The organism is Xanthomonas sp. JL1 (assembly GCF_038405005.1).
Genome location: NZ_JBBYGR010000048.1, coordinates 1 through 43858, shown reverse-complemented (window position 1 = coordinate 43858; position 43858 = coordinate 1). Strand labels below are relative to the sequence as shown.

Annotated in this window: 23 protein-coding genes, 1 other RNA gene and 5 pseudogenes; 9 read left to right on the top strand and 20 right to left on the bottom strand. The window is 64.6% G+C overall.

Annotated features, from left to right (window positions below):
- Positions 1 to 382: transposase (locus WJW29_RS11370; RefSeq protein WP_181689904.1), on the top strand; the 382-nt coding region annotated here is incomplete at its 5' end.
- 33 nt (positions 383 to 415) lie between these two features.
- Here the strand turns inward: WJW29_RS11370 and WJW29_RS11365 are convergent.
- The 6 genes and pseudogenes from WJW29_RS11365 to WJW29_RS11340 form a co-directional block, all read right to left on the bottom strand.
- Positions 416 to 1339: pseudogene (locus WJW29_RS11365) on the bottom strand (TonB-dependent receptor plug domain-containing protein); the annotation flags it as partial.
- A 496-nt stretch (positions 1340 to 1835) separates the two neighbouring features.
- Positions 1836 to 4181: a S9 family peptidase gene (locus WJW29_RS11360; RefSeq protein ID WP_011259647.1), complete on the bottom strand. Its 2346-nt coding sequence runs from the start codon at positions 4179 to 4181 to the stop codon at positions 1836 to 1838.
- A 321-nt stretch (positions 4182 to 4502) separates the two neighbouring features.
- Complete coding sequence (locus WJW29_RS11355; protein ID WP_033013184.1) at positions 4503 to 6089, bottom strand: family 43 glycosylhydrolase; 1587 nt, start codon at positions 6087 to 6089, stop codon at positions 4503 to 4505.
- Positions 6086 to 10450 carry an Ig-like domain-containing protein gene (locus tag WJW29_RS11350; protein WP_011409002.1) on the bottom strand — a complete coding sequence of 1455 codons (4365 nt, stop codon included), beginning with the start codon at positions 10448 to 10450 and terminating at the stop codon, positions 6086 to 6088. The genes WJW29_RS11355 and WJW29_RS11350 overlap by 4 nt, the downstream gene beginning before the upstream one ends.
- A gap of 238 nt (positions 10451 to 10688) precedes the next feature.
- Positions 10689 to 13505 carry a TonB-dependent receptor gene (locus WJW29_RS11345; protein ID WP_041182199.1) on the bottom strand — a complete coding sequence of 939 codons (2817 nt, stop codon included), beginning with the start codon at positions 13503 to 13505 and terminating at the stop codon, positions 10689 to 10691.
- Positions 13506 to 14026: 521 nt separating this feature from the next.
- A complete protein-coding gene (locus tag WJW29_RS11340; protein ID WP_041182200.1) occupies positions 14027 to 16384 on the bottom strand; it encodes a hypothetical protein in 2358 nt (785 codons plus the stop codon).
- Between the two features lie 463 nt (positions 16385 to 16847).
- Here WJW29_RS11340 and WJW29_RS11335 point away from each other — a divergent pair, with 463 nt between their 5' ends.
- On the top strand, positions 16848 to 18419 hold the full coding sequence (locus tag WJW29_RS11335; RefSeq protein WP_011259652.1) for a S53 family peptidase: 1572 nt from the start codon (positions 16848 to 16850) through the stop codon (positions 18417 to 18419).
- A gap of 206 nt (positions 18420 to 18625) precedes the next feature.
- Here WJW29_RS11335 and WJW29_RS11330 read toward each other — a convergent pair whose 3' ends face one another.
- The 13 genes and pseudogenes from WJW29_RS11330 to WJW29_RS11270 all read right to left on the bottom strand — a co-directional run bounded on the left by WJW29_RS11330 (position 18626) and on the right by WJW29_RS11270 (position 36102).
- Entirely contained in the window at positions 18626 to 18922 is a 297-nt protein-coding gene (locus tag WJW29_RS11330; protein ID WP_011409006.1) for a hypothetical protein, read from the bottom strand.
- Positions 18919 to 20636, bottom strand: a pseudogene (locus tag WJW29_RS11325) (DUF5597 domain-containing protein). Before WJW29_RS11325 ends, WJW29_RS11330 begins: the two are co-directional and overlap by 4 nt.
- On the bottom strand, positions 20636 to 22975 hold the full coding sequence (locus tag WJW29_RS11320; RefSeq protein ID WP_011259658.1) for a S9 family peptidase: 2340 nt from the start codon (positions 22973 to 22975) through the stop codon (positions 20636 to 20638). The pseudogene WJW29_RS11325 and the gene WJW29_RS11320 overlap by 1 nt, the downstream one beginning before the upstream one ends.
- On the bottom strand, positions 22965 to 24551 hold the full coding sequence (locus WJW29_RS11315) for an APC family permease (protein ID WP_011259659.1): 1587 nt from the start codon (positions 24549 to 24551) through the stop codon (positions 22965 to 22967). The genes WJW29_RS11320 and WJW29_RS11315 overlap by 11 nt, the downstream gene beginning before the upstream one ends.
- A 62-nt stretch (positions 24552 to 24613) precedes the next feature.
- On the bottom strand, positions 24614 to 26479 hold the full coding sequence (locus WJW29_RS11310) for a DUF885 family protein (RefSeq protein ID WP_011409010.1): 1866 nt from the start codon (positions 26477 to 26479) through the stop codon (positions 24614 to 24616).
- Positions 26476 to 28308, bottom strand: coding sequence for a DUF885 family protein (locus WJW29_RS11305; protein ID WP_011259661.1), 1833 nt, complete (start codon positions 28306 to 28308; stop codon positions 26476 to 26478). The genes WJW29_RS11310 and WJW29_RS11305 overlap by 4 nt, the downstream gene beginning before the upstream one ends.
- A 117-nt stretch (positions 28309 to 28425) precedes the next feature.
- A complete protein-coding gene (locus WJW29_RS11300; protein WP_113084338.1) occupies positions 28426 to 29625 on the bottom strand; it encodes a Xaa-Pro peptidase family protein in 1200 nt (399 codons plus the stop codon).
- On the bottom strand, positions 29622 to 31238 hold the full coding sequence (locus WJW29_RS11295; protein ID WP_011259663.1) for an aldehyde dehydrogenase family protein: 1617 nt from the start codon (positions 31236 to 31238) through the stop codon (positions 29622 to 29624). Before WJW29_RS11295 ends, WJW29_RS11300 begins: the two co-directional genes overlap by 4 nt.
- 210 nt (positions 31239 to 31448) lie before the next feature.
- Positions 31449 to 32357, bottom strand: a complete 909-nt coding sequence (locus WJW29_RS11290; protein WP_011259664.1) for a dihydrodipicolinate synthase family protein — start codon at positions 32355 to 32357, stop codon at positions 31449 to 31451.
- On the bottom strand, positions 32354 to 33667 hold the full coding sequence (locus WJW29_RS11285; protein WP_012445437.1) for an FAD/NAD(P)-binding oxidoreductase: 1314 nt from the start codon (positions 33665 to 33667) through the stop codon (positions 32354 to 32356). Before WJW29_RS11285 ends, WJW29_RS11290 begins: the two co-directional genes overlap by 4 nt.
- Positions 33660 to 33905, bottom strand: a complete 246-nt coding sequence (locus tag WJW29_RS11280) for a 2Fe-2S iron-sulfur cluster-binding protein (RefSeq protein WP_011259666.1) — start codon at positions 33903 to 33905, stop codon at positions 33660 to 33662. The genes WJW29_RS11285 and WJW29_RS11280 overlap by 8 nt, the downstream gene beginning before the upstream one ends.
- Positions 33902 to 35164, bottom strand: a complete 1263-nt coding sequence (locus WJW29_RS11275) for an FAD-dependent oxidoreductase (protein WP_011259667.1) — start codon at positions 35162 to 35164, stop codon at positions 33902 to 33904. Before WJW29_RS11275 ends, WJW29_RS11280 begins: the two co-directional genes overlap by 4 nt.
- On the bottom strand, positions 35164 to 36102 hold the full coding sequence (locus tag WJW29_RS11270; protein ID WP_011409014.1) for a proline racemase family protein: 939 nt from the start codon (positions 36100 to 36102) through the stop codon (positions 35164 to 35166). Before WJW29_RS11270 ends, WJW29_RS11275 begins: the two co-directional genes overlap by 1 nt.
- 157 nt (positions 36103 to 36259) lie before the next feature.
- Between WJW29_RS11270 and WJW29_RS11265 the strand changes: the two genes are divergently transcribed.
- The 5 genes from WJW29_RS11265 (at position 36260) to WJW29_RS11245 (ending at position 40651) form a co-directional block, all read left to right on the top strand.
- On the top strand, positions 36260 to 36976 hold the full coding sequence (locus tag WJW29_RS11265) for an AraC family transcriptional regulator (protein WP_011409015.1): 717 nt from the start codon (positions 36260 to 36262) through the stop codon (positions 36974 to 36976).
- A 204-nt stretch (positions 36977 to 37180) separates the two neighbouring features.
- Positions 37181 to 38797, top strand: a complete 1617-nt coding sequence (gene ftsY / locus WJW29_RS11260) for a signal recognition particle-docking protein FtsY (RefSeq protein ID WP_027703321.1) — start codon at positions 37181 to 37183, stop codon at positions 38795 to 38797.
- Positions 38798 to 39175: 378 nt separating this feature from the next.
- Positions 39176 to 39252: non-coding RNA, sX9 sRNA (locus WJW29_RS11255), on the top strand.
- A 23-nt stretch (positions 39253 to 39275) separates the two neighbouring features.
- Complete coding sequence (gene mutY, locus WJW29_RS11250) at positions 39276 to 40349, top strand: A/G-specific adenine glycosylase (RefSeq protein ID WP_011259671.1); 1074 nt, start codon at positions 39276 to 39278, stop codon at positions 40347 to 40349.
- A 23-nt stretch (positions 40350 to 40372) separates the two neighbouring features.
- Positions 40373 to 40651 (top strand): oxidative damage protection protein, encoded by a 279-nt coding sequence (locus WJW29_RS11245; RefSeq protein WP_011409017.1) that lies wholly within the window; start codon positions 40373 to 40375, stop codon positions 40649 to 40651.
- Positions 40652 to 41015: 364 nt separating this feature from the next.
- Here WJW29_RS11245 and WJW29_RS11240 read toward each other — a convergent pair.
- Positions 41016 to 42637: pseudogene (locus tag WJW29_RS11240) on the bottom strand (hybrid sensor histidine kinase/response regulator).
- Between the two features lie 697 nt (positions 42638 to 43334).
- Between WJW29_RS11240 and WJW29_RS11235 the strand changes: the two are divergent.
- Together WJW29_RS11235 and WJW29_RS11230 are read left to right on the top strand one after the other, a co-directional pair.
- Positions 43335 to 43487, top strand: a pseudogene (locus tag WJW29_RS11235) (SAM-dependent methyltransferase); the annotation flags it as partial.
- Positions 43488 to 43598: 111 nt separating this feature from the next.
- Positions 43599 to 43858 (top strand): annotated as a pseudogene (locus tag WJW29_RS11230) (IS5/IS1182 family transposase); the annotation flags it as partial.

Genomic DNA, 43858 nt, shown 5'->3' with positions numbered 1-43858 from the left:
CAAGCGCATCTATCAGTCGGCCACGGCGGAAGAAGCGGCGGCGGAACTGGAGGCGCTGGACACGCAGTGGGGCGACAAATACCGTGCGGTGGTCCGCTTGTGGCGGGGCAACTGGGACAACATCATCCCGTTCTTGCAGTTCGTGCCGCAGATCCGCAAGGTGATCTACACCACCAATGCCATCGAATCGTTGAACATGGTCATGCGCAAGCTCACCCGCAACCGGCGTATTTTCCCCAACGACGATTCGGCGCTCAAATCGTTGTTTTTGGCCGTGCGCGAGGCATCGAAGAACTGGCGGTCCATCCATCACTGGAAACCGGCTCTGCAAAGCTTCCAGGTGATGTTCGGCGAAGAACGCGTGCCGATGAATGCGCTATGAAAAACCTGCTTACACAGTTGGCTTGACAGACCCGTAGTTGTAGGAGTCCGCGCTGGCGCTGTAACAGTGGAAATCGTTCGGGCCGGCGCGCCCGCTGACCCCGCTGCTGAGGGTGGCGCGCCCGCAGCCATTGGATGGCGCGAGCAGCTGAGATTGATCCGACCCGTCGTTGAAATTGACCGTGCCGGTGGGCGTGGCGGAGGAGCCCTGCTTCACCGGTTGGCCATTGGTCAGCGCGAGCGCATCCTTGGAGTCATGGCGCGCCGCTGCCGACACCGCATCGATGTTGTGATACGACAGGCTGCCGATCAGGCTGCCGCGCTCCCAGGTCTTGCCGGTGGTCAGCGTGAGGTTGCGTCGGTTGCCGTCGCCCTCACTGCTGGTGCCGACGTCGCTGCTGAACTGCACGCCATCGAAGCGCGAGCGCAGGATGAAGTTGACCACGCCGCCGATCGCATAGGAGCCGTAGACCGCAGAGGCGCCATCGCTGAGCACCTCGATGCGTTCGATCATGCTCGAAGGAATGGCATTGACGTCGTTGTAAGCCAGGCGAATGCCGTCAACCAGCACCAGCGTGCGTTTGTCGCCCAGGCCACGCAGCGAGATGGCCGAAGCCCAGGTACCGCCGCCGTTGTTGGTATACGGGTTGGTGGCGTTGCCGGCGATGGATGGCAATTCCTGCAACAAATCGCCCACGGTCGCCTTGCCGGTGGCGGCGATCTGTTGCTGGCTGACGATGACCACAGGGTTGGCAGTTTCGGTATCCACGCGGCGCAAGCGCGAGCCGGTGACCACCACGCTGCCCAGCGTCTGCGTTGCATCGCCACCGGTGGCCTGTTGCGCAGACACCGGCGCTGCCGCACCTGCCGACAGCGCCAGCAACAACGCGGTGGCGAGCCTGCTCGGTAACGGCTGCGTGGTCGTGCCGGTGGTGCGGGAGAACGGCAACATCGGCATGCAGTGCTCCTGCGTGGTATGACAGACAAAACGATGGGCAACACACGCCCGTGCCGGCATACAGCGGCGCAGGTCGACCTAGATGGCGAGGCATGCTGCAGCCAACCACGGGCCGCGGCCGTGGTGCAGACACGCAGACAACCTGCGACACAGGCGACCGAACGGCCGCGCAGCAATGCCTGTTGTCGGAAAGGAAGTGGGTTTCGCACTGGATGCGCCCGTGCGCTCCAGTTTCAGCAGTTGGTCACAATGTGCCTGTGCGTAGACGCTGCGTCTTGTCGCATTTGGCGACAGCGCATGCGGAAAACAGCATGTTTTGCAACTGAACGATCATGCGTTGTGGTGTGACCGCGCTTGCGCCCGCACGCATGCGCACTGCTGTGCGGCGACTGGGGTGCAGATGAAGATGACGAGAACCGGCACGCAGGCCGGGCATCGTGCTCGATGCGTTGCGCATGCGATCAAATCAAAGCACGCGAGCCGCGACGCGCGCGCATCACGGCGACGCTGCGACCGGTGCTGCTGCGGTGCGATTCCACTCCGGCGTTGGCGCTTGCTGCATCCAGCGCAGGAAGAAATCCAGCACACGGCGTTTGCCGTAGACGCCGCCGGCACCGTGATCACCGCCGGGCACGACCAGCAGATCGAAATCCTTGCCGGCCTTGATCAAGCGGTCGGCCACCTGGAAGGTGCTGGCAGGGTCGACATTCATATCCATGTCGCCGGTAACCAGCAACAGATGCCCCTGCAGACGTGCGGCGTGCTCCACGTTCGACGATTCGGCGTACCACGGGCCTACCGGCCAGCCCATCCACTGCTCGTTCCACCAGATCTTGTCCATGCGGTTGTCGTGACAACCGGAATTGGCCACGCCCGCCACATAGAACTCCGGATGAAACAGCAGCGCCCCCAGTGCGTTCTGACCGCCTGCCGAGGTGCCGTACACACCGACACCGCCGTGGATGTCATACCACGGGTAGTGCGCGGCAGCAGCTTTGTGCCAGACGATCCGGTCCGGCAACCCTGCGTCCTTGAGATTGCGCCAGGCCACATCGTGGAAGGCGCGCGATCGGTTGTTGGTGCCCATGCCATCGATGGATGCCACCGCAAAACCCAGCCCGGTGAGCGATGGTGTGGCGGTGCTGAAACTCTTGGGGACGAATGAGCCCTGCGGACCGGCATAGATGTCTTCAATGACGCGGTAGTGCTGCTGCGGATCGAGCTGCAGCGGGCGATAGATGACGCCCCAGATGTCGGTCTTGCCATCGCGCCCGGTGGTATGGAACGGCAGCGGCGCCTGCCACCCTGCCGCCAGCAGGCGGCTCAGGTCGGTGCGCTCCACGGTGCGTGCCAGGCTGCCATCTGCGCTGCGCCGCAGCTCCAGTACCGGGCCCAGATCCACCCGCGAGTACAGGTCCAGCATCCACTTTCCATCCGGCGAATAGCGCACCTCATGATCGGCAGCAACCGGCGTCAGTGCGGTGAGCCCGCTGCCGTCCAGGCCGATGCGATAGGCGTGGCGGTCATAGGGGTCTTCGCCGGGCTGCATGCCGGAGGCAGTGAAGTACACCTGCCCTGCGGCTTCGTCGATGCGATCGAGCTTGCGCACTACCCAGTCGCCACGGGTGATCTGGCGGATCACCTCGCCGCTGCGGCCGTCGTACAGATACAGATGCTCCCAGCCATCGCGCTCGGATGCCCACACGATCTGCGCGCCATCGTCCAGATCCTGGCGTGCGTGCTTACCGCCGTTTTCATGCACGCCACTGAGCTCGGAGTATTCGATAAACGTAGGCGAAGTTTCTTCGATCAGCGTGCGCGCGGCGGCGGTGCGTGCATCGACTTCAATCACCCGGTACAGCTGGTGGCCGCGTGCGTTGTATTCGAAGGTGAGCCCGCGACTGTCCTTCCACCAGACCATCTCGCTCAAGGTGAAGGCATTGGGCAGCAGGGTCATCGCTACCGAATACGCTGCGTGCGTGGCGACGTCGAACAACACCGGCTGCATCACCGGCAACGCATCGCCCGGCTTGGGGTAGACCTGCTGATGCAATTTCGGCTGCACCTGATCGGCCGGCGCCGATTCGATGTAATACACCATGCGCGGCGGTGGCGCCTTGACCCGATACGCCGCCAGATGCTGCGAATCCGGCGACCACACCACGCTGTCGAGCGCGTAGTAATCCTCTGCACTGCCATCATGGCTGAGCACGCTGCGCTCGTTACTTCCGACAGGCGCGATGATCAGATTGGCCCGTTCCACCCAGGCGCGCCAGCGACCATCCGGCGACACGATGGCCTGGCGTTCGCCCTGCTTGAGCGGCAGGCGCATGTCCATCGATTCGGCCGGCACATCGCGTTCGGGCAACTGTGCGCAGCGATCGCGCAGCAGATCGCATTGCCAGCCCAGCTTCGCCAACTGGAAGCTCAGGCGCTGCTGTTTCAGGACGGGCTTCTCCAGCTGCAGGCGCCCTGCATCGACCGCCTTGGCACCGGCTTGCGTCAAGGCTGCGGCCAGCCGCGCGTGATCGAAGGCCAATGTGTTGCGGCCGCTGGCGGCTTCCACCAAGCGGTATTCGATCGCCGGCAGCTGGTTGCTGCGTGCCACTTCACGCCGATACAGAAAATGCCCGGCATCCACCCACACCGGTGCCGTGGGCTGCCGGTCCACCAGCGAGGCGTAATGATCGGACAAACCCATTGCCTGCGCGTACTGCGCTGGCGTGGGCGCTGCCAGCGGCGCTGCAGTCGCTGACAGGAGCGGCATGAGTGCGAGAGACAAGCACCACGCTGCGATGGTGGGTAAGCGCATGGCGGGGATATGTGGCACCTGCGACCTCATGGAAAGTGTGGAACACAGCTTGGCGTTGAGGGACGATGGCCGAGCCCCTGGCTGCAATGGCTGCGGCAGACACACTCGATGCATGTTGCGGCGGGTCGCCAGGCAGCGCTGGTGCGCTGACTATCTGCATCCGGAGCCTCTGCTGGCTATGTGGCGTGAAGCGCATAAGCACGCCTGAACACCCGGTGCGCGTTCGCGAAGCACGTGCGTGCGCGCGTGCGGCATCTGAGCCCCAAAACGTCATATACCGCCAGTGCACTCCGATGCCTACGCGCCCTCAGCAACCGTTCGACTGCCGCAGCTGACGCTTTGGCAGCTGCTTCACGGCGCATCGCAACGCTTGCTGTCGGCGGCAGTGGCATGTGGCACGCGTTGTGGCTGCGGTGCCAACACTTCCCACTCCTGCACCGCCAGCGCAGCGTAGCTGGACGCGTTGCCAGAGGCATCCATCACAACACGCACGCAGCGCGTCGTCACCGGCGCGAACGACACCGCTTCATCGTGATCGATGCGCGTGCCATAGCCATCGCTCGGCTGCACCGGCTGCCATCGCCCAGCGTGCCGGTACTCCAGATGCCAGCGCGCTGGCGGCGCCACGCCGACGTCGGCACCTGCAGGGTGGTCGGCCCAGAACACGATGCGCGTGCGATCCAGGGTGATCGGTTGCGCCCAGCTGTATTGCAGCCATTGCTGCGGTGGATTGTTCTCCGTCCAGCTGCCCCACATCTCCGGCGGCAATGGATTGGCTTTGACGATGCCGTCGTTGAGCGCGGCGATCCAGTACTGCACCGGGATATCGGGCCCATTGGACGCGGTTGCGTAGGCCGACGGCGCTTGATTGCGTTTGGGCGGCACCGGCGGCATGGGGCGCCGCGTCGGCACGACGGTGCGGATGCTGGCCGGTTGAGTGCTGTCGTCCCATTCCAGCCGGTCGATCGCCACGCTGCGGCGGAAATGCCCGCCGCCCTGCGCGTCGGCGGTGTGATACACCAGATACCACTGCCGTTGAAATTCGACGATGCCCGGATGCGAGGTAGTCGAGGACACCGGCGGTAATACGATGCCGCGATACGTCCACGGGCCAAGCGGTGTTGGCGCGCTCGCATAGGCGATGCACGCGTGATACAGCGTGGGCGTGCATGGTGAAAGACGACCGGCGTTGTTAGCCGCGTACGCCAGGTAGTAGGTGCCGTTGCGCTTGAACAGCCAGGGCGCTTCAAAATAGCCATCCAGCGTGTCAACGAGAACAGGCCTTCCCTTGAAGGACACCATGTCGTGCTGCAGCTCCACGCCATACAGCGCGCCGAAGGTGCCCCAATACAGATACACCCTTCCGTCGTCGTCGACCATCACGGTCGGGTCGATGTTCTGAATGTCGTTGCGGCCCGGCACCGACTGTGAGACCACCGGACCTTGCGGGTGTGCATCGGCCCACGGGCCAAGTGGGCTATCGGCCACGGCCACGCCGATCGCGAAAGGATCGGCGTTGGGCGAATCGCGCTGCTGCACTGGCGCATACAGGTAGTAACGCCCATCTGGGCCTTGCACGATCTGGGACGCGTAGGCATGACCCTTGTCTGCCCAGGCAAAGACTTGCTGGGGCCGCAGCACATCGCGGTAGTGGGTCCATTCACCGCTAGCCGGATCGCTGCTGACGAACAGTTGCCAGCCAGGCATGACGAACGCGTTGAGATTGGGAGCAGCGGTATCGCGGCCGGCAATGATGTACAGCTTGCCATCGGCCACCAGTGGCGCGGGGTCGGCGGAATATTCGCTGCCGTCGGCAAGGATGGGATTGCCGGGTGCGTGCAGCTGCGTTCCCTGCGGCGGCTGCACGGCACAGGCCGGAGCGCTGGCCAGCGACAACCCGCAGGCCAGTACGACCACGCGGGAGAACAGACGCATCATGGTGCAGCCGCCTGGATCTGCAATACCAGCGGCACCGAGACTTTCCCGGCGGGTGCACGCCCTTGCGCAGTGCCGGTGAGCTGGATCTCGCCAGGCTGTGCGTAGCGCGCGGCTTCCAGCGTGGGCCATTGCACCGGCAAGCGTTCACGCGAACCGTCGTTGTATTGCACCGTGACAAAACCCGGTAGCGTCGGTGCATGCCCGACCACCGCAGTCACCGTCGGCAATGGCTGCACGGTATTGATCTGCCCGGGCGGCGTTGCGCGTACCCAGATGGTGGCCTTGACGGGAATCGCGCCTTCCACCAAGCCTTGCAGTTCCACCGCCCCTTCGTGGCCCAGGCGGCTGGCGGCCAGATCGGACCACTGCACCGCCACCGGCAGCACGCTGCCATCGGCAAAGAATGCGGTGATCTCCTGTGGCAGCGACGGCGTCTGCCCGGGAGCAGTGCGCAGATCGATCGCCTCCATCTGCTTGGGCAGCTCAGACAGTGCCTGCCATTCGTCTACGCCAATGGCGGCGTGCCCGTCGGACGTGGTCTGAGTCGTTAACACCACGCGCAGTCCGTTGGTCACCACCGGCGCAAAGCTGGCGGTGCTTGCGGCGCCGGTTGCCGCCGCGGCAATCGGGTACCCGCTCTTGCTGACGATGTCCTGCCAACGTCCGTCCTGCAGCATCTGCAACTTCCAGCTGGCAGGCGCGGCCACCCCACCGTTGGGCTGGTCGTTCCACAGATAGAGCGCACTGGACGACAGCCGCACAGGTCGTGGCCACTGATACTGCAACCACACTGTTGCCGGCTGGTCGAGCCCGTAACTGCCCCAGCGCAGGCTGCCACTGGGAAAACTGCCTGCCTTTGGGATAAACCCATCGTTCAAGGCCTGCACGCGGTACTGCATGCCTGTGAGTTGCGCACTGACACTGGCCATGGCCTGCAACGGGATGCTCTGTAGCGGGCGAGAGGCCGGGGCGTTGACCTGCACGTCGGCATGCCCCATCAGCGCCCCGTCGTTGGCAACCAGACGCAAGGTGTACTGCCCGGCACGGGTGAAACGCACCGACGTCTGCAGCGCAGCGGCATCGGCAAACACCGCATCGCCGCCTTCCGGTGCCTGCTGCACACGCCAGTGCACCTGCAGCGAGCCATTGGGCAAGCCGTCATCGCCGACGCGTGCCTGCACCACCACCGCACCATCGGCACCGAGAGTGTCCAACTGCCACGCCTGCACCTGCGGCGGCGTGTTGCCCGCGAACGCCGGCGCCGGCAAGCCGCTGTCGAACACCTGGATTTCCTTGATGCCCGTGCGCGCCGTGCCGGCATGGGTCACCACCACGCGTAGCGCTGCGGTCTGGATTGCGGGAAAGCGCACCCGATTGCGATTGCCTTCAGCCATCGTGGCATCGCGCACCTGCCCGGGAATGGTCTTCCACGCCCCGCTGCCGTCCTGATATTGCACGGCGTAGACCCACGGTGCTGCGTAGCCAGGCTGCGTTCCGGACGGAAAGCCGTTCTGATCGCCGCCCGGCGAGGAGCTGCGATAGAAGTACAGCACCACCTGATCCAGCGTCCGCATGCCGCCCAGGTCCAGTGCGATCCAGTCGCTGGCGGACGGCGAGCCTGCGGTGCCCCAGAACGGCGTACTGGCGGTACTGCCGTCCACCGCAGCCGTTGCTGGCAAACCAGCAGCAGCAAAACTGGCGCTGACACGCGCGCCCTGCGCCAGGTTGCGGCTACGCGCTGGTGGCAGGGTCACATCCACACCGGCCTTGGCCAGGATCTGCGCGATCCGCGTGCCGGCGGCGAACGACACCTGCGTCATCGAGGCCACTGCAGCAGGATGGGCTTGGAGCACTTGCGCGGCACCATTGCGATTGACCGCATCCGGCGCTGGGCTCACCTGCCCGCTGGCCGGGTCGTAGATCACGTGTGCCAGCCGATCCACGCGAAACGCCAAGCGGCCATCCAGATAGACGCTATAGCCCTTGGGGATCCGTCCGCCGTAGTGGCTGCCATCGCGATCCCAGGCGATGCTCAGATTGCGGTCGCGATAGCGCAGATTGTCAGCGGCGAAATGATCCCAGCCGATATCGATAGGATACAGCTCGATCTTGCCGTCGCTGCGCGGGCGAAAGCCCATCGCATCCTCGATCATGGTGAAGTTGGTCGCGCCCAGCTGGGTATGGTGGATCCACGAGCGGTAGCCGATCTTGCCGCCGTTCCTGGCACTGCCCTTGGCCCAGAATTCGTTCTGGTCCGGATAGCGGTTGTCGCCATTGATAAAGGGCGCCCACGCGTTCCAGTACAGCAATTTGCGATAGCTCTGCGCGTTCAAATATGGGCTGGGATAATCGCGCAAGGCCGAGCCCAACAGGCGAAACGCCACGGTTGCATTGATGGTGGAAAAATTATTGCTGCCCACATCGGTGCCGCTGCCGCGCGCCTGCATGTCCACCTGGTTGGCGGTGTAGAACGGAAACAACGGGTATTGCGCTGCGTCGGCGAACAGCCGCAATGCGCGCACATACTTGGGGTCGTAGTCGCTATCGCCGTGCTTGGGCATCAAGCCCACGCTGAAGGGATAGTAGTTGTTGGTTTCCTTCCAATCGACCGCTAGCCGCGGACCGTCGGCCTGGCGATGCTTGAGCAGATCGCCATAGAGCCCGACCGAATCGGGCGTGTCGCTGTGATCCTGCCATAACACCTCAAGCGTGGCCTTGCGGATGCGGCGCGCGGTGGCCTGCATGCGCTGCGCAGTGGCGGTATCGCCTGCGAGCACCGCGGCCTGCGCTGCCGCCTGCGCATTGGCATAGACATAGGCGCTCTCGGTGCGGTCCATGCGGATCTGGCCGTGTTGAGCGGCCCAATCGAACGACACCGCATCGGCGTCGTTACCGGTCATCGCTGCCCAGTCGTATTCGATCAAGCCGTTGTGATTGAGATCGTAGGCGGCCAACACACCATCCACGTCACCGCTGCCATAGCGTGCCAACTTGCCCACCAGCGCCGCCGGCCCCCCGTGGATCTGCATCGACCGCCATGCGGCGGCCGTGATGTATTGCGCGTAGGAATTGGACCAGTTCTCCGGCGAGCCCGGGTTGTCGGTGTACTTGCCGCCGCCCGCGGTTTCGCCCGCGCTGAGCCAGGTGCCATAGGCGTACAGCGGATTGCGCAGGTACTTCAGATCGTCCAGGAACATCCCGGCCGTCAGCACGATGGCATTGTCGTAGCCGAGCACGCCCTCGATGGCGACCGGAAACTGATAGTCGTTGCCGGGGACGTTGGCATCGAGAAAGTTGAAGCGCAGTACCCACCAACGGTAGAACAGGCTCTTGCTGATGTTCTCGTCAGGCGTGTCCAGGTACGGCAGGTTGTCCACCCACCAGTGGTTGTAGCTGGCCACATGCTGCTGGTAGGCCTGCTGCGGCGTTTGCGAGGCAATGCGCGTGTACTCGGCGCGCGCTTCGGGTAACTCGCGGGTCAGCATGCCAAGCTGCAACTTGATTGCCGCGGTTTCGCCGCTGGCGGGAATGTCCACCTCGCGAACCAGGCGTTGCCCCTCGACATGGAATCCATCGCCGGATAAACGCGGAAATACCGTCGTGATGTGGTTGTAGGCGTCGAATGCGCCGGTCAGCTCCTTGCCATCGGCATGCTGGGCAATCGGGGAGACTGCTTGTAGGGATACCGTGTGCGCCCCGCCATCCAGACTGGACAGCACGACACTGGCCACCGCCACGTTCTGTTCGGTGATGTACTTGACCAGCCGCATGCGCACGCCTGCGCCGGCATCTTCGAACACCGTCGTGAAATAACTCGGTGTCTGCCGCCGCTGCAGCGAACGCTCCTTCCATTGAACATGACGCTTGCCCAGCGTGGTGTAGATGTGGAACAACGCGTCGTAATCGGTGGAATGCCAATACGCCACCTGCCCGACGAATCCCGGCGCATCAGGCGCGTGATACGTCAGATACGCAGCGCGACCACGGGTAAACAGCCAGTCGTTGCGATCGTCGAAGCCACCGCCGGTTCCCTCGCGCGCCAGCATGCGGTCGATCCAGAAATCATTGCCCGGCGCCTGACCTGCGCCATGCGCAACATCGGCAGCGTAGATCCGTGCCAGTTGCCCGCCCGGCGCAAACGGCACCGCGCTGTCGGGTATCGGGTGGTCCAGGCCACGGAACAGCGGCTCGCCGATCATCGCGTTGGGCTGGGCGACCGGCGCTTCCTGTGCGACCGCAAGTGACCAGCCAAGCATGATGCATGTCCACAACAGCGCAGCAGCGCCGGTGCGCCGGGTCAAGCGCAACCAGCGCCGGTGCCGGTGCCGAGCCCAAAACGACGTCCAGCGTAACTCCCTCATGCATCCATCCCATTAGCGTGCAAGACAGCGCGATCGATGCGGCGGCTGGCGCGCATCGACGATAGACAACGGCGGTACTGCCCGCTGCATGGCACCCCATGTAACGCAGCGCTACTCACCATAGTTGTTTACGCTGTGAGCACATAGCTCAACACGAAGTAAAGCGACGCAAAGCGAACATCTCCGCGTGCCGTCGACATCCGCACGCCGACTGCTCGCTCTGTTTTGTCAGCCGCGTCTAAAACTCCACTCGCAGGCGGCTCCAGAAATACCGCCCCAGGGTGTCGTAAGTGCTCGCTTCGGTATTGGCCGCATTGGAGTACCTGTAGAACCGTGGTGGCTTACGGTCGCCCAGATTGTCGACACCTACGGCAAGCGTGCTATGCAGCGATGCAATCTTCCGGCTCAGCGAAGCGTCGTGATACACCACCGAGCCGATCCGGAAATAGGCGCAACTGCCATCGGCATTGGTGTCGGCGCAAAAATTCTCATACTGGCTGCCGTTGACGGTACGGCCCAAGTAACGTGTGTTCCAGCTCGCATGCCACGGGCCTTTGTCCCATGCCAGATTGGCGACTGCGCGCCAGCGTGGCATGTTGCCCCAGCTGGAATTTTCGCCAACGTAGTTATGCGCATCGCCCGCAAAGCGATAGCTGGAAAAGAACGTGGCATCCACCTCCGCCGCAAACGCGCCCCAAGCGGTATTGGCCAGCGTGTAATGGATGCCTGCATCGTAGCCGCGAGTATCGACCTTCCCACTGTTGTACGCGAACGGCACCGACACGCGCGTCAGTTGGCCTGCGGTATCGCGTTGAATCAGTGGGCAAAACGCAGATTCACTGCCGTCGAAGCAATCATTGACCACTTGTTGCACGCCGACACCGCTCAGCATGTCGTCCAGCACGACTCGCCAGCTATCCACATTGAGCGATAACCCACGCACCCGATCCGGGTCATAGACCAACCCGACATTGTAGGAGCGGCCACGCTCCGGCTTGAGCTTGAATCCCACATTGTTGGCGCCGGAGGTAACCACATTGAACTGTGCGGTATTGGTGAAGCTGCCATCGTTGGGCACGTTCGCGCAGGCCGGGTTTGGCGCACCGGTGAAGCCCGTACACGGGTCCTGAAAATCGGCGGTAGTGTCGAACACAGTGTTGTAGGGCGAGCCATACAAATCGCCCAACGCCGGCGCACGGAAGACCTGCGAGCCGGTGGCGCGTACCAATAGATTCGCAATCGGCCGCCATTCGATCGCGACTTTGCTGTTGGTGGTGTTGCCCCAAGCGTCGTACGTGGAATACCGCGAGCCGAGATTCAGATTCAAGACCTCAGCAAACGGCACGTCCTTCAGCAGCGGCACCAGCAGTTCTGCATAGGCCTCTCTTACCGCCTCGTCGCGCCCCTGTTTGAGGATGCAGCCGTCGTTGTAGTCGCAATTGCCGTCGGCATCGGCGGCGGCCACATCACTCGTCGTGCCCTGTACGAACTTGTTGGTGCGATACACCAGGCCGACCGCGGCCTGCACCGCGCCGGCTGGCAGTTTAAACAGGTCGCCGTTGGCGCTGATCTCGACAAAACGCATCTGGCTCTTGTCGATCAGATCCACCGCCAGCTGGGTGCCTCGCAATGCGGCGATGGTGGCCGGATCATTGGGATTGAAGACGTTGATCGGCGTGCAGCCGGCAATCACCGCCCCGGGCGCGCCGCACTTGACCACTCCATCGTTGTCCAGGAACGACGCGCCAACCGCATTGTTCAATTTGGATGTCACCGAGAACCCGTTACGTACCAAGGTGTCCTTGTAGTTCGCATAGCCGGCGGCCGCATCCCACTGCCAGCTGCTATCGGCAAGGCGCCCACGCAGGCCGGCAACGATATTGGTCTGGAACATGGTGGAGGTGTAGACGCGGGTATTGGCCTGCGGGGAACGCACATAGTAGGCGTCCAGTTGATCGCCGAACGGGTTGTAGTAGTTGTTCACCGCGTCCTGCATTTCCAGGTCGTAAGCATCCAGCCGCGAGACCGTCTTGCTGCGCGTCCAGAAGACATCCACATAAGCCTGCACCGCCTGGGTCACGTCGAAACTGCCGTGCAGCGAAGCGTTGGTCCGCTGGATTGGGGTAATCAGATACTGCGTGTCGTAGACGTTGTAGCTGTCGGTGGCGCGATTGTAGGGGCGGAAGGCATCTTCGCCGACCGGTCCCGGCGCGACGCCACCCACCGGTGTCAGCACGCGCCCGTCGGTCAGGAAGGCTCGGGTGTTGGCGCCGCGGATCTCGCCGACCTGTCCGTCGAGATATTTCACCGCCTTGGCCGCATAACTGCGGTCGCGATTGAACACCGGGTTCATCGAGTTGCGACTAAGCCCCAGGATCAGACCGCCGCGGTCCCAGGTCTTGCCCCATTCCAGCCCGAGCGTGCGCCGATTGGCATCGCCATGCGAGCTTTGCGCGTAGTCCACGGTGGCAGCAAAACCGTCGTACCTGTCCTTGAGAATGACATTGACCACGCCGCCGATTGCATCGGAGCCGTACACCGACGAGGCGCCGTCGGTGAGCACTTCCACCCGCTCCACCATCGCTGCGGGGATGGCGTTGACGTCCACGCCAGGTGCTGATGCCACGCTGCTGGCAGGCCCCGCCATGCGATGGCCGTTGACAAGCACCAGCGTGCGCTCTGGTCCGAGATTGCGTAGCGACACCAGCGCGCGGCCATGACTGAAGTTGGAATTGAGCGCAGGCCCGGTCTGGAAGCCGGCCATCATCGGCAAGCGCTGCAGCAGTTGCCCCAGCGTGCTCTGCCCGCTGTCTTCGATACGCTGGCGGTCGATCACCACCACCGGACTGGCGGTTTCGGCATCGACGCGGCGCAAATGGGTGCCGGTGACGTTGACCTGATCCAACGTTTGAGTGGCATCGTCTGCGTCATCGCTGCGCTGCTGCGCGGCAGCTGGCATCGCGGTGACTGCCAGCGCGAACATCAGCGCTGTAGCGAGCGTAGTGCTCTGTAAGGCAAGTCGTTGGGCAAGAACAACAGTGCGGCTGGGCGACATCGGAAATCCTTGTGCTGACACAGGGAACGGCCCACCTTCATGCGCAACCGCGCACGGCCAAGCCGCGCCGGAACAGCGGACAGATGGGAGATCGATCACGACAGCGACTGCATCGACCTGTCGGTTCAACGACAGGTGTCGACGAATGCAAGGACGGCAACTGCAACGGCACCGCTCTCCCCTGAGAGCGCATGCCGCAAGATTTTTTTAACGTAACCTAGCATAAATGCGTTACGTTAAAAAAATCTTGCGGCAACACCGCCGCGCCGTCTTGACGAATTTAGTCGAAACGCATGCGGAAAATCGCGTACTTTTGCCTGCTTCCGGGTATGCCTGCATTGCCTGAGCAGTGACACGCCGGTGCGGTCATCCGATGTGTCCTGGTCTCTTGTGAACGAACGCAGCATTGCGGCCGAGCGACGTTGTGGCACTGTGGTGCGCGATGTCTGCAGCACCACAGCGACCGCATCTTGTGCGATGCAGCCGTGCATCAGCGACGCTTGATCATCGTGCAGCGACGCTCACACGTACCACGCCTGCACTTGCACCAACGCAGCAGCGCTTGGCAGGGCGACGCGATCAGCATGCGGGCCCTGCGGTCGCACCGGCTTGCCATCGACCAGCACGCGCTTCAGGCGTGTGCCTGCCGGAGCACGCAGCGTCAGCCAGGTGCGCCTGGGTGCGCGCTCGGGCAACTGCACATCGGCACGGATGCACCGCGCCGCAACGTCGGTGCGCAGCGTCACGGTGACCTTGCCCCAGCGCGTGGGCGCAGCGGTGATGCCCACCGGCGCACCGCTGCCCAGCCATGCGCGCGGTACCGCGCGGGCAAGGAACAACTGCTCGCCCGCGCTGTCGTCGCTGACCAGCATCCAGCGCAGCAGCAGCGGGATGCTCATCTGCGCAGGCATGCAAAACAACGGCATGCCACCGGTGATGCCACTGACTTCGCCGGCGGTCCAGCTGCCGCGCGTGTGCACCTGATAGCGGTGCGCGTAGACGAACAGCAGATATTCTTCGATGCGATCCAGACGCAGCAGTTGTTGCGCATAGCCGTAGGAAATAAAACCGAGCAGGTCGCGGCTACCCGGCTCCGGCGGCGCGATATTGGCGACCACGCCAATGCTGGTGCCGCCATGGCCGCGCACGCAATCGATCACCAGGTGGGCCAGGTCGTCCGGCAACACATCGGCCTGCAGCAGCTCGGCATACGCACGGTGCGGCCATTGCTGTTCGCTGGTCTTTTCCTGCAGCAGCGATTGGCGGAAGGTCAGTTTGGTGCCGGGCAACGGCCCCACATACGGCGGCGAGAGATCGCGACGCACATTGGCACGCAGGCTGGCTTCCAGCCGCGCACGCAGTTGCTTCGCGCGGCGCTGCCACTGGGTGGCCTGGCCAGCATCGCCACCGAGCGTGCTCCATCCCTGTGCAATGTCTTCCCAGCCGCGGATGGTCAACGCGCTGTTGGCGTAATACGGCTTCCACCACAGCGATGGATCGGGAAACAGGCAGGCATCGGATTCGTTCCAGCCGTGCAGCAGGCCATAGCCGTGTGCGGTGCGCGGCAATGCCAGCGCCTGGTCGTGCAAGGCGCACAACACCTGCGCGGTAGCGGTAATCTTGGGCAGCAAGCGACGCAGCCGTGGCGCATCGCCGGTGTAACGCAGATACCGCGCCAGCAACGACAAGGTCAGCCCGAATTGCCCCACTTCCGGCCCACGCATGTTCGGCAGGCCATCGTCCTGCACGAACTCATCGAAGTAATTGTCGAGTACCGCCGCAGCCTGTGCGAAGCGGCCCCACTCCAGATTGGCGTAGAAAGAACTGGTGAAAGTGTCCTGGAAACCGTCGTATTCGTTGCCGTAATAGTCGCGTTCCACCGCGCCGTACTTGGGGTAATCGCCGCCGGGACGTACCACCAGCTCACGCGCGAACGCGAACTGCGCCATGTCGTTCCAGCTGGCATCGGGGAGCTGCGCCTGCACGGTGCCGTCCAGCGCCTGCTGCCAGTACGCCGCGAAATCGATCAACGCCGCGTAGAACTGTTCGGCCGTGGCGGCGCTGCGCGATGGCGCAAATTCGGGGTAGCTGTGCGTGTAGTGCACCGCGACGATGGCGCCGGCCTTGACCTTCATCGTGCGGTGCCAGGTCTGCACCACGAAGCGATCGCGTGCCCGCACATCGGCAAACACCAACACGTCGTACCAGCTGTCCGGCTCGCCCTCGCAGCGCATCACCTTGCGCACCGCCGGCATCCAGCCGCCGAGCACGCCTTCTTCGCGGCGTTTGATCAGCGCCGTTTCGCCAAGTTCGGCAAACGCGTGTTCCGGCCGCGAAGTGCGGCTGCGGCCATTGGGCAGGATCGGCATGGTGTCCAGGCTTTCGCGCGTGCCGACGAAAGTGGTCCAAGGCCAACGGCCGCCGTTGTCCTTGGGGTCGAGCAAGGAAGCCGGCGGCGGCGCCACATCGCGCACCTGCGCCTCATCCGGGTCGCCGTCGCGCAGCAGGCGGTCGGCCAGCAGGTCGGCGTCGGCCATCGCCACCTCGGCCAGCGGCAACCCGAAGTATGGCTTGCCCTCGGCCGGATACGCCGGCTCGGTACGCTTGTCCAGCCGCAGCATGCCGCTGTCGCTCCACACCGTGAGCTGGCCTTGCGCGTCGTCCAGATGCTCGTAGACCGTCCAGTGCTGTTGCAGGTGAGTAAAGCTGCACAGCCTGATGCCGACATGCGCGGCCGAAGGCAGCGGTTCCAGCCGGGGAAGCACTGGCGCAGGCAGCGCCGCTGCTGCGGCAGTTGTGGCCGGCATTGCCAGGACGGCACCCGCACCAACAGCCGCAGTGGCGGCCATACCCTGACGCAAAAAGGTTCTACGGTCCATCGTTGCGCCCTCGAATGATCGTGGCCCATCGTGCGCGCCTTCACGCACCGCGTCTTGTGACAGCGGTCAGACACCCATGCGGAAATCTGCACATCGCTACTGTGCGTGGGCAGCTGAACGGTGTACTCGCGGCGGCCGTGGATGCGCCAGGGCCGGCAGCGCTGCAAGCCACGCGACACCCTGTCGCAGGATCTGAGGCGGAAGCGGGCAATGCTGATCCTGCGGCACCCCACTGCCGTTGGGTGTCATTGACCGGTGGCCCACCAATCGATGCCTCAGCGCTTCGCATTGCAGTCCATCGCACGTGGCACCGGCTGCACCTATCACCCGCACATGGCATTGAATGCAGAAGGCCGTGCGCTGGCAGCGGTGCTTGTTGCAGTGTTCATGCAGCATGCAACGGCTACATTCCGACATGCACCAACCCACCTCGGCTCACTCACCTAAATGGAAGTCTCCCCGCATGCACACAGTCCTCGCTGGCAGTGAGCGCCACACCGTCCCCTCCATCCTGGAGGCCGGCAAACCGCCGCAGGACGAACGCCTGCGTGTCCTGCTCGCGGTGCGGATGCCGGCGTTGAATGCCGCTGCCGATGCACTGCTGCAGCTGCAGCCCAACACGCTACCGGTTGCATTGACGCGCGCGGCGTTCAGCGAACGCTTCGCCGCCAGCGCGGCAGATCTGCAGGCCGTTGCCGATTTTGCCGCCAGCTATGGTCTGGCGGTCGAACATTCGCATGCAGACAGTGGCAACGTCATTCTTGAAGGCACTGTGCAGCAATGCGAGGCCGCGTTCCATGTCTGCCTGCGCGAATACGTGCACGGCACATCGCGCTATCGCGGCCGCACCGGCCCTGTATCGATTCCGCAGGCACTCACCGGTATCGTCACCGCCGTGCTGGGGCTGGACGCGCGCCCGCAGGCGCAGACGCTGCCCAGCGTGCCTGACGCAAGCGCATCCCTGCCGACCGCGACGCCGCCGCCCACGCCGGCATCGCCGGAAGATGGCCCCATCATGCAGTACACGCCACCGCAGCTGGCGCAGTTGTACGGCTTTCCCGAGCACGACGGTCACGGGCAATGCATCGGCATCATCGTGCTGGGCGGCGGCTATGCACGCGAGCAGATGGCCGCCTATTTCGCGCAGCTGCGCATCCCCATGCCGACGCTGGTGGATGTGCTGTTGCCCGGCGCCACCAACACCGTCAGTCACGGTACGGCAAATGCCGATGTCGAAGCGCAGATGGATATCCAGATCGCCGGGGCGCTCGTACCGGGCGCCAAACTGGTGGTGTATTTCGCACCCAACACCGACAACGGCTTTCTGGAAGCGATCAACGCCGCCATCCACGACACCGAGCATGCCCCGGGAATCATCGTGATCAGCTGGGGCTTCACCGAATCGCAATGGACGCCGCAATCGCGCCAGGCCTACGACTGTGCGTTTCAGGCCGCTGCATTGATGGGCATCACCGTGTGCATTGCCGCGGGCGACGACGGCGCCGGCGACGGGCAGCCAGGATTGAATGTCTGCTTTCCCGCATCCAGCCCGTTCGTGCTCGCCTGCGGCGGCACTCGGCTCCAGGTGACGGCGGACAGCGCCAACGAGCAGGCATGGGCGAACGGCGGCGGTGGAGAAAGCAGGTTCTTTGCACGACCAGCCTGGCAGAAGGATCTGCGTCTGACCGATGCACAGCAGCAGTCACGCCAGCTGCGCATGCGTGGTGTTCCCGATGTGGCGGCCAACGCCGATGCGCAGACCGGCTACTACCTGTCGATCAACGGGCAGCCGGCAGTGATGGGCGGCACCAGTGCCGCTGCACCATTATGGGCGGCCCTGCTTGCGCGCATCTACGGCGCAAACCGCATGCAGCCCCATTTCGTGCTGCCGCGCCTGTACGGCCAGCCGGGCGCATTCCGCGACATCGTGGCAGGCGACAACGCCGGCTTCCGCGCCTGTACCGGCTGGGATGCCAATACTGGGTTGGGTGCGCCCGATGGTGCGCGCTTGGCCGAGGTGTTGCGACCCAGCTGAGCGCGGCAAAGGAGAGCGTGCCGGCAGCCATCGCGGCAATCGGCCAGACCCGGGGACCGTCGGGAAAAGCGTGTCCTGCGATGGTGGGTGGGCAAGACCCCTGCAGCAAACCGGCAGAGTGGGGGCGCTGTGCACTGATCGCTTGCGGAACGCGCCATGCATCCAATGCAACAGGTCGAAGACCGTCGTCGTGTAGGCCGAACCGGCTAGGTCAACACGTCCAACAAGCTACCCAGCATCTCGTCGGAGCGACGCAACACATTGGCATTTGCCTGGAAATCGTTGCGTGCCGATACACCTTCGACCAGATCGGTCGCTGGCGCAGACGGGTCGGCACTGACATTCACCACGTTCGCTGCCACGCCGCCATTGGCCTGCGTACTAGCCGCGACAGACTGACGTTGGCTGCCGTCCACCGGCAGACGGGCCACATTACTGGCGGCTACCTGCTGACGCAGCGCGGCGACCTGCATTCCGGAACTTGCGATGCTGCTGATGCTCATGGTGACTCCGGTGTGGCGGTGAGTGGTTTCGAACAAGGCTCAACCCATTGCAGACAACAGGCGGAAGGCGGCAACAACACGATCAGCACGGCGCAGTGAGTACCCACCCGAACCGGCAACACCACAGGCACATTGCCGTCCGCAGGCGCACGCCCGAAGTTGAGCCCGTCATCGGTCTGGTCGCCGTTGAGCTGCTTTTGCACCTGCCAGCGCCCGTCGCCATACCGCCCCTGCTCCACCCGCAACAGTTGTCCATGACGGGTATCGGCCGCGTTGCGGGAAAATTCAATGCGTGCGGCCATGCCGGTCACCAGAAATTCCTCCGGCCCAAGCTGCGCCACCAGTCACCGGCCGGCGTGGTCGTCGTTGCCGGGCAGAATGGGCGGCGCATCGCCCCACATGGGCGCGCCGAACGAGACCTTGGCCTCCCATTCGCCGAAACGCAGCGTGCGCTGCGGCGCGCCGGATTGCTCGGCGACCGCCTGCAGACGGCCGGCGAAGGCGGCCTGCGCCAGAATCCGCTGCATCGGGCCGAGCAGTTTGAAGTTTGCCGCATGGGCCGCACTTGCTGCGCGGTTGGCCTCGCTATCGGGGTTGCCATCCATTCCGAATACCGAAAAGCCGACGCCGCCCTGCCCCAGTACATGAAACAGGGACGGTGCGGTGGCGGCGCCGAAGCCTGTTTCCGACACCCAGGCCGGGTTGTCCGGTCGCGCGTATTGGCCGATGACCTTGGTGTCTTCGTTGTAATCGTTGGTGTCGATGTCGGTGCCGATGAAATCGATCGACGGCGTGGCCGCGCGCAACAGCGCGACCATGTTCACCGTGGTGCCGCCGGACGGATAGTCCATGCCCGGATACCGCTTGCCCTTGTAGCGCAACCAGGTGTTGACGTAGAGCGGCAATGGGTTCACACGCTTGCCGGCGGCGGCCACCTCTGCTCGATGTACGCGGCGGTTGCATGTGCATTGAAGGCTTACGCAGCCTCGGCGCCGAACCCCTGTTGCCAGCTGCCCTGCGGTTTACCCACCGCGCGCGCAATCTCGGCCGGCACCGGTTGTGCGAGCGCCGCCTCGCCGGCCGGGCCGTGGTCGCGCACGGTGCCGACCGCGCCCGGCTCGTTTTCCACCTGCACCAGAATCACGGTGTGGCGGTCGCCATCGACCTTGCACAGATGCTGCATCAACGCAGTGAACGCGCGCGCATCGGCCTGCATGTTGGCTGTGGCGACAACACATCCACCGGCTCGCCGTTGGCGTCGCGCATGCGCGGGTACGTCGCCTCGTTGCGCTTGATCCATTCCGGCACGTCATGCATCTGGCCGTTCTTCCAGCTGCCGAACCACAGCAAGGCCGCGCCTGCGGGCCCCGGCAATCAGCACGTCCACGTTCGTGGTGTCGAAGCGCCCCTGTTCCGGCTCGAATTGCGCTCAATACACCGGTGCTTCCAGCGTATTGGCATGCAGAGCCACCACGTCGTCGAGGGCTTGCGGCAACACCGCTGGCCATGCGCTGGAGTTGTGCAGTTGCGCGGCCAAGCTGGTGCACGGCGCACCATCGACGAAGACCGCATGGCGCCCGTTCTGGGTGACGACGCATGGCAGTTCTTCTGCGATGGCAAGCAGCGGCATGTTGCCCGACAGCAGCGCGACGAACCACAAAAAGCCGGCAACCCGGCCGCGCCGTTGTGGCTTGAATCGAGCAAACAAACGCATCATTGCGCCTCCGACGGCAGGGAATTCCAGTGCGGCGTGGGCTCGTTGCGCAGATGGCGCACGAAGAAGTCGTACTGGCGGCGTTGCACGTAATCGATCGGCCCGCTGGAGCGGCCCACCGTATGCTCGCCACCTGGCACATTGAGCAGATCGAACTCCTTGCCGGCCTTGATCAAGGCATCGACCACCTGCGCGGTGGACGCTGGATCCACATTGCTGTCCTGCTCGCCGACAATCAGCAGCAGGTCGCCTTGCAGCTTGCTCGCATTGACCACGCCGGACGCCTCCACGTAGCTCGCGTCCACCGGCCAGCCCATCCACTGCTCGTTCCAGCTGATCTTGTCCATGCGGTTGTCGTAGCACCCCACAAACGCCACGCCCACCTTGTAGAACTCCGGATGACGTTCGAGCGCTCCCAGCGTGCTCTGCCCCCCCGCCGACGCACCATAGATGCCCACGCGGCTGATGTCGTAAGACGGATCCTTGGCCGCCAGTGCACGATGCCAGGCGATGCGATCGGCAAAGCCGGAATCGCCCAGGTTCTTCCACGCAACATCGTGAAACGCCTTGGAGCGATTGGCGGTGCCCATGCCGTCGATCATCACCACGATGAAACCCAGATCGGCCTGCGCCTGCATGCCGATCTGCTTGTCGCCACCGGAGTGATAACCGAACGGCCAGAACGTCTTGGGCACGAAGGCATCGTGCGGCCCGGCGTAGATGTTTTCGATCACCGGGTAGCGTTTGCGCGGGTCGTAATCGCGCGGGCGTACCACCATGCCCCAGATGTCGGTGCTGCCGTCGCGACCCTTGGCCATGAAGGTCTCCGGCGCACGCCAGCCGGCGGCCTGCAGCTTGTCGATGTTGCCGCGCTCCACGGTGTGCAGCAGTTGCCCGTCGATGGCGTGCAGCTCCATCACCGGCGGCAGATCCGGACGCGAATAGACATCGACGTAATGCTGGCCGTCATCGGCAATCGCTACATCATGGTCGGCATCGGTGTGGGTCAGGCGCACCAACCGGCGGCCATCGAAATCCACGCTGTACAGCTGCCGATAGTACGGGTCTTTACCCGCATCCATCCCGCTGGCGGTGAACCAGATGCGGCGCTGCATATCGTCCACGCGCAGTACATCGCGTACCACCCACGGCCCGCGGGTGAGCTGGCGTTTCAGCTGGCCGTTACGCCCATCGAACAGATACAGGTGCCGCCAGCCATCGCGTTCGGAAATCCACAGCACCTCATCGCCGCGCCCATCCACGTCGTGGCGAAAACTGCGGTCGGCATAGACGAACGTGCGGGCGTCTTCGCCAACTGCCACATGCGCGCGCCCGCTGCGGGCATCCACCGCAATCACGCGCATACGCTGGAAGCCGCGTTGCACGTACTCGAACGCCACACTGCGCCCATCGCTGCGCCACTGCAGCGGCGACAGCGAATACGGGTTGTCGAACATGTCCGTTTCCACATCGCGCCGTGTGCCGTCCAGCGCGAACAGCACTGGCCGCTCCACATCCACCGCATCGCCTGGCTTGGGATATAGCTGGGTGTGCACCACCGGTTGTCCGCCACCGGCCGGTGCGGCCTCCACGCGGGTGACACGGCGGGCCAGCCCGGGGCGCACGCGATAGACCGCCAGCTGCTGCGAATCCGGCGACCAGGCAACACTCTCCAGGTCGAAATAATCATCGGCACGGCCGTCGCTACTGAGCCGGGTTACCTGCCCATCGGCGACACGGCGCAGCATCAGGTTCCAACCATCGGCCAGCACCTCCCACCTGGCATCCGGCGAGCGAGACGGCGTGGTGTCGGCCGGCACCAGCGGGTCGCGCACCACGCCGAAACCGCGTGGACGTGACTGCGCCTGCGGCCGTGCATCGGGCGCGCAGTGGTAAGTGGTCAGCGTGCAGCGCCAGGCCGCATCGTACAGTGCAAAGATAATCGCACCGTCGCTGCGTTCGCCCTCTTTTGAAAAGAAAAACCGCTCGAACGGCAGCCGCAGCGGCGCATAGGTCTTACCGGTTGCTGCACTCAGGCCCTGTGCCACCCGTGCCTGATCGAAGGCCGGCTGCTTCTGCAGCGTGGCCACATCGGCACTGACGAATACGAAGCCGCCCGGCACTGTCTTGCGGTAATAGAACCTGCCGTCGTCCTGCCACTGCGCCGGCCAGGCGACATTCTCTGTCAGCGTGATCCACTGTTCGCGGAGGCCCAGCGAGCGTTGGTAATCGGCAACGCTAGGCGCAGCCTGTGCCACACCCGACCACACCACGATGCACGCAACCAGCGCACGCCACCGGCACAACGCAGATGCGCTGCGGCGCGCATCACTCACCATCGTCTTCCTCCAGCGCCAGCTCGTCGCTGCGCAACCCGCTGCGCGCGCCCCAGTGGTAAATGAAGAACGCAATCGCTGCCACGCTCAGCGTATCGAACGGGTACGCGATCCAGCCGTGTCCGCCAAACGTGCCGGCCCACGACACCAGCATCACCAGCACGAAGAACACGATCAGCCACAACGACGCGCACACCTGCCGCAACAATCGGGTGCGCCCCTCACGCGAGGGCAAGCGATACAGCACGTACAGCGCGAATGCGAGCACCTGCAAGCCGAGCAGCCACGACAAGGTCGGCCAGGTGGACCAATACACGATCAACGCCGCCACCATGAACGACAGCGGCCCCAACACCGTCAGGCCGCGCACGAAAAATGGCCGTGGCAACGCCGGCGCACTGCGGCGCAACGCCGCCACCGCGACCGGCGCCACCGCGTAGCTCAGCACCAAGGCGGCCGACACCACGCCGATCAGCGTTTCCCACGAAGGGAACGGCAGCGTCCAGAAGATCGACAAGCCCAGGCTCAACCACAACGCAGGACGCGGGATGCCCGACACCGGGTGCACCCGCGTCAAGCCCGGCAAAAACCCACCGCTCCGCGCCCAGCCGTACACCACGCGCGGCGTGGCATTCATGTAGATATTGCCGGTGCCGCTGGGCGAGACCACCGCATCGCAGATCACCAGCGTGGCCAGCCACGCCATGCCCAAGGCCAAGGCGATGTCGTGGTACGGCAGCGAGAAGGCCTTGTCGATGCCAGTCCAACCTTGTGCGATTTGCCCGGCAGGAATGCTGCCCAGAAACGCCAGCTGCAGCAGCACGTAAATCACCGTTGACAGCGCCACCGACAGGATCAGCGCAATGGGAATATTGCGCTGTGGATCGCGTACTTCGCTGGCCACCGACACGATCGGGGTCAGCCCCAGGTACGCGAAGATGATGCCGCCGGCCGAGATCGCCGCTTCCACGCCGGCCATGCCCGAGGGTGCGACCCCATGCACGGTGAGATTATCTGCATTGAAATGCCGCATCAGCAGTACGATCACCAGGATAGGCACCAAAAACTTGAAGATGCTGACGATGTTGTTCGCCAACGCGAACGTCTTGACGCTGAAATAGTTGAGCAGGAAAAACAGCACCAGCAAGGCCAACTGCACCAGCCAGCCCCACACGCTGGGGTGCGTACTATTTGCTTGACTCAACGACGGGAACCACGCTGCTGCGTATTGCCGCGCCGCTTCCACTTCGATCGCAATCAAGCTGGAAAACGCGATCAGCGTGATGAAGCCGGTCAGCGCGCCGAGCAAGGCGCCATGCGAATACTCCGGGTAGCGCACCACCCCGCCCGCACGCGGTAACGCCGCACCGAGTTCGCAATACACCAGCCCGAGCAGCAGCACCGCGATGCCGCCGAGGATCCAGGACACGATGCCGGCCGGCCCTGCAATCGAGGACACGTGGCTGGCCGAAAACAACCACCCGGAGCCGAAGATCGAACCCAGCCCGATAAAGGTCAGGTCGGTCAGACTCAGCCGCTTGTGGAACTTGCCTTGCGTGGTTGCAGCGTGTGTGGTCATCCGTCGCCCCGAAGAGTGGAAAGCGCAGTTACTGCAGGAAAGCCATGATGTGCCGGCAGGTGTCAGTCGCTGGCAGACGCGTTCGCCTCTGCCGATGCATCTGCGGCGTCGTCATTTGGATACGGCGACACGCCACCATCGGCGATAAAGCGGTCGATGCGTGCTTCCAGCACCGGCAACGGCACCGAACCGGTCTGCAGCAGCGCATCGTGGAAGTGACGCAGGTCGAACCTCTCGCCGAGTGCAGTTTCTGCCTTGTGGCGCAGCTCAAGCATTTTCAGCTCGCCCAGGTAGTAGGACAGCGCCTGGCCCGGCCAGGCGATATAGCGGTCCACCTCGGTGGTCACTTCGTGCTCGCTCAACGCGGTGTTGTCGCGCAGGTAGGCCTGGGCCTGTTCGCGTGTCCAGCCCTTGTGATGGATGCCGGTATCGATCACCAGCCGGCAGGCGCGCCACATCTGGTACGTCAGGTAACCGAAGCGGTCGTAGGGCGTGTCGTACATGCCCATTTCCTGGCCCAGATACTCCGAATACAGCGCCCAACCCTCGCCGTAGGCAGAGATAAAGCCGTAACGACGGAACTCCGGCAAGCCTTGCGCCTCTGCCGCCAGCGGCATCTGCAATGCGTGGCCTGGCGAGGACTCATGCAAGGTCAGCGCGGTGAGGTTGTACAGCGGCCGCGACGGCAGGTTGTAGGTGTTGACCAAATAGATGCCCGGCCCACCGCGGCCACCGGTGTAGAACGGTGCCAGCTCCGGCGGCACCGGTTCGATCGCAAAACGTCGGCGCGGCAGCCGGCCGATGTAATCGCCCACCTTGGCGTCCACACGCTTGGCGATCCAGGCCGCCTGCTTGAGCAACTCTTCCGGGGTCTTGGCGTAGAACTGCGGGTCGGTACGCAGGAAATGCAGAAACGCCGGAAACACCGCCTGGCCGGCCGGCGGCTTGAAGCCGCTGGCCGCGATGGTCTGGTCCATCTGCTTGCGGAGCTTGGCCACTTCCTGCAAGCCGATCTGATGGATCTGATCGGGGCTCAAATCCAGCGTGGTGAACTCGCGAATCTGCGCGCGGTAATACGCCTGCCCGTCCGGCAAAGCTTCGGCGGCCAGCGTTGTGCGCGCACGCGGCTGGTACTCATTGCGGATGAAGTCCAGCAACCTGGCGTACGCCGGCACCACCTGCGTATCGATGGCCCTGACCGCTTGCCGGCGCAGTTGCGCCTGCACATCGGCCGGCAGCGTCGCCGGCATTTGCTTGAACGGCGCGTAGAACGGATTGGCCTCACCGTTGGCCTGCGCCACATCGGCGATGGATTGGTCGCGGCCGGTCATCGTGACCCGAGGCTGGCTGAAACCGCGCGCCAACCCAGCGCGCATATTGTCGGTGTGTTCGGTGAAATAGCGCGGGATGTCGGCCAACATCTTCAGATAACGCTGGTAATCCTCGCGCGTGCGCAGCTTGGCCTCGGCGCTGAACCCCAGATCGCTCCAGAACGCCGAGTCGCTGTTGAACGGCATTTCCCAGGCGCGAAAATGCTGCTGATCCAGCAACACCTGCAACTGTTGCCGATACACCTGGTAACTCACCTGATCTTCGGCGGACAACTGCGCCTGCGGAATGGCATCCAGTGCGGTCAACGCCTGTTGCCAATACGCCGTGCGCAGATTCTGCGTGGCGACATCGACCTTGGGCAGATGATCGGATTGCTGCTCCTGCGTGGCCTGATTGTCCTCATCCACCGCGCCGGACGCCTGGGCTTGCCGCCAGCGCCATTCGCGCGTGTACAAGGCCTTGAAGCGTGCCGCTGCGCTGGCCTGCGTGGCCGCCACAGCGGCGTCGGCTGCCTGCGCCGGCAGGGCCAGACCGCTCAGGCTGGCTGCGATCAACAGACTCAATGCGCTCGCACGTAATACGCTGCCCTTCGTCATTTGTTTGCCTCCGGTGTCGTCTTGGCCTGCGCAATCCACTGCCGCACGCGTTGCTGCAGCATCGCCAGCGGCATCGCACCGCCGCCGAGCACCGCATCATGGAAGGCGCGCACATCGAAGCGCTCGCCAAGTTCTTTTTCCGCTTCCGCACGCAATGCCAGGATCTGCAGCTGGCCGAGCTTGTAGCCCAGCGCCTGGCCCGGCCACACGATGTAGCGGTCGGTTTCGGACTGGATGCTGGGCTCGTCGTCTGACGGATGCGCGTGGAAGAAATCCACCATTTGCTGGCGATTCCAGTGCTTGTAATGCACACCGGTATCGAGCACCAGCCGATTGGCGCGCAGCAATTCTCCAGACAGACGCCCGTAATCGTTGTACGGATCCTTGAAGAAACCGATCTCCTTGCCGAGGCGCTCGGCATACAGCGCCCAGCCTTCGATATAGGCGTTGTAGCCGGCCTGCTGGCGGAACGGCGGCAACGGCAGCGTCTGCGCGAGCGAAATCTGCAGGTGATGGCCCGGCACGCCTTCGTGATAGGCCGTGGTTTCGATATTGATCAGCGTGCGGCTGGCGAAGTCGCTGGTGTTGACCTTCACGATTGCTGGCTTGGTGCCTTTCGGATTGCTCTGCCAGTATTCGGCGCCCGGTGCGGTGCGCCGGAACGCCGGCATCGCCTGCACGTCCAGCGGGGTGTTGGGCAGATGACCGAACAGCTTGGGCAGCTCCGGTTCCATCGCCGCGATGTACTGGCGGTACTGCTGCAGAATCTGCTCGCCCGAGGTGGCGAAGTGGCGCGTGTCAGTCTCCACTGACTTGCGGAAGCTCGCCAGATCGGCAAAACCCTGTGCCTTGGCGATCACCGTCATCTCGCCTTCGATGCGCGCGACCTCCTTCAAACCGATCTGGTGGATGTCCTCCGGCGCCATATCGGTGGTGGTCTGGGTATGGATGGCATAGCGATAACGGCGCTCGCCATCGGGCAGCGACCACAGGCCTTCCTGCGCGCGCCCTTGCGCGGCGTATTCCTCGCGCACGAACGCGGCCAGCTTGCCGTAGGCAGGGCGCACCTGCTGGTCGATCGCTGCGAGCAGTTGTTTGCGCAGCACATCGCGTTGATCGGCCGGCACCGCGGCGCCGCGCTTTTTCAACGGCGAGGCGAACGGGCTTTGCTCGCCGGTCAACGCGGCAATCTTGTCGATCTGCTCGGGCAGGCGCTCCAGCAGATACCGCGGCTGGGTGAGGCCATCCTTGGCACCTTGGCGCGACACCGCGATCACCTGGTCGATCACCGTCGGAATGGTCTGCAGGCGCTTGATGTAATCCTGATAGTCCTTGGCGTTTTCGAACGGGAATGCGTCGCCATACCCGGCCAGCGCCAGCTGTATGCCGCCAATCGGTTCCAGCGGCATCGCATAGGTCTTCAGATCGATGCCTTCCAGCGTGTCGCGCAACTGGCCCAGCATCATCTGCAGGCTGAGCTGGCGCTGTTCGTCCAGCGTCTTGGCATCCACTGCTTCGAACTGCTTGAGCAGGTCGGCCGTTGCGGTGCGATCTGCTTGCACGGCTTCCAGCGAGTCATCGCTCCAGCGGTCGTTGTAACGCTTGTCGCCGATGATGCTGGCGAACTCCGGGTTGTGCTGCAGTTGGTACTGCCACTGCTTGTCCAGCAGCGTGTCGAAGGCCTTGGCAGCCTGCTCGCCGGTCGAGGCGGAGGCAGGTGTAGCCGCCTGCTCCGCTGCAGGCGGCACCGGCTTGCAGGCGGTGAACAACGCGGCTGCGAGTAAACCGGCGACAACCGGACCGATGGCGACAGGACGCAGGTGCTTCATGCATTCACTCCTAGATGCAAGAACAGCGGTCGGAGCGCGCCTGAGCGCGAATGGCGTTACTCGGGAATGTCCGTCGCGCCCGGGTGCGCTCCTACGCGCGCGTGAACCCTTGCAGATTCAGGCAAACGGTTGATCGATCGCCACCGACGGCGGCGTGAACCACTGCGCGCCGGCATCGGTGACGTAGAAATGGTCTTCCAAGCGCACACCGAACTGCTCCGGCACCACGATCATCGGCTCGTTGCTGGCGCACATGCCCGGCTGCAGCGGCAGCGCATTGCCGCGCACCAGATACGGCGCCTCGTGAATCGCTAACCCGCAACCGTGACCGGTGCGATGCGGCAGGCCGGGCAACCGATAGTCGGGGCCGAGCCCGGCAGCTTCCAATACGGTGCGTGCCGCCTGATCCACCGCCTCGCACGCCACGCCGGGGCGTATCGCCGCAAACGCCGCCGCCTGCGCGGCCTGTTCCAGGTCCCAGATGCGCCGCTGCGCATCATTGGGGGCACCATAGATCCAGGTGCGGGTGATGTCGGAGTGGTAGCCCTGCACGGTGCAGCCGGTATCGATCAGCACCAGCTCGCCTTCGCGCAGGTGCTGCACACCGGGAATGCCGTGCGGAAACGCGGTGGCATGGCCGTACTGCACGATGCAGAAGGTCGAACCGTTATCCGCGCCCAGCGCGCGATGCGCCTCATCGATGAAGCGCACCAGTTGATCGGTGCCGATGCCCTCGTACGCGATGCCCGCAGCCAGCCGCTGCACCAGCAAGGTCATCTCGCAGGCCTGCTGCATCAATGCCAGCTCGGCCGGCGACTTGCACATGCGGCAGCCATCGATGATGACGCCGGCATCGCGAATCGCCTTGCCCAGATGGGCGCGCAGACCGGTGTGCACGGCGAATGCAATGCCCGGGTCCAGCGCCAAGGCATGCGCATGGCGCTCGTTCATGGCCTGCACCACCAGTACGTACGGGTCGTCGTGTTCTTCCCACAGGTATTTAGCCACCGGGATCTTCAGCACCGCATCCAGCGAGCCTTCTTCGAATGCGGGGCAGATCAATACCGGGTCGCCGTCCAGCATCAGCAGCAACGCTACCAGACGTTCGCTCGCCCCCCATGGCACGCCGGTGAAATAGCGCAGCGAGGTGCCGGCGCCGATCAACAGCGCATCCACGCCATGCGCGCGCATCAAACGACGTGCGCGCTCGATGCGGCGCTCGTATTCGCCCGCGGCGATCGGCGCGGCGCGTTGGGTCCACGGTGCCAGCTGCGCGCGCGCCTGCTCCAGCGACAGCCCGCCGATCTGGCTGCTCATGCGCCCGCTCCAAGATCGGCGGTGCTCCACTGCCCATCGACCAAACGCGCCACGCCGCCTGGATTGCGTTGACGTAATTCAGCAGGCAGCAGCGCATCGGGTACCGCGTCGTAACTGTGCAGGGCGGCAAAACGGCGGATGGCACCGGGCATACCCACCGCAGTGAATCCCGGATGCCCCGTGCTCGGGAACGGGCCGCCATGGTTCTGCGCGGCGCTCACTGCTACGCCGGTTGGCATCTTGCTATTGATCAACCGCCCTACCCGCGCGCGCAGCACCGGGGCGATGGCCTGCCATGCCGCATCGTCGCTGCCGTCGGCGGCGCGGTACAGCGTGCCGGTGAGGTTGCCTTCGAACGCGGCAGCCACCTCTGCCATTTGCGCCACATCGGCTGCGCGCACCAGCAGGCTCACCGGGCCGAAGGCTTCGGCCTGCAACGCCTGCGGGTTGGCGATGAAGGCCTGCGCATCCACGCTCAACAAGGTGGGTGCATAGCGGTAGCCATCTTCGCCGGTGTGACCGCCGGCCAGCATGCCGGCACCGGCAGCACGCAAGTCCGCCACACCACGTTGCACACCATGCACGCCGGACGCGGAGAACAGCACCATCGGCATGGCCGCTTCGAAATGCGCCCTGGTGGCTGCCACAAACGCATCGCCGGCCACGCCATGCGGCACCACGACCACGCCGGGATTGGTGCAAAACTGGCCGCTACCGAGCGTGCAGGATGCGAAGAATTCCTGCGCAAGCGCATCGCCGCGTTCGGCCAGCGCGCCGGGCAACAGGAACACCGGGTTGACGCTGGACAGCTCGGCATAGAACGGCACGCCGGCCACATCTGCCGCTGCCTTCAGCGTCAGCCCGCCGGCACGGCTGCCGGTAAAGCCGATCGCGCCGAGTCGCGCATCGCCAGCGAGCCGCACGCCGATCGTATTGTCGAAGTGATACAGCAGCTGCACGGCTGCCGCAGGAAGACCGGACCCGACCAGCGCGCGATGTGCCAACTGCGCCATGCGCTGGCTGGTGACCGGATGCAGCGGATGCGCCTTGGCGATGACCGGATTGCGCGCGGCAATCGCCGAGGCGAAATCGCTACCGGCAATCGCATTGAAGGCGAACGGAAAATTGTTCGGCCCGAACACCAGCACCGGCTTGCCCAGCGGCGCCAGGTGCGAACGCAGATCGGCCGCGCTGTCGATGATGGGCTGGGTCCAGCTATAACTCCGCACCGCGTTTGCGGCCTGACGCAGTTGCCCGCTGGTGCGCGGCAGTTCGTTGCCACGCAGGCGGGTGGGCGCCGGCAACGCCGTCTCGGCATGCGCCAGTGCAACCAGGGCGTCGGCATCGGCATCCAGCGCGTCGGCGTAGCTTTCCAGAAAGGCAGCGATGCGCTCGACCGGCGCGGCCACGAGTTCCGCTGCCACTGCCTGCGCCGCAACGACGGCCGCTTCCACATCGTCCGCACCACTGATCGGAAAATGCGGCCCGATCGGCTCGCCGGTGGCCGGGTTGGCGGCGCGGAAGCTGCCGGTAGCGGCACCGCTGCGTTGCCATCGGCCACCGAGCAGGATCTCTGCCGTGGTCGTGGGACTGGAGTGGTTCGTATCGTTCATTGCGGCACCTTCGGTGACAGGGATGCAGGGCCTGCGCACTGTGCGCCAGCGGCCGACCAGAAAGGTGATGAGGATGCAGCACTGGATGCCACATCCGCAGCGGCGGACGCATCGCAGCACACGCAGGTACGGCGCGTGCCGCGAATTCGTGGAAGCCGCATCCTGCGCGCACCCGCAGGCACAGCATGCGATGGCCGCGTCATTGCACCATCACGACAGCTTGGGCGCAGTGGCAATGGCATGGTCGATCACCTTCAACGCGGCATCGCGCTCTGCACCGGCCACCACCAGCCGCGGTGCACGCACCTGCTCGCTGCCCATGCCTACCTTTGCCTGCACCAATTTGATCAGCTGCACGAAGGTGGGCACGGTATCCAGGCGCAGCAGCGGCAGGAACCAATGGTAAAGCTCCTTGGCTGCCGGGTACCCGCCATCGCGAGCGAGTTCGAACAGGCGCACCGATTCTTTCGGATATGCATTGACCAGGCCGGCGATCCAGCCCTTGGCGCCCATGCTCAGGCCCTCGACGATGGCATCGTCCATGCCGACCAGCAGCGCCAGGCGGTCGCCCAGCAATTCCTGCAGCGCGGCGAAGCGGCGCACATCGCCGGAGGATTCCTTCACTGCCTGCAGGTTCGGGAATTCGGCAGCCAGCTCGGCGATCTGCGCCGGACCGAAATCGGTCTTGTAGGCCACCGGGTTGTTGTACAGGATCACCGGCAGATCGGTCGCGGCGATCACCGCGCGCACATGCGCGCCCATCTCGCGCCAGTCGGTGGAATACACGTACGGCGGCAGCACCATCAAGCCACCGCAGCCGATGTCCTTGGCCGCCTTGGCCAGCGCGACTGCTTCGCCAGTGGCGAGGCTGGCGATGCCCGGCACCACCGGCACGCGGCCGTTCAAGGCGGTGACCAGCGTGCGCAGAATCGCCAGCTTGTCCTCCACGCTCAAGGTGGCGGCCTCGCCCAACGAGCCCAGCGGCACGATCGCAGTGCAACCGGCATCCACCAACTGGTTCGCGTGCGTGCCGAGGAAGTCGTGGTCGATCTCGCCGTTGGCGGTGAACGGGGTGGTGATGGCCGGCAACACGCCGTGCCAGAACGTGGCAATGCTCATGGGTGATTCCCTTGCGAGTCGGAAGTGAACGAGTCGGCCAGCGCCACGAGGCGGACCGGGAACAACGGCGGGCGGCGGCCGGCGTCGGTGGAAAGAGTGGGCGGGCAACGGCCAAGCTCGGCCAGCGCAGTCCCGCAGATGCGGCCCTGGCAGGCGCCCATGCCGCAGCGCGAGGCGAGCTTGGCGTCGCGTGCGTCCTGGAAGTTGTCCAGTGCGCACAGCGGCACGTCTTCGCAGCGGCAGATCAGCGTCTCCGGTTGCGCCAGTGCGCGGATGCGCGGGTCCAGCACGAATTGCTGCTGCAGCAAATCGGCAAACGCACGCGCCGCGCGCCGGCGTGGCTGCAGGCGCAGCGCAGCGTCCGGGGCGTCGGCGGCCATATGCCCGGCCATCGCACCTTCAATCAAGGCGCAATCGCTCCCGCCGATGCCACAAACTTCGCCAGCGGCAAATACCTGGGTGACGCTGGTGCGCAGCAGCGTATCGACCTGCACCTGCTGGTGCGCACCGTAGGCCTGCAACTGGCAACCCAGCAATTGCGCAAGCTCGGTGTTGGGTACCAGTCCGTAGCCCACCGCCAAGTGATCGCAGGCGATCCGCGTGCGGCCGGTGGGACCTTCGAGTTCGACTTCGCGCAGCTGCGTGTCGCCATGCGCGGCGACCACAACGCTGCCGGCGCGATACGCGACTACACGCAGCTGAAAGCGCAACGCCGCGGCCTGTGCGGCCTTACCCGGCCAGCGCCACAATTGCAGCGCGAACTGCCGCAACGCCGCTGCCGAGGTTTGCTCGTGGATGCCGAGTAGCTGCGCGCCATGTTGTTGCAACGTGGCCGCACTGGCCAACAGCAAGGGGCCGCTCCCAGCCACCAGCACGCGCTTGCCGCTCAGCGGCCAACCCTGCTTCGCAAGCGCCTGCGCCGCGCCGGCCCCGGTGACGCCGGGCAAGGTCCACCCTGGAAACGGCAGCAGCAGTTCGCGCGCACCGGTAGCCAGCACCAACGCGGCGTAATGCAGTTGCAGCGTGCCGTCCGGGCCATCGGCCAGTAACCAGTCCGGTTGCGCGAGCAGAATCTGCGTGCGCGTCAACACCATGATCGCTGCGTTGCCCGCCACCTGCTGCAACAGCACGCGCGCATCGGCCGGCGCGCCGTGTTGCACATCGCTGCGCCATACCTGCCCGCCGGCACGCGGTTGCATGTCCACCACGCCCACGCGCACACCTTGGCTGGCCGCCGCCTGCGCCGCTGCCAGCCCGGCCGGGCCGGCGCCGACGACCAACACATCGAAATGCAGCACGCGCTCAGCCATCGGTGCGCACCTGCATGCCATCGCGCGCGTCCACCAGGCAGGCGCGCTGCTGACCGATGCCATCGATGCGCACGCGGCATTCGAAGCACACGCCCATGCCGCACAAGGGCGCGCGCGGTTGCCCGCTGCTGGATTCGCGGAACCGCAACGTGGCCTGCGCCACGGCCGCCGCCACGCTGGCACCGGCCGGCACTTCGACCAGTTGCGCATCCACGTGCAGACGCACCCTCGCGCTCATGCGGGCGCACCGTGCATGGCACGCGCCGGTGCATACGGCGCCGGGTCGATGGCCGGCGTGCGCCCGAGCAGGCTGTCCACGATCACCCGTGCGCTCCCCAGTGCCGTGGTGACTCCCAGCCCCTCATGACCGGCGGCCACCCACACATCGCGACGGCCGGGCACCGCCCCTAGATACGGGCGCCCATCGGGCGTGGCGGGACGCAAACCGGTCCACACGCGGATCGCCTGCAGCTCGCGCAGCACCGGCAGATACGCGAATGCGCGCTGCAACATCTGCTGCAGCACCGGCATCGACAGCGCGCGATCGTGCTCGCCGAATTGGCGCGAGGAGCCGATCAACATCTGCCCGGTCGGCCGCGGCTGCACATTGAAGGCCACGCTGGTGTCGTCGGCACCATGCGCCGAATCGGCATAACCGAGTTCCAGCAACTGATGCCGGATCAACCCCGGGTGCCGGTCGGTGATGACCAAGTGGCCCTTGCGCGGGCGCAACGCCAGTTCGGGCAGCAACTGCGGCAAGGACACGCCGCTGGCGACCAACACCGGGCCCGAGAGCACCTGCCCATCGTCCAGACGCACCGCGTGTGCCTGCAGCTGGGCCACGCTGCGGCCGGCAAATAACCGCGCCCCGGACGTACAGGCTAGGCCCACCAAATGCCGCGCCACCCGTGGCGGGTACACCACTGCTTCGTCAGGCACGCGCATGCCGCCCGCCAGCCCGGGCACCAGCTGCGGCTCCAGCGCGTACAGCTGCGCCGCATCGATCGCTTCGGCATGCAGGCCGGCCGTCGCCAGGCGGGCGATCTTGGCCGGTACCGCCGCCAATTCGTGCGCATCGCGGGCCACCCACAGCGTGCCGCAGCGGCTGAATTCCGCGTTGCTCAGCGTGGCGAAGCGCTCCCACAAGTAAAGCGAATACGCCGACAACGCCAGCTCGGCCGGGTCGTCGTCCATCGCGACCAGGTGCCCCATCGCCGCTGCGGTGGAACCGCCGCCGATCGGTCCCGGCTCGACGATCGCCACGCGCAGCCCTTCGCCCGCCGCGGCTTCGGCGCAGGCCGCGCCCACGATGCCGGCGCCGATCACGATCAGGTCGTAACTGCGTCGCGTGGAAGTGGCAGACGTTGCCAAGCCGGATCGGGAGTCGGCACCGACGCCGAATGCAGGCCCCGACGACGCTCCGGCCATCGCAGCAGACGCCGCATCGGCCGACGGCGTGGCCGACACGAGCACCCGCGGGGGCTGCTCGGATTGCATCAGGCCACGATGCCCCAGACGAACGGGTCGGCCGGGTCGATCACCAACTGCGCGCGTGCGGTGATGTACGCCTGCCCACGGATCCGCGGGGCAATGCCACGTCCGCTCAGGCGATAACTGCCTTCGAAGGCGCTGCCCAGAATGCCTTGCTGCACCCAGCGCTCGCCTTCGCCCAGCTTGCCGTCCGCCGACAGACACGCCAGCTTGGCGCTGGTGCCGGTGCCGCAAGGCGAGCGGTCATAGGCCAGACCCGGGCACAGCACGAAATTGCGCGCCACACCGCTGCCATCGGGCGCGGTGCCATTGACTTCAATATGGTCGATCTCGCCACCGGCCTCACCCGTGATACCGGCCGCTTCCAGCGCCAGCCGAATCGCTTCGGCATAGGCCGTCAGCTCACGCTGATGCGCCAGATCCAGCGCACAGGGCGCTTGCTCGCTGATGAAGAACCAGTTGCCGCCCCAGGCCACGTCGCCACGGACCCGGCCATGCCCCGGCACCTCGACCTCCACGCCGCTGGCGAAGCGATAGCTGTCGACATTATCCACCGACACCGTGCCGTCGTCGGCCAGCTCCACTCCAACGGTGCCTACCGGCGTCTCGATCCGGTGTCGGCCCGGCGCGATGCGCCCCAGCTCGGCAAGCGTGCGTACCACTCCAATGGTGCCGTGCCCGCACATGCCCAGGTAGCCCACGTTGTTGAAGAAGATCACCCCTGTGCAGGCGCTCTGGTCGCGCGGCGGCAGCAAGAGGGCACCCACCATAGTGTCCGACCCACGCGGTTCGCAGGCGATGGCGCTGCGCCACTGGTCGAACTCGCTGCGGAAGCGATCGCGGCATTGCGCCAGGTCGCCATCGCCCAGATCGGGGAAACCGGAGAGGACCACACGGGTAGGCTCGCCGGCCGTATGGGAGTCGATGACATCGATGATGTGCATGACGCATGCTCCCATTGCCGGCCCGTGGACGACTAGCGTCCAATGCGAATTCAAAATGCGGAAATCTGCACAATTTACCCCCATCAACGCCGCGCGTTTGCGCTAGGATCATCGCTGGGTTGCACATTCGTGCAGCCGTCTAATCGTGACCGCTACCATGACCCTGATGGACCTCAACCTGCCCGCTCTGGAAATGCAGACGCTGTTCGACGCACTGCCGGATGTGGTGTTCTTCATCAAGGACAGTGAGGGCCGCTACACCCACTGCAACCTGACCCTCGTGCGCCGGCTGGGAAGCAAGCTACGCAGCGAGATCATCGGTCATTCGCCGCTGGAGGTCTTCCCCTTGCCGCTGGGCGGCAGCTACATGATGCAAGACCGCCGCGTGCTATGCGGCGAGCTCATCGATAACCAGCTCGAAGTGCATCTGTATCCCAACCGCCTGCCGGGTTGGTGCCTGACCTTCAAACGCCCGTTGTGCGAGGCCAATGAGGTGATCGGCGTGGTCGGCATCTCGCGCGATCTGGGCCAGCCCGACAGCCGTCACTCCGCTTACGAACGCTTGAGCCAGGTGATGGAACACATGCAGGCCAACTTCGGCGACAACCTGCGCGTGCAAAGCCTGGCCGCCCTGGCGGGGCTATCGGTGGCGCAGTTGGAGCGCCACTTCCGCCGCGTGTTTCAGGTCACCCCGCAACAACTGTTGACCAAGTTGCGTATTGAATCGGCGATGCGACTGCTGTACGGCGACGACAGCATCGCCAGCATTGGGCAACAGTGCGGCTTTGCCGACCAGAGCGCCTTTGCGCGTCAGTTCAAGGCCACGGTCGGCATGACGCCACGCGATTACCGTGCACTGAAAGGTCAGCTATAGGCACAGAAGTTCGCATTGACACATAGCCGGCACAAATGCCGAATTCGGCAGGATCCGCCGCGCATTGGCGAGCGCAGTCGACTCGCCATGCACGTGGCGTTGCGGTGCATGCGCAGCGCTCAGCCAGCGCGCTGCGCTAAGGGCGCGTCAAGGCGTCGGAAGGCCCGGGTGATAGAATTCCTGGTTTCCCCTTTTGCGTTGCCAATGGCCAGCTTTTTTCGCCGCAACAAGCCAACCACGCCCGAGAGCTCGCGCACCTCACGCTATAGCCTGGAAGAACTGGCAGCCGCATTCCCCACCGCGCCGTCTGCCGCCCCCCCGGCATCGCCGGTCGAGGCGATGCCTCATGCCGAGCCACGGATAGACACAGCCGCAGCGCCGGCTGTCGCTCCAGGCACTCCTGCTGCGGCGCGCACCGAAGCTGCTGCGCCTGCACCGGTCGCTGCGACGCCGCCTGCCGCCGCGCCCGCCGATCAGCTTGCGCAGGAGATTGCTGCGCGCACTGGCCAAGCGCAGAGCATCGCTGCCGTTCCGAGCACACCTGCAGCACCGGCTGCGCCTCCGCCGACCGCATTGCAGGCGCTGCCCGACCCGACTCCCGCCAGTGCGCTGAGCACGCCAGTCACTGTGGTGGTGCCGCCAGTAGTGGGACAGCCACAGACCACACCGACGCCGTCTGACGCCGCGCCTGCACCGCCGGTCACCGCGCCGCCAGTCGTCGCTCCTCCGGTCGCAGCGCCTGCACCTATTATTCCATCGGCTGCCGCAGCTCCGGTTGCTGCAGCGCCTGCAAACGCTGCGCCGACGGTCGCCGCACCGGCCATCGTCAACACGCCGCTGCCGACCACGCAAGACAGCGACAGCATCGTCGGCCAGCACGACGCAATGCCGGCTGCGCCGGCAGGCAAACCCGGCTGGCGCGAGCGGTTGCGCAACAGCACCTTCGCCCGCAGCTTCGGCGGCCTGTTCTCGCGCAACCCCAAGCTCGACGACGATCTGCTGGATGAAATCGAAACCGCGTTGATCACCGCCGACGTCGGCATCGGCGCTACCACCGCGCTGATCGAAGGCCTGCGCAAGCGCATGAAATCGCGCGAATTCGTCGATGCGCAAGCGATGTTCAAGGCACTGCGCGCCGATCTCATCGCATTGCTGCAGCCGGTCTCCAAGCCGCTGGTCATCGACCGTGCGCGCAAGCCGTTCGTCGTGCTCACCGTCGGCGTCAACGGCGTCGGCAAGACCACCACCATCGGCAAGCTGGCCAAGCGCTTCAAGGACGAAGGCAACAGCCTGATGCTGGCCGCGGGCGATACTTTCCGTGCCGCTGCCGTAGCGCAGTTGCAGGCCTGGGGCGACCGCAACGGCGTGGCGGTGATCGCGCAGGGGCAGAACGCCGATGCCGCGTCGGTCGCGTTCGACGCGCTGCAGGCCGCCAAGGCACGCGGCACCGACGTGTTGATCGCCGATACCGCCGGCCGCCTGCACACCCAGACCGGGCTGATGAACGAGCTGGGCAAGATCCGCCGCGTGCTCGGCAAGATCGACGCTGCCGCGCCGCACGAGGTCTTGATGGTCATCGACGGCACCACCGGCCAGAACGCCATTTCGCAGCTGCGACAGTTCCATGCCGCGGTTGGTGTCACTGGCCTGGTCGTGACCAAGCTCGATGGCACCGCCAAGGGCGGCGTGGTGTTCGCATTGGCGCGCGAGTTCAATATCCCGATCCGCTTTGCCGGCATCGGCGAACGCCCGGAAGATCTGCGCGTGTTCGATCCGGTTGCCTTCGTCGACGCACTGTTGCCGGACGCATTGGGCGGTTGATGGGAAGATGCCTGCCCGCAGTTGCAGCGGCTGTGCGCGCAGGCGCTACAGGCAGGTTGCACGGTGCGGCAGGTGTCACACGATTGGTCGCAGGCAAGGCGGGTGCTGGAGTTCGCACAATCCTTGCCTGCGACAGCACTGTCGGGCCGATGCTTCGTTGGTGTACGACCGTGCGCCGGCCGCACCGCATTGGCCCGGCGATGAAGGATTTTTCTGCGAACGTTACTTGGCTGGCATCGCGTTGCCGCTGCGCTGAGTAACCGCAGCACAGGACGCGCGCCGCAAATCCTGTCCACCGTTCTGACCCCATCGCCCTTAGCGCGGCTAACAAAACGACTGCGCAGCCGCCAGGCGGGCGCGGCCGGTGCTCGGAACGGCATGTACCAGTCGTACACTCCGGTTCTGAGCGCGCCCTCCATGCCCACCTGACAGCTGCTCGCTACGTTTTGTTAGCCGCTCTTCATCGCCAACAGCGCTCATGCCAGCCAACCACGCCACACCCTCCGCTGACGCATTTGTCGACCGCCTGCTGCATTGGTTCGACGCCCACGGCCGTCACGATCTGCCCTGGCAGCATCCGCGCGCGCCGTATCGGGTGTGGCTGTCGGAAATCATGCTGCAACAGACCCAGGTCACTGTGGTCATTCCGTACTTCCACAAGTTCGTGGCGCGCTTCCCTGCGCTGGCCGACCTGGCGGCAGCCGACAACGACACCGTGATGGCGCATTGGGCCGGGCTGGGCTACTACGCCCGCGCACGCAATCTGCACGCTGCCGCCAAACAATGCGTCACCCTGCATGGTGGCCAATTACCGCGCGACTTCGATGCACTGCTCGCGTTGCCAGGCATCGGCCGGAGCACTGCAGGCGCCATCCTGAGCCAAGCCTGGAATGATCCCTTCGCCATCATGGATGGCAACGTCAAACGCGTGCTCACGCGCTTTCACGGTATCGGCGGCTATCCCGGCCTGCCGGTGATCGAAAAACAGTTGTGGCAACTGGCCGCTGCGCATGTCGCACACGTCCCGCCCGGCCGGCTGGCCGACTACACACAAGCGCAGATGGATTTTGGCGCCACGCTGTGCACGCGCGCCAAACCCGCGTGCGTGCTGTGCCCGCTGCAGCACGATTGCAGCGCGCGCCGCGACGGCCTGGTCGAAGCACTGCCTACGCCTAAACCCGGCAAACAACTGCCCGAACGCGAAGCCACCGCGCTGCTACTGCGCAATGCCGAGGGTCACATCCTGCTACAGCGTCGCCCGCCCACCGGCATCTGGGCTTCGCTCTGGACGCTGCCGCAGGCCGAGACCGACAGCGGCATGCGCGCATGGTTCGCGGCGCATATCGAAGGCGACTACGAGCGTGCCGAAGAGATGCCGTTGATCGTGCACACCTTCAGCCATTACCGCCTGCGTCTGCAGCCCTTGCGCCTACGCAAGGTCGCACTGCGTGCCGCGGTGCGCGACAATGACGATCTACGCTGGGTGGCGCCTACCGACCTTGCATCGCTGGGTCTGCCGGCGCCGATCCGCAAGTTGCTCGACGCGTTATAAGCGTGTCTCCCAAAGGAATCCGCATGTCCCGTACCGTGTTCTGCCACTACCAGCAAAGCGACGCCGAAGGCCTGGATTTCGTGCCGTATCCGGGCGAACTCGGCCAGCGCATCTTCGCGCACATCGGCAAGACCGCCTGGCAAGCGTGGCTGGCGCATCAGACCATGCTCATCAACGAAAACCGGCTGTCACCGCGCGACCCCAAGCACCGCGCCTTTCTCGAAACCGAGCTGCAGAAGTTCCTGTTTGAGCGCAATGCCGACAAGCCCGACGGGTATGTGGCGCCGCTTGGCGAGGAGTAGTGTAAGCGCCGGGATTCGGGAGTTGGGCTTCGCACCTGCGGTTTGCGGCTCCTGGATGCTCCGTTGCGCATCAACCTGCCGCACGCATTACCTGGGATGGGGCAGGCCATCGAGCGAAGTGTTCGCTGTATTGTCCGCCCGCGATGGCGTCGGTGGCTTTGTCGACACGCTGCGCACCGCGCAGTCGACCTAGCCAATGGCAAATCCGCGGCAGCCTCGACTGCAAGGCGCATCAACCGGATTCTTCACGTTCCACGGTCGGTCCGTGCATCGATGCGGCGGATGAAAGAAGTCTTGAAATCCAACGTCAGTCGCCATGCGATGCCGCCCGCAGCAGCGGCATTGCACGCTGCAACATCCCGTCTCAACCCACACCGGTGGGCCCATCCAGCAGCATACGGATGCGCTTGAGCAATTCCTTCTGCGTATAGGGCTTGTTGACCACATCGAACTCGGCGCCACCGACATCGGTGCGCTGAATGCTGGCGTCGGCGTAGCCGGTGGTGAGCAGGATCTTGATCTTCGGCAACATGCGGCGCGCCTCACGGGCAAGCATCACACCGTTCATGCCGCCGGGCATGATCAGGTCGGTGAACAGTGCATCCACCTCCGGATTCTTTCCCAATACCTCCACCGCCTCGCGTCCGCTGGACGCCGACAGGATGCGGTAACCGGCATTTTCCAGAAACATCCGCGCCACTACCGCCACATCCTGCTTGTCTTCCACCACAAGAATTGTTTCGTTGCCGCCCTTGTCGATTGCGCGGCTTTTGGCTGCCTGCAAGTCATTTTCGAATTTGCTGGATGCAGGAAAATACAGCCGTACCGTGGTGCCTTCGCCCACTTCGCTGTAGATGCGCACGGTGCCGCCAGACTGTTTGACGAAGCCATACCCATCGACAAGCCCAGGCCGGTGCCCTGCCCTTCGTCCTTGGTGGTGAAGAATGGCTCCATCACCCGGCTGACCACCTCGGGCGGCATGCCCGAACCCGTGTCGCTGACGGCGATGCTCACGTATCGGCCCGGTGCCAGCTGGTGATACATCGCCAGATCGTGGGTGGTGACCTCCACGTTCTGGGTCTGCACGGTGACTTCCTTGCGCTCGGCCTGCGCCATCGCGTCGCGTGCATTGATCAACACGTTCAACAGCGCCACTTCGGCCTGCGTGGTGTCGATCTGGCAATTCCACAGCCCCTCTTCCAGCGACTGACGCAACGTGATGCCGCCGCCCAGCGCGCGCTCGGCCATATTGTTCATGCCGGACACCAACCCGTTGAGGTTGACCACCCGCCCGCGCAATTTCTGCTTGCGCGAAAACGCCAGCAATTGCTGGGTCAAGGTGGCCGCCTTGGCCGCCGCTGCGGCCGCATGTTCTGCACTGAAGGCAATCCGCTCGGCGTTACCGGCACCAGCACTGGCCATCATCTGAATCACTTCCAGATGTCCGGACATGACCTGCAGCAGGTTGTTGAAATCGTGCGCAATGCCGCCGGTCAACTGGCCCAGCGCTTCCATCTTCTGCGCCTGACGCAACGCATCTTCGGCATCGCGGCGCCGGCTCACATCCAGCTGCGACCCGAAGAAATACACCAGGTTGCCATGGTCGTCGAACACCGGCGAGACGAACAACGCATTCCAGAACGACGAGCCATCCTTGCGGTAATTCAGCACCTCGGTGGCGAATTCGCTGCGGGTTTCGATCGATTGACGGACATCGCTGATGCTGGCCGGGTCGGTCTCGGGACCCTGCAGAAAGCGGCAGTTGTTGCCGATGACCTCCTCGGCCGAATACCCGGTCATTTCCAGAAACGCACGGTTGGCGAACACGATGGGATTATCCGGAAGATGCGGATCGGTCACCGTCATCGGCATGCGCGTGGTCTCCACCGCAGCAAAAAAGATGTCCGAGCGATGCTTCTCGACAGGCAGGCTGCGAGACTCGCTGATATGAGGCGCCCGTAGCTCTCCGTGAACGCGATCGTTCAAGTGATGTTCTCCACGGGGCCATTCCCGTGACCACAGTCTAGTTGAGCCCGGTGATGCGATTCGTCACATCCATGAGTTTTCCCCGTATGGCCGGGCCAGCCATTGCGGCCTAATGCGATGGATCCTGGAAAACACATAGATGCACGCCGGCCAGGAGCAGTGCCATGTCCGGGCTCGGCCATGCCTCTAGTTGCGGCCGATGCAGGATCCATACCGCCAGCGGTCGGCACGATGCCTGCGCCTGACCGCAACACATGGGCAATGCCAACCGGCATGACACACAGCGTCAGTGCACGGATGTAGAACGCACTGCCATCACCCGACAAGGTGATCAGCGATGGCTACGCGCGGGTAAAGCCATCGTTGGAGTTAAGCGCTGCGGCTGCGGTGTTTTCCATGCAGATTGCGAGCGCCAGAAACATCCAGTGCGTCTTCGATATCGCCTCGGCAGCAAAGCGTCGATGACCATCATCCGCGAGAACTGCTTGTTGCCTACGCCAACGACTTTGCATCGTTGCTGCTGAAATGCTCACTGAAAGCCGCGCACGCACGGCAGTGTGCAAGCGAGCGTGGGCATCGTTTTGCCGTAGCATGCACGGGCCACACGCAACTCTTGCGCTTGACGGTCGGTTCCGGCTGTACCAGTGCGCGTTCTTTTCACGCCAGTGCCGTCGTCTGGCGACCATGCGATGTCATCATGCCGGGCTACCAAACCCAGATCCACGAGCTGACTTTCGGACAACTGACCTACGTCATCCGAGCGCTGGCCGAAAAGCAGCAGTACGCCGATCCGGACCATACCGCAGCCAAGGCCGGTATTTCATCGGCGCAGTGGAGCTTATTTGGTCGCCCCTGAAAAACCCCCAGACCACATCCATTGCAAGGCTTCATCTGCGTTTTCGGTGTGCTGGAATTGCCAGTGTTCGTTACGCTACGTCCTGGTTTCTGGCAGTTTTCGCCCATGCGGACACGCCGTCCTGCTGCCGAGCAGTTGCCTGCCGATGAGCTGTGTCGTTCGCGCCTGGAGAACCAGATCGACGTGCGCCATCCGCTGGTCCAGCTGAGCCATCGGCTGCCGTGGAGTGCGTTGGAACAGGCGCTGTCGCCGCAGTTGCCGGCCACCACCAGCACAGGCGGTCGACCCGCATTGCCGATGCGTCTGATCGCCGGGCTGCTTTACCTCAAGCACGCCTACGACCTGTCCGATGAAGCGGTGTGCGA

Bases quoted from the DNA above. Each gene is read 5' to 3' on its own strand.
- WJW29_RS11360 (WP_011259647.1), bottom strand. From the start codon at position 4,181: ATGAGGTCGCAGGTGCCACATATCCCCGCCATGCGCTTACCCACCATC.
- WJW29_RS11355 (WP_033013184.1), bottom strand. From the start codon at position 6,089: ATGATGCGTCTGTTCTCCCGCGTGGTCGTACTGGCCTGCGGGTTGTCG.
- WJW29_RS11350 (WP_011409002.1), bottom strand. From the start codon at position 10,450: ATGAGGGAGTTACGCTGGACGTCGTTTTGGGCTCGGCACCGGCACCGG.
- WJW29_RS11345 (WP_041182199.1), bottom strand. From the start codon at position 13,505: ATGTCGCCCAGCCGCACTGTTGTTCTTGCCCAACGACTTGCCTTACAG.
- WJW29_RS11340 (WP_041182200.1), bottom strand. From the start codon at position 16,384: ATGGACCGTAGAACCTTTTTGCGTCAGGGTATGGCCGCCACTGCGGCT.
- WJW29_RS11335 (WP_011259652.1), top strand. From the start codon at position 16,848: ATGCACACAGTCCTCGCTGGCAGTGAGCGCCACACCGTCCCCTCCATC.
- WJW29_RS11330 (WP_011409006.1), bottom strand. From the start codon at position 18,922: ATGAGCATCAGCAGCATCGCAAGTTCCGGAATGCAGGTCGCCGCGCTG.
- WJW29_RS11320 (WP_011259658.1), bottom strand. From the start codon at position 22,975: ATGGTGAGTGATGCGCGCCGCAGCGCATCTGCGTTGTGCCGGTGGCGT.
- WJW29_RS11315 (WP_011259659.1), bottom strand. From the start codon at position 24,551: ATGACCACACACGCTGCAACCACGCAAGGCAAGTTCCACAAGCGGCTG.
- WJW29_RS11310 (WP_011409010.1), bottom strand. From the start codon at position 26,479: ATGACGAAGGGCAGCGTATTACGTGCGAGCGCATTGAGTCTGTTGATC.
- WJW29_RS11305 (WP_011259661.1), bottom strand. From the start codon at position 28,308: ATGAAGCACCTGCGTCCTGTCGCCATCGGTCCGGTTGTCGCCGGTTTA.
- WJW29_RS11300 (WP_113084338.1), bottom strand. From the start codon at position 29,625: ATGAGCAGCCAGATCGGCGGGCTGTCGCTGGAGCAGGCGCGCGCGCAG.
- WJW29_RS11295 (WP_011259663.1), bottom strand. From the start codon at position 31,238: ATGAACGATACGAACCACTCCAGTCCCACGACCACGGCAGAGATCCTG.
- WJW29_RS11290 (WP_011259664.1), bottom strand. From the start codon at position 32,357: ATGAGCATTGCCACGTTCTGGCACGGCGTGTTGCCGGCCATCACCACC.
- WJW29_RS11285 (WP_012445437.1), bottom strand. From the start codon at position 33,667: ATGGCTGAGCGCGTGCTGCATTTCGATGTGTTGGTCGTCGGCGCCGGC.
- WJW29_RS11280 (WP_011259666.1), bottom strand. From the start codon at position 33,905: ATGAGCGCGAGGGTGCGTCTGCACGTGGATGCGCAACTGGTCGAAGTG.
- WJW29_RS11275 (WP_011259667.1), bottom strand. From the start codon at position 35,164: ATGCAATCCGAGCAGCCCCCGCGGGTGCTCGTGTCGGCCACGCCGTCG.
- WJW29_RS11270 (WP_011409014.1), bottom strand. From the start codon at position 36,102: ATGCACATCATCGATGTCATCGACTCCCATACGGCCGGCGAGCCTACC.
- WJW29_RS11265 (WP_011409015.1), top strand. From the start codon at position 36,260: ATGACCCTGATGGACCTCAACCTGCCCGCTCTGGAAATGCAGACGCTG.
- ftsY (WP_027703321.1), top strand. From the start codon at position 37,181: ATGGCCAGCTTTTTTCGCCGCAACAAGCCAACCACGCCCGAGAGCTCG.
- mutY (WP_011259671.1), top strand. From the start codon at position 39,276: ATGCCAGCCAACCACGCCACACCCTCCGCTGACGCATTTGTCGACCGC.
- WJW29_RS11245 (WP_011409017.1), top strand. From the start codon at position 40,373: ATGTCCCGTACCGTGTTCTGCCACTACCAGCAAAGCGACGCCGAAGGC.